Origin of the sequence: Bradyrhizobium sp. ORS 375, assembly GCF_000239775.1 — a bacterium.
Taxonomy (GTDB): Bacteria; Pseudomonadota; Alphaproteobacteria; order Rhizobiales; family Xanthobacteraceae; genus Bradyrhizobium.
On sequence record NZ_CAFI01000480.1, the window covers coordinates 1 to 53,733 of the forward strand.

Consider the following 53,733-nt stretch of genomic DNA (forward strand, 5'->3'; position numbering starts at 1 on the left):
CCGGCAAGGGCTTTGCGGTCGTGGCCGCGGAGGTCAAGACGCTCGCCAACCAGACCGCGAAAGCGACGGAGGAGATCACCTCCCAGGTCGCCGGCATCCAGTCGGCCACCAAGGCCTCGGTCGACGCCATCCAGGCGATCTCCTCGACCATTCAGCGCGTCAACCAGATCGCCTCGGCGATCGCGGCTGCTGTCGAGCAGCAGGGCGCGGCCACCCGCGAGATCGCCCGCAACGTGCAGCAGGCCTCGGAGGGAACCAACGCGGTGTCGCAGAACATCTCGACCGTCTCCGAAGCGACCGCCGCCACCGGCCAGGCCGCCGGCGGGGTGCTCGACTCCGTCCGCACCCTGTCGAAGCTGTCCGCCGACCTCCGCCACGATGTCGACCAGTTCGTGAGCCAGCTGCGCGCGGCGTAGCGCTCTGGAAGTTATCCATAACTGTCGGCGCCACGGCCGGTGTCATTCCGGGGCGCGCGCAGCGCGAGCCCGGAATCCATCGGGCGGCAGGTGATGCGGACGGATGGATTCCGGGCTCGTGCTGCGCACGCCCCGGAATGACGACCTCCATGGTGGCAGACGGGCATGCGTCCCCAACGACATTGCGGCATGCCGAGAGCGCAGTGCTCGGGGCCGCGAAATGGTGTATCCGCGAGTAACTGGCGGCGCCTCCCGGGGCATGTCCGCCAAAAGGAATAAGCTCCCGGAGGAACTCCATGTCGGCGCTGCCGCTTTCTGGCATCAAGATTCTCGACCTCACGCGCGTGCTGGCCGGACCGCTGTCCGCTCAGATGCTGGCCGATCTCGGCGCCGAGGTGATCAAGATCGAGCGGCCGGGCACCGGCGACGACGCGCGCGCGTTCGGCCCGCCCTACCTGAAGGACCCGGAGGGCAAGGCCAACAACAACAATTCGTTCTACATCTGCGCCAACCGCAACAAGAAGTCGGTCACGGTCAACATCGCCTCGCCGGAAGGGCAGGAGATCATCCGCGCGCTCGCGAAGGACTGCGACGTGTTCATGGAGAACTACAAGGTCGGCGACCTCAAGCGCTACGGCCTCGACTACGAGGCCATCAAGGCGGTCAATCCCGACGTGATCTACTGCTCCGTGACCGGCTTCGGCCAGACCGGGCCGTATGCGCCGCGTGCCGGCTATGACGCGATCTTCCAGGCGATGGGCGGGCTGATGAGCGTCACCGGCCACATGGACGGCGAGCCGGGGGCAGGGCCGATGAAGGTCGGTCCGTCGATCGTCGACTACATGACCGGCATGAACACCTCGATCGGTATCCTCTCGGCTCTGTATCACCGCGACGTCAATGGCGGCGGCGGCCAGCATGTCGACGTTTGCCTGTTCGACACCGTGATCGCCTCGCTGTCGCATTACGCGCAGATCTTCCTGATCAACGGCAAGTCGCCGCCGCGCCGCGGCACCTGGGGCAATGGCGGCATGCCGGCCGGTGTGTTCCGCTGCACCGACGGCGAGCTGATGCTGGTGGTCGGCAACGACGCGCAGTTCGCGCGCACCTGCGCGGTGTTGGGGGCACCGGAGCTGGCTACGAACCCGAAATTCGTCAAGAACAACGAGCGCGTCGTCAACGGCAAGGAGATCATGGCGATCTTCGCCGGCCTGTTCCTGAAGAACTCGGTCGCGCATTGGCTGGAGGAGCTGGAGAAGGCCGGCGTCCCTTGCGGCCCGGTGAACGATTTCGCCCACGTCTTTGCCGATCCGCACGTCCGCTCGCGCGGCATGGAGGTGAAGGTCGATCACAAATTCGAGCCGCAGCTGTCGGTGATCCGCAACGCGCTGACCTTCTCGGGGACGCCGATCACCGACTACCGCGCGCCGCCGCTGCTCGGCGAGCATACGCAGGACGTGCTGTCCGGGCTCGGCTATGACGAAGAGAGGATTGCGGCGTTGAAGCAGCAAGGGGTGGTGTAGGGCACATAGCCACCTCCGGTCCGCGCCGCTCTCGCGGTGCGGACGACGATGCGAGCGAGAACAGTCCGCTCCCTCCACCGTCATTGCGAGCGCAGCGAAGCAATCCAGGCTGGTGGGCGGAACTCTGGATTGCTTCGCTGCGCTCGCAATGACGGGGAGAGGGCGTCGAACCCCATTGTTAGTGTGCGTGGCGGCGCTGGTGCCGCCTCGCCTTGTATCGCGGCGCGTGATAGCGCGGCTCTGCCACGTGTGACGCAGGCTGCGGCGCCCCGAGCTGCTGCCGCGATTCCTGCAGGCGGCGTTGATAGCCGGGCGAGTTCATGATGTTGGCGGCGGCGCCGCGGGCGAACACCGGCTCGCTGGCCGAGACCATCGCAAGCACCGTGGCGGTGATGGCCATGATCAATCGCAGGCGCGGCGTCATCGGGCTTGCTCCATTTTAGCGCGCCTCGCGCGCGGCGACCTTCGGCGCTGACTTTGCCGCCGGCGCCCGCGCGGTCAAGCCGAGCACAGCGGCGCGCACGACGCGGTCGATCACATCCTCGACATCGTCTAGGTCGCAGCGGCCGTCCGACAGCTTGGTCAGGCGCTCGCTCTCGCGGATCGTGTGGTGCGCCATGGCCAGCGCGAAGTTCAGGCCCCAGAACAGGTCGACCTCGGAGCTGTCCGGCAGCGCCCGCTGCATGGCCGCCGCGAATTTGCGCAGATGGTCGATTTCCTTGGTCTTGATGCGGCGGATCGGTGGCACCGATTCGATCGAGGCGCGGATCATGAACTGCGCCACTGGCGAACGCTGGTTTTCCGGCCCCAGGCAGCCGCGCAGGATCGGGCCGACCAAAGCGCGCAGGATGGCGCTGATGTCGGCGCGGCCGCCGCCGGCATCCTCGGCTTCGCGTAATTCGCGCAAGCGCTCGCGGTTGAGCGCGATCGACCGCGTCACGAACAGCTCGGCGATCAATTCGTCCTTGGAGCCGAAATGATAGTTCACCGCGGCGAGATTGACGTTCGCCGCCGCCACGATGTCGCGCAGCGTGACGTCGGAGAAGCCGCGCTCGGCGTAGAGCCGCTCGGCCGCCACGAGGATCGCAGTCCGGGTCTGGTCGGTCGCCATGCGTGCTCCCCCGTTGCGTTTCAAACAATTGTATGAAACTATTGTTTGAGACGGCCGGAATGTCAATCGCGGTGCTTCCGTGGGGCGACATTTCGGCGCTGCAGCGACGCTCTCCGCGAAATCGTGCCGCGCAAGAACGCTCTTGCGCGGACGCGGCCCGCGGACCGACACTGCGGCCCAACAAGGTTCGAGGAAACACCCAAGGAGAGTCCCATGGACTTCACGATGTCGGCGAAGCAGCAGGAATGGCTGGAGCGCGTGCGCAGCTTCATGACCAAGCATGTCCGCCCGGCGGTGCCGATCTACAAGCAGCAGGACGCCGAGGGCGACCGCTGGAAGGTGATCCCGATCCTCGAAGACCTCAAGGCCAAGGCGAAGGCCGAAGGCCTCTGGAACATGTTCATGCCGCCGTCGCCGCACGAGGACGACGAGTTCCGCGGCGCCGGCCTCACCAACCTGGAATACGCGCTGCTGTCGGAGGAGATGGGCCGCATCGCCTGGGCCTCCGAGGTGTTCAACTGCTCGGCGCCGGACACCGGCAACATGGAGGTGTTCATCCGCTACGGCACCAAGGAACAGAAGCGCAAATGGCTGCGCCCGCTGATGGACGGCGAGATCCGCTCGGCCTTCCTGATGACCGAGCCGGCGGTGGCTTCCTCCGACGCCACCAACATCGAGACCCGCATCGTGCGCGACGGTGATCACTACGTCATCAACGGCCGCAAATGGTGGTCGTCGGGTGTCGGCGATCCCCGCTGCAAGATCGCGATCCTGATGGGCAAGACCGATCCGTCGGCCGCCAAGCATCAGCAGCAGTCGCAGATCCTGGTGCCGCTCGACACGCCCGGCATCAAGGTCGAGAAGATGCTGCCGGTGTTCGGCTTCGACGACGCGCCGCACGGCCACGCCCAGGTGCTGCTCGAGAACGTGCGCGTGCCCGCGGAGAACATCCTGCTCGGCGAGGGCCGCGGCTTCGAGATCGCGCAAGGCCGTCTCGGCCCCGGCCGCATCCATCACTGCATGCGCACCATCGGCAAGGCCGAGGAGTCGCTGGAGAAGATGGTGCGCCGGCTGATGACGCGCACCGCGTTCGGCAAGAAGATCATCGAGCATTCGGTGTGGGAGCAGCGCATCGGCGAGGCGCGCACCAACATCGAGATGTGCCGGCTGTTGTGCCTCAAGGCCGCCGACATGATGGACAAGGTCGGCAACAAAACCGCGCAGGGCGAGATCGCCATGATCAAGGTCGCCGCCCCCAACATGGCGCTGAAGATCATCGACGACGCCATCCAGGCGTTCGGCGGCGCCGGCGTGTCCGATGATGCGGGTCTCGCCAAGGACTACGCCAATATCCGCACGCTGCGCCTGGCCGACGGCCCCGACGAGGTGCACAACCGCGCCATCGCCCGGCTCGAGATGAAGAAATACGCCAACGAGCCGCGCCACTAAGTGTAAACTCGTCGGGTGGGCAAAGCCTCCGGCTGTGCGCGCAGTCGGGTGCGTGCCCACCATTTCGAGTTCGAGGTCACACGGTGGGCACGCTGCGCTTTGCCCACCCTACGAATGCGAATGCCGGGGCTCACCGCTCCTGTCATTCCGGGGCGTCGCGCAGCGTCGAACCCGGAATCCAGAGATGAGTCCGTCAAGATCGAGATTCCGGGTTCAGCCCTGTCGGGCTGCCCCGGAATGACGAACCAGCCAGAAGGGAGCCTCGTCGTGGCCGACGGCGTCAAGAAGGACGAAGAATTCTCCGGCACCAAGCCGGTCGAGGAGCGGCATCGGTTCGACGAGGCCAGGCTCGCGGCCTGGATGGCCGAGCATGTCGAGGGCTATGCCGGCCCGCTGACCGTGCTGCAGTTCAAGGGCGGCCAGTCCAACCCGACCTATCGGCTCAACACGCCGTCGCGCTCCTACGTGCTCAGGCGAAAGCCGTTCGGCAAGCTGCTGCCGTCGGCACATGCGGTCGACCGCGAATTCCGCGTCATCGCCGCCCTCGGCAAGCAGGGCTTTCCGGTCGCGCACGCCTATGCGCTGTGCAACGACGACGGCGTGATCGGCTCGGCCTTCTACATCATGTCGATGGAGGAGGGCCGGGTGTTCTGGGATCCGACCCTGCCGCATGTCGCCGCGACCGAGCGCCGCGCGATCTTCACCAGCAAGATCGAGACCTTGGCGAAGCTGCACACCTACGATCCCGCCGCGATCGGCCTCGCCGACTTCGGCAAGCCCGGCAACTATTTTGCCCGCCAGGTCGACCGCTGGACCAAGCAATACCGCGCCTCGGAAACCGAGCATCTGCCGGAAATGGAGAAGCTGATCGAGTGGCTGCCGCGCACGCTGCCCACGCAGCAGCGCGTCTCGATCGTGCACGGCGACTACCGGCTCGACAACATGATCTTCCATGCGACCGAGCCGCGCGTGATCGCGGTGCTCGACTGGGAGCTGTCGACGCTGGGCGATCCCATGGCCGACTTCACCTATCTCCTGATGCAGTGGATCATGCCGGGCCTTGCCGGCGTGGATCTGAAGGCGCTGAACATTCCGACCATGGAAGAGGCCGCGGAGATCTATCGCGGCGTGACCGGCACGGAGCTGCCGGATCTCAACTGGTACTTCGCCTACAATCTGTTCCGCCTCGCCGGCATTCTCCAGGGCATCATCGGCCGCATCCGCGACGGCACCGCCGCCAACGACAAGGCGATCGAGTCGGTCAAGCGCATGGTGCCGATGACCAAGCAGGCCTGGGCCTACGCGCAGAAGGCCGGGGCGACGGGGTAGTCGTAGTTCGTGGCCCGGATGAGCGAAGCGACATCCGGGGTCAACGCTGCTGTCGGTGAAGCACCCCGGATGTCGCTTGCGCCTTCGCCCGTCGGGCTTCGGCTGACAAGCGGCACATTCGGGCTGCGCAGCGAACGCGCGTCGGCGGAGGTGCTCAACGACCGCCACCACCGCCGCCGCCACCTCCACCGCCGCCACCGGCCGTGGTCATCGAGCTGCTGTAGCGCGGGTCGGTCTGCTTCATATAGATCGGCGAGGTGTCGCGGCTCTGGCGGCGCATGGCCTGCTGAACTTGCATCTCGGTGCCGCAGGCCGTCCAGGAGACGAGCTCGCAGCCCGGCCACTGAACCTCGCGTGCGCTTGCGCTCGTCATGGCTGCGCCGACTGTCAGGGCGCTGATACAGGTGAGCAAAGCTAGCTTCGATAGTTTCGACATGGTGTCCATCCTTCGTTTCGGCGAGGCCGGAATGGTCCGCTTGCGAGGTTCGACGACACGTCGGAGCCGGCGGTTCGAAGATGTGGGCCGGAAAAATCCCGCTGGCGCTCGAGTTCTCGCTTGAACCCGATCACCATTTGCAGCGACGTGACGCCGACCGCTGCGGCGTCGATGCATGAGGTCAGAAGCGCGCGAATCATTCCGCGGGCCCACCTCGATTGCTCGCTTCGGCCCAGGTCTGGCCACCCTCGATCTAGCTGTCTCAAGGAAAAAAGTTCGCCAGTACGATCAAGGTGATCGCGACTTCCAGTTCGGCGAATTGAAAGAATTCTCTTTCGCTTTTCCGAAATTTATGATTTGATCCAGCCATCCCGTCCCACCGAAGGGGCGTTGCGCGCGATCGTCACGACACGCGGGGCGGGGAGCGGTGGCCGCGATCCTGTCGCAGCGTAGCCTGGCTATGCGGACGAACGGCAGGGCGCGGACGTGAAGTCGCAGCGTGCTGGCACCCCGATGCTGGTGCTACGTTCGCGACGGCGCTTGCGCGCCGCGCGGATCATGGTGGCCAACAAGCCCGGCGCACCAGGCAGACTGCGTATAAGCGTGAAGACCATCGCGCAGGGAAGGCCGGGTGTTGTCCGGCTGCACCTGTGGTACCTGCCGCCTGCATTCTTTTTCGCAGGCGGGCCGCAGGCGTCAGCCGACGCCTGGCCTTCCCTGCGCCCTTCGATTGCGAGGGGCGGTGAGTTCTTGGGATCACTCGGGCGCGATAGCGTTGCGGGAATCAATGCGCATGTTTGGATATCGTCATTGCGGCCAAGCATCGACAGCTCGAACGCGCTGGCGGTGCGCAGGGGCGGGATCCATACGCCGCAGCAGAAGTGTTGGGCAAAAAGCCAATCGTCAGCCTGCCTCAAACCGCTCCCTGGGGGTATGGGTCCCCGCGTTCGCGGGGACGACAGCGGAGTTTGTTGCGCGCAACTGGGCTGCAAGAGCGGCAGTCGCGCAGCAACAACAGGTGTCATCCCCGCGAACGCGGGGACCCTTACCGCGTGATCTCTCGTGGGATGTCGCTGTCAGTTGCCTGCCTCATTCCGATCGGTGGGTCTGGGTCCCGGCGTTCGCCGGGACGACAGCGGAGAGTGTGGCGGCAGCTCGGCTAAATCGGCTTGCCCGCATACGGCATCGAGGCCGTGAGGCCGCCGTCGACCGGGAAGGCCTGGCCGTTGACGTAGGAGGCTTCGTCGCTGGCGAGGAACAGGGCCATGGCGGCGATCTCGTGCGGCTGGCCGGCGCGCTTCAAGGGATTGAGCTGGCCGATCTTGCCCTCGGTGCCGCGCTCCTTGGCGCCGTCGAAGATCGGCTTGGTCATGCCGGTCTCGATCAGGCCGGGACAGACCGCATTGATGCGCACGCCGGTGCCGGACAGCGAGTAGGCGGTGGTCTGCACCAGGCTGATGACGCCGGCCTTGCTGGCGGCGTAGGGATGGCCCGACGCGCCCGACTTCAGGCCGGCCACGGAGGCCGTGCAGACGATGGCGCCGCGCTGCTGCCGGACCATGTGCGGCATGGCGTATTTCACCGCGAGGAACGGGCCGATCAGGTTGATGCGCAGGATCTCCTGCCAATGCTCGACGGTCTGCTCGGCGATCGGTTTCAATCCGCCGGAGATGCCGGCATTGGCCCAGATGACGTCGAGCTTGCCGTAGGTCGCGACCGCACGATCGATGAAGCCGGAGACATCGGCTTCGGATCCGGCATCGGCGAGCACGGCTTCGGCGATGCCGCCCTGCTGCTTGACCATGTCGACCGTTTCCTTGACGGCCTCGCTGCGATCGACCGCGATCAGCCGCGCACCTTCCTTCGTGAACATCAAGGATGCCGCGCGGCCGATGCCGCTGCCGGCGCCGGTGATGATAACGGATTTGCCTTCGAGGCGGCCCATGTTTCCTCCTGTTGTCGTTGTGATCAGTTGCGTGCCGCGCAACGGAATTCAAACATCGTTTCAAACGTGCCGGGATCGCCGGGCGGCTTGAGACGGACTTGAGACCATCTGAGCCTTCACGTACAGCGAGAGACCGGCAGAGGGAAGGGTGAGCGATGACGAGTAATGGCGGCAAACCTTCTGTGGTCACCACGCGCTGGTGGTGGGTGCGCCACGCGCCGGTGCGCAGCGACGGCGGCAACATCTATGGGCAGTCGGACATCGCCTGCGACACCTCCGATCGCGAGGTGTTCGAGGCGGTCGCCAAGATCCTGCCGCGCAGTGCGGTGTGGTATGCGAGCAATCTGATGCGCACGCATCAGACGGCCGAGGCGATCTGGCAGGCCGGCTTCCCGCGCCCCGCTGACATGGTCAAGGAGGCCGCCTTTGCCGAGCAGCATCTCGGCCAATGGCAGGGCATGAACCGCGCCGCCTTCCTGGCGAGCCGTCCTGCCGGCAGCCACTGGTTCGCCGCGATCGACGAGCCGGCACCGGGCGGCGAGAGCTACATGGACCTGTACACGCGCGTGACCGCCGCGATCGGGCGGATCACGGTGGCGGAAGCCGGCCGCGATGTCATCGCGGTAGGGCATGGCGGCACCATCAAGGCGGCGGTGGGCCTCGCGCTCGGCGGGCTGGTCGAGAAGGGGCTGGCGTTCGACATCGACAATTGTTCGGTCACCCGGCTCGATCACATCGTGGCCGGCGACATCAGCACATGGCGCCTGCCGATGGTCAATCAGCAGCCCTGGATGGCCGATGCCGCGCACCGCGCGATGCATCAGCCGGCCGGGCCGGAGGTCAAGACGAGCAAGCTGGCGTGAAGAGACACGCGGTTGTTCGGAAGGTCGCATATGAGCAGTGAGACTCTCTGTGCGCCCGCACATTCAACTGTCATCGTCCGCGAAGGCGGACGATCCAGTACACGCCGGCCTTTCGGGTCCCACGACCGCCGCGGCGTACTGGATGCTCCGCCTGCGCGGAGCATGACGGCAGTAGGTGGGACGGCTTCCATCCGCCCGGCGGCGATTCAGACCTATTAACGAGCTAACAACTCAAGGAGGAACTTTCCATGACCCTGTTCGACATGACCGGCAAGGTGGCCGTCATCACCGGATCGACGCGCGGCATCGGGCTCGCCATTGCCGAGCGCATGGCCGAGCACGGCGCCAAGGTGGTGATCTCCTCGCGCAAGGCCGATGTCTGTGATGCCGTCGCCAAGGAGCTCAATGACCGCTTCGGCGCCGGCACCGCGGCCGCGGTCGCCGCCAATATCTCCAGCAAGGAGAACCTGCAGAACCTCGTCGACGAGGCCAACCGCATCTATGGCCAGATCGACGTGCTCGTCTGCAACGCCGCCTCGAACCCGTATTACGGACCACTGGCCGGCATCTCCGACGATCAGTTCCGAAAGATCCTCGACAACAACATCGTCGCCAACAACTGGCTGATCAGCATGGTCGTGCCGCAGATGATTGCAAGAAAGGACGGCTCGATCGTCATCGTCTCGTCGATCGGCGGCCTCAAGGGCTCGACCATCCTCGGCGCCTACGCGATCTCCAAGGCGGCCGACATGCAGCTCGCGCGCAATCTCGCCTGCGAATACGGCCCGCACAATGTGCGCGTGAACTGCATCGCGCCCGGCCTGATCAAGACCGACTTCGCCAAGGCGCTGTGGGACAATCCGGACAACCTGAAGGCCTCGACCGCGCGCTCGCCGCTGCTGCGCATCGGCATCCCGGATGAGATCGCAGGGGCTGCGGTGTTCCTGGGCTCGGCCGCGGGCAACTTCATGACCGGCCAGACCATGGTGATCGACGGCGGCGCGACGATCAGTTGAGGTCGACGCTGTCTCTGCGCTCTCCGTCATGGCCGGGCTTGTCCCGGCCATCCACGTCGAGCGGCGGGTGTCGATGCACGTGGATGCCCGGGTCAAGCCCGGGCATGACGACGGATAGAGTATACGTCCCTCACTCCACAGACACTCACCACTGTCGTCCCGGCGAACGCCGGGATCCATAACCACCGGCCGTTGTGAGGCAGGCAACTGGCAGTGACATCCCTCGACAGATCACGGGGTATGGATCCCGGCGTTCGCCGGGATGACGGCGGTGGATGTTGCCGCATCCGGGCAAACGATCGAGTTGCCTCACTCCACGGCCGCGTAGACCACGTCGCGCACCAGCGTGCGGAGGTAGTCCCGCTGCCCCGGGGCCTGGGCCATGAACACGCAGAACAGCTCCTCCTTAGGGTCGATCCAGAAGAAGGTGCCGGCGATGCCGCTCCAGAAGAAGGTGCCGGGCGAGCCCGGGAAGGGGGCGATGCCGGCGTCGCGGCGGACGGCGAAGCCGAGGCCGAAGCCGTGACCGGGCGACAGCAGGGTGCCGACCGTCTTCACCTCGGGGCCGAGATGATCGGAGGCCATCAGCTCCAGCGTCTTGCGGCCGACCAGCCTGGTGCCGTCGAGGCTGCCCTTGTTGAGCAGCATCGCGCAGAAGCGCGCGTAATCCATTGTGGTCGCGACCAGCCCGCCGCCGCCGGATTCCATCACCGGCTGCTCGGTCATCTTGAACAGGTTGACGGCCTCGCCCGTCCACGGGTCCTTGGCAAAGGGCTCGGCCAGCCGGCCGGCATTGGCCTCGCTGGTGAAGAAGGCGGTCTCGTTCATGCCGAGCGGTCTGAGGATCCGCTCGGTCAGGAACGCGCCAAGCGATTGACCCGAGACCACCTCGATGATCCGCCCAAGGATGTCCGTCGAGCGGCTGTAGTTGAACTCCGCACCCGGCTGGCAGATCAGCGGCAGGCCGGCGACGATCGAAGCGTGCTCGGCATTGCTGATCTTGCGGCTGCGCACCCTGGACTGCTGGTAGAGCTGGTGCACCGGCCCGGTGCCGGTGTGCTCGTAAGCGAGACCCGAGGTGTGGCGCAGCAGGTCCTGCACCGTCATCGGCTGGGCGACCGGCACGAGCTCCAGCTTGCCGCTGACGTCGACACCGACCTTCTGGTCGCCGAACTCCGGAATGAACTTGGCGACCGGGTCGGACAGCAGCAGATCGCCGTCCTCCGCCAGCATCATGATCCCCAGCGACACGATCGGCTTGGTCATCGAGAAGATGCGGAAGATCGAATCGGGGCGCATCGGCGTGTCGGCGTCCGGCGCCTGCCGGCCGATCGCGTCGAACCAGCCGATCCGGCCGCGCCGGCCGACCAGCAGGGTGGCGCCTGGGATCGTGCCCTTGTCGGCCTCGCGCTTGAACGCGTCCGAGGCCCGCTGCAACCGCGCGGCAGACAGTCCAAGCGCCTCGGGCCGGTCATCCGGCAGCGGCGGGCTCAGGGAGCGCAGCGCAGACAGCGGCATGCTGGGGGCGGGGGACGGGGTCATGGGCTCTCCCTTGGGCAGTATTGTTTTGGGCAATGTTGTCGGTTTGCATCAAGTCTGGCGCGGAAGTTGTGGTCTGACCAGTCGATTTGCCCCAATGCACCCTTGCATTGGAGGGGAGGTCTATGCTTGAAAGCGCCCGAACCGGCGACGCAGTCCCGGCTCGCTAGGAGTGTAGCTCAATTGGTAGAGCACCGGTCTCCAAAACCGGGGGTTGGGAGTTCGAGCCTCTCCACTCCTGCCAGCGAGATCAAGCACTTAAGACCAAAATCGACGAAGACAGTTTGCCCGGGGCCCGCGATGCGCGAGCCCCGAATGCATTTTGGGCGGTCCCTATTGTTTCACATAGGGGCAGTTGCCGTCCTTCAGCGGCCGGAACACCTGGTCGCCGGGCACCTCCGCCAGCACCTTGTAATAGTCCCAGGGGCCCTTCGACTCCTCCGGCTTCTTGACCTCGAACAGGAACATCGAGTGCACCATACGGCCGTCCTCGCGGACCACGCCGTTGTCGGTGAAGGCGTCGCGGACAGGAGTCTCGCGCATCTTGGCGAGCACCGGCTTGGTGTCGCGGGTGCCGGCGGCCTTCACCGCGTTGAGATAGTGCAGGGTGGCGCTGTAGGTCGCCGCTTGGTTCATGGTCGGCATCCGCTTCATCCTGTCGAAGAACTTCTTGCCGAAGGCGCGGGTGCGGTCGTTGAGGTCCCAATAATAGGCCTCGGTGATGATCAGGCCCTGCGCCAGCTTCAGGCCGAGGCTGTGGATGTCGGAGATGAACATCACGATGCCGGCGAGGTTCTGGCCGCCGGCGACGATGCCGAACTCGGCGGCCTGCTTGATGGTGTTGATGGTGTCGCCGCCGCCATTGGCCATGCCGATGATCTTGGCCTTGGAGGCCTGGGCCTGCAGCAGGAAGGACGAGAAGTCCTGGTTGTTCAGCGGATGCCTGGCGCTGCCGACCACCTTGCCGCCGGCCGCGCGCACGACGTCGCCGGTGTCGCGCTCGATCGAATGGCCGAACAAATAGTCGGCGGTGATGAAGAACCAGGTGTCGCCGCCGTTCTTGACGATCGCCTGGCCGACCGTGTGCGCATTGCCGTAGGTGTCATACGTCCAGTGCACGGTATAGGGCGAGCAGGATTTGCCGGTGATGTCGGAGCTCGCCGCGTCCGTCACGATCATCAGCTTCTCGAACTGCTTCGACATCTCCATGCCGGCGAGCGCGGTGGCCGAAGTCGGCATGTCGATGACCATGTCGACGGCTTCGTTCTCGTACCATTTGCGCACGATCGAGGCGGCGATGTCGGCCTTGTTCTGCGGATCGGCGCTGATCACCTCGATCGGCTTGCCGAACATCGTGCCGCCGAACTCCTCGATCGCGAGCTTGGTCGCCTCGAGATTGCCCTGGCCGCCGATGTCCGAATAGACCGACGAGAAGTCGCTGAGCACACCGATCTTGAGCGGCGCCTGGGCCCGGGCGGGAGCGGCGGTGAGAGCGAGAGTGGCAAGGCCGACGGCCGCAAGGCGCATCACGCCCTCGCGCGAGGCAAAGGTCATAGGTTTCCTCCTGATTATTCTTGTGCTGGCGAGAATGAGCGGGGGCCGCAGGCGCGGCAAGGGCCGGAACCGCTCCTTCCCGGGCATTTCGTCGCGGCAGCTGCTCAACCTGCCGTGGTGCGGAAATGCCCTGCCGCGGCACGAAAAACCGGCCCTGGGCAAGGCAGCGGGTGCGGGACACGAGCCCGGCATGATGAGGACCGAGGTTCGGAAGCGATGTTGGCCGCCGCGACAACAAGGCGCAGCCGCAACCGGCGCTTCTCCGGGATTCTACCGAGGCCGGGTCGAGATCAACTTAGCAAGCCTTTAAGCCAGCTTTTATTGACTCGCTCTGCAGGGGGCTCTCGCAGGCGTTCAATGGCGATCGCAAGGCAGCAGACAATCGACCGTGGACCGCTGGCAGGAACGCTCTGTCTCCAGTCCGATCCGTCGGCGATGATGGAGTGTGCCGTTCTGCGGCTCACCGATCACTGCGCCGTGGTCGCGCTCGAGCGCGAAACCAGGCTTTCGGATGCCTGCGACCTCGTCGTTCCCGAGGCGGCCTTGCACCGGTCATGCAAAACGGTCTGGCAATCGGGCAACGAGCTCATCCTGGAGTTCGAGCCTCTTGCTGTCGACGGCGCAAGACCGGCCACTCATCATCGGTCGAGCTGTGTCGGCGCGCTGTTGGCGCTTCGCTCAGTCTTCGATGAGATCCAGAGTGGCATTCTGCTGTTGAGCAAGGATACGCATGTCCAGTTCTGCAACCTGACCTTCCGCCAGATGTGGAACATTCCCGATGAGCTGGTCGAGGGCAGGCCCGCCTTCGGCGACGTCCTGAAATTCTGCATCGATGCGGGCTCGTTCGATCTGGGTGATGTCGACGCCGATGCGCATGTCAAGGCGCGGATCCGATCGATCGAGGCGGGAGACTCTCGGCCGATCGATCTGCGCCGTCCCGACGGTCAGGTCATTCGCGTCCAATGCACGTCCCTGCCGGACGGCGGACATCTGCTGACCTACACCAGGATCACGGACATCGTGAGGCACTCCGACGAGCTCGACGTGCTGCGAACGGCGCTGGACCGCATCCAGGATGGCGTGCTGCTGCTCGATGAAAATCTCAACGCGCTGTTCATCAATGCGCGAATGCGGGAGTATTTCGGCGTCACCGAGCAGCAGGCGGCGGAGTATCCGTCCTATGCGAAACTGCTTGCTGGAACGCCGAGCGCCGGCCTCTACGGCATGTCGTCGGAGGCGTTCGAAGTCCATTGCGCTAGCCGCATCGCGGCGGTGCGTGCAGCCGATCCCGCGGTGATCGATCTCAAGGTCGGCGACGACCTCAATGCGCGCGTGTGTTGCACCGAGATCGGCAACGGCGGCCGCATGCTGACCTATACCGACATCACGGACCTCGCTCGGAACGCCAAGCAGCTTGAGAAGCTGGCGACGGTCGACGCGATGACCGGGGTGTTCAACCGGCGGCACTTTCTGGTCCTGGCCCAGGCCGAATGGAGCCGCTTCCAGCGCTATCATCGTCCGCTTTCGGTGCTGATGATCGATATCGATCACTTCAAGTCGGTCAACGATCAGTATGGGCATGCGGTCGGCGACGAGGCGATCGCCGCGCTGGCCGGCGTGTGCCGGCGCGACCGGCGCCGCGCCGACGTCGTCGGGCGCCTCGGCGGCGAGGAGTTCGCGGTTCTCTTGCCGGAGACTGAGCAGGCGCAGGCTTTGTTGATTGCCGAACGGATTCGGAACCAGGTCGGCGCCTGCGTGCTGGCGCGTCCGGGCGGGCGCTTCAACATGACCATCAGCCTCGGGATCGCGATGGCGGCACCGGACATGTCGGATGTCGGCGACCTGTTGAAGGCCGCCGACCGCGCCCTGTACGAGGCGAAAGCCGCCGGCCGCAATTGCAGCAGGGTCGCCGTGGAGCTGCCCGGCCACGCTGTCACGGCCGCCTAGCCCCGTGCCGACGCCATGACCAGGGGGCCGGCCGTGCCCGTATCTTGACCTTTGGCCGGCCGAACAGTAAATATCGTCTACCTGCAGCCGGCCCGCGACATGCGGATATCCGGCGCGGCTTTTCACTCCCCGAACAAGCGAGCCCGTGGTTTCCGGCTCATCTCTCCGACAAGAGGGTGGGCAGCGGTCGGCTGTTCGGTTTTCCCAGTCAACTCTTCAAACGTCCGATCACGGACGCGGACCCCTGACGATGGCTACAAGCCCGTTCAAATTCCTGCAGGAAGTGCGCTCGGAGACCGCCAAGGTCTCGTGGCCGAGCCGTCGCGAGGTCACCATCACCACGATCATGGTGTTCGTGATGGTGGCGCTGGCCTCGGTGTTCTTCTTCGCCGCCGATCAGATCATCCGTTATCTCATCACCCTCGTGCTGGGCATCCACTGATGGCAATCGCAACGCAAAGCTCCGACAAGCGCTGGTACATCGTCCACGCCTATTCGAACTTCGAGAAGAAGGTCGCGGAGTCGATCCGCGAGCAGGCCAAGCAGCGCAATCTCGAGGATCTGTTCGAGCAGGTGCTGGTGCCGATCGAGAATGTCACGGAGGTGCGCCGCGGCCGCAAGATCAACGCCGAGCGCAAGTTCTTCCCCGGCTACGTGCTGGTGAAGATGAAGCTGACCGACGAGGCGTTTCACCTGATCAAGAACACGCCCAAGGTGACCGGCTTCCTCGGCGCCGAGAACAAGCCGATGCCGATCTCCGAAGGCGAGGCGATGCGCATCCTGAACCAGATGCAGGAGGGCGTGGAGCGGCCGAAATCGTCGGTGTCGTTCGAGATCGGCGAGAACGTCCGCGTCGCCGACGGCCCGTTCGCCTCGTTCTCCGGCGTGGTCGAGGAAATCGACGAGGCCCGTTCGCGCCTCAAGGTCGCGGTGTCGATCTTCGGCCGCGCCACCCCGGTCGAACTGGAGTTCAACCAGGTCGAGAAGGTGGTGGGCTAAGGCCGCTCTCTCCGCCGTCATTCCTGGGCAGCCCGAAAGGGCTGAGCCCGGAATCCATCACCCAAAAGGGTATGAGACGGCGAGCTGCCACTTCTGGAGTGCCTCAAACGGCATCCTGTGGCTATGGATTCCGGGCTCGCCCTCACGGGCGCCCCGGAATGACGGGAGGAGGGAGCTCGCGTGCTCCACCCTTTCCTTTTCGTCCGATCTCGTGTATCGGGCGCGCTTCGCTCCCCTGATGGGGGGGGCGATTTCGTTCGTGGGAGGCGCGGCCGGCTTTGCCAGCCGGATCAAAGCGCGCCGGACCACGGTCCCAAACCTCGCCCGACGGGTTTTGTCGCCTGGAGGGCGGTGCGTTCGCATCAGGCAAACACGCGAACGCGTTGGAGAATCAACAATGGCAAAGAAAGTAACCGGTTACCTGAAGCTTCAGGTTCCGGCCGGCGCGGCGAACCCGTCGCCCCCGATCGGTCCCGCGCTCGGTCAGCGCGGTCTCAACATCATGGAGTTCTGCAAGGCGTTCAACGCGCAGACCCAGAAGGAAGAGAAGAACACCCCGATCCCGGTGGTCATCACCATTTACGCGGACCGGTCCTTCACCTTCGAGATGAAGACCCCGCCGATGTCCTTCTTCCTCAAGCAGGCTGCCAAGATCCAGTCGGGCTCCAAGGCCCCGGGTCGCGACAAGGCCGGCAAGGTGACCAAGGCGCAGGTGCGCGAGATCGCCGAAAAGAAGATGAAGGACCTGAATTGCGACTCGATCGAGTCGGCCATGAAGATGGTCGAGGGCTCCGCCCGCTCGATGGGTCTGGAAGTTGCGGGGTAAGCGGCCATGGCGATCGGAAAGCGTTTGAAGAAGTCCCGCGAGGGGATCGACCGCACCAAGCTCTACCCGCTTGCTGATGCGATCAAGATGATCAAGGAGCGCGCCACCTCGAAGTTCGACGAGACCATCGAGGTCGCGATCAACCTCGGCGTCGATCCGCGTCATGCCGACCAGATGGTCCGTGGCGTCGTGATGCTGCCGAACGGCACCGGCCGTACGCTGCGCGTTGGCGTGTTCGCCCGTGGTGCCAAGGCCGACGAGGCCAAGGCCGCCGGTGCCGACGTTGTCGGCGCGGAGGACCTGGTCGAGAAGGTGCAGAACGGCAACATCGACTTTGACCGTTGTATCGCCACCCCCGACATGATGCCGCTGGTCGGCCGTCTCGGTAAGGTGCTCGGTCCGCGCGGCATGATGCCGAACCCGAAGATCGGCACCGTGACCATGGACGTCGCCGGCGCCGTCAAGGGCGCCAAGGGCGGCTCGGTCGAGTTCCGCGTCGAGAAGGCCGGCATCATCCAGGCCGGCGTCGGCAAGGCCTCGTTCGCCGAGGACAAGCTGGTCGAGAACATCAAGGCGCTGGCGGATGCGGTCGTGAAGGCCAAGCCGGCGGGCGCCAAGGGCACCTACGTCCAGCGCGTCGCGGTGTCGTCGACGATGGGCCCGGGCGTCAAGGTCGAGCCGGGCACCGTGCTCGCCTAAGCGGCCACGCATAGGTTAGACAGCAAGGGCGGGATCGTTCAACGATCCCGCCCTTCGCATTTTGGAGTCCCGGCCGCGATGCTCGACAAGGTCCTGATCTATTCCCGCCTCCCGAAATCGCTGACCCAGCGGTTTTCAGATCGCTTCGACCTTCTCGATACCGGCGGCAAACCGGCGCACGAGGTGTTTCCGGCAGGCGAGGTGGCGCAGGTCCGGGCGCTGATCACGGCTGGGGGGACGCCGCTCGGCGCGGCGGAGATGGACCGGCTGCCGGCGCTAGGCGCCATCATCTGCTACGGCACTGGCTATGACGGTGTGGACCTGAAGGCGGCGGCGGCGCGCAACATCGCGGTCGGCCACAGCCCTGGGGCGAACGCGGCCGCAGTGGCCGACGTCGCGGTGATGCTGATGCTGGCGAGCACGCGGCGGCTGGTGGTGGCTGACGCTTACGTCCGCAACGGCGGCTGGGCCACGTCCAAGCCGTCGCCGCTGATGAAGCCGCCGCCGAGCCTTTCCGGCTGCAAGGTCGGCGTCTACGGCATGGGCGAGATCGGCCGCAAGATCGCCGCGCGCGTCGCGGCGTTCGAGACCGAGGTCGGCTATTTCAGCCGCACCCGCTACGATGATCTGCCGTACCAGTATCTCCCGAGCCTCGACGCGCTCGCCGAATGGTGCACCGTGCTGATGATTGCGGTCCGGGCCAGCGCCGAGACCACCCACGTCGTCAATGCCGAACTCTTAAAGAAGCTCGGGCCCGAGGGCCATGTCGTCAACATCTCACGCGGCTCCGTGATCGACGAACAGGCGCTGCTGGCGGCGCTGAAGGACGGCGCCATCGCCGGGGCCGGGCTCGATGTGTTCGAGACGGAGCCGCACGCGCCGGATGAACTCACCTCACTGCCGAACGTGGTGGTTACGCCGCACATCGGCGGCAACACCCGGGAGTCCCACGTGGCGATGCAGGCCTGCGTGGTTGCCAATCTCACCGCGTTCTTTGCCGGAAAGCCGTTGCCGTATCAGGTCCGATAGATCCCGCACCGTTCTCAGCGGTTGAGGTCCAGCCGAAAACGATCCTGCAAGTCCCGTCGGAGCTTTGCGTCGATGACGGCCGCGATGCGGATCGCAGCGCGGTCGCGTAGCCGACGGGTTGCCTCGGTCGTCGTGGTTTCATCGTAGCTGTGAAACCATCCGACAGCCCTGAGGAACTCCTCGATCATCGCATCCGGCACACGATCGAGCTGGCTGCCGAAGTAGTCCCGCTGATGATCGCGAGGCCGGAAATAGACCTGGCCGAAGGCCAGGGTCCGCCGGACGAAGGCGGGGCTCGCATCCTGCCGAAGAAAGGCGAAGCGGCGATCCTGCTCGGCTGCAAACTCGTCGGGAGCAAAGCGGATCCGGCCGTCCTGCGCGATACGCAGAGCCTGCTCATATTGCCAGACCTTGAGATCGTTGCGCTGCTCGAAGATACGCAAGGCGCGTTCGGATTGAGCCGTTTCAAACGATGTGTTGAAGCCGAACTCGGTGTGCAAATTGTCAGACCCGATCGATGGATCCTGGATCCTGTCGAGAATCAGATCGACAAATCGGGCCTTCTCCAGCGGCCGAAGATGACGGAAGAATTCCGATGCCTTGCGCTCGACATTCGATCCCGAGAAGGCCCACTCGATCTTCGAGGCGACAATCCCGAGCACGTCGTCGCCAGTATAGTTCCTCCGTTGCAGCTCGAGCGCGAGATCGAGCGCGGCGTCGTGGTTCGGGCCTTTGGAGATCTCCGCCGCGCGCCTCGCCAGCTCGGCGTTGTCGACCTGCACGATATCGAGCGGGGCATTCCAATCAATGCCATAGACGGCCGCAGCCAGATCGGTCTCGGAAAAGCCGGGCTTGCCGGCCCATACAACCTGCCATGGCCCGCCAGCGCCGCCTTTCCAGAGCGACGTGGCGGGGGTGGGTCCGTCGCCGACCGGCCCGAACAGCGGCACATAGCTGAGGACCCTTCGTCGCTCCGAGCGCCATGTCGCGGCGACCGTTTCTTCGCCGTTTCGACGGATGCTGATCGTGCCCTCGGCGCAGCAGCCATAGGCCTGCTGCAAGGTCATGCGAACGACGAGCCCGTCGGGAATCGCGTCGATGGTCGTGGTTCTCAGGCACTGGTCGATCCGGCCCGCGGCCTGCAGCGAGTCGGACGCGCGCATATCGCCTGAGCTGCACTGCTGGACCTCGGCAAGCCGCGTCATCCGGATCAGCCCCGGGCCTCCTGTCCCGGCCTCGGTCGCCTGGACGTACTGGTCGATGGTCCCGTCCGCGAGGAGGCGGGCGTACCCCCGGCTGGATCCGTTGCCAACCACGGTCAGCGAACGGAGCTCGCGAAGGTCCGCCGGGACGTCGCGGCGAAACAAGACCGGATCAGCGCTGGATGCAACCATCGTGCGGTCGACGATGGAGGCCGCGCACCAGCACGCAAAGAAGACGGGGGGCGCCGCCATCAGCCCCGGCCGGTTGCGTGCCATGCCGTACATCAGCACCCCGGCGGCGACGGCGATCCAGGCTGCGTTCAGCGCTGTGAACAGCAGGGGTGCGAGAAAGAGAAACCAGGCCGCGGGGAACGGCGTGACCCCCAACCCCCCGTAGACGGCGGCGAGAATGATCAGGCCAGCCAGCAGCATGAGGGCGTGCTGGACCATGGATGGGGAGCGGGGGGACGGCGTCACGTGTTGCTTTCCGGAGTGCCAGCGCAGTGCTGCTGGCGGCATAGCACTCGCCACGATCAGTTTTGGTGAATCCGGCCCGCGCGAACTGCAACGTGTTGCAAGGGATGGCAAATGGATTCCACCCGGCGCGCGCCAATTTGGCCGCAGGCCCTCGGGACGGGCCTGCCGTTCTCGGACCCATCTCGTGCTGTCTCTCCGACTGAGGATAGCGAGCGCGGCGCTCCGCTGACGGCGTTGTCCTGTTCTTCTGCGCCCCGTTATCCCGGTGCCGGGCTCGATGTGTTCGCGACGGACCTCATGTGCGGGACGTGTTGGCCTGCAGCTGGCTCCGGGAATTAGATACCAGCGGGCATTGGCGGCGATGCATCCAACTGGTGCGATTTTTGCCCTGGGGGTCTTGGCAAGCCGTCATCGACCCGTTAAAGAACCGGCTTCCGGGCGGGTCGGCTTTTGCTGGCGCGCCCGTGCGCGCATTCCGAAAGACCTGGAGAGAGCCAGCATTCCTTTTGAGGATATCCGTTCGGATGACTCGGAAGGAAGAAGGATCTTTCTGCTCTCGAAATGCCGCAGGGGAGGTCGGTCCGCCGATCACCCCGAGTCCTGTCCGAGACTGCAGGCGCCGGCGCGGAAATCCAATTTCCTCAATGGCTTAATCATCCAGCCTGCATAGACGGGTGAAGACCGGATTTCGGCATGTCCTCTGCGCTTAGTCGTGGTGGCATGCAGGTTTGGTTCGAACCTCGACACTCCGCGAGCTCGTGAGAGCTTTGGGAAGGGCAGGCTATTCATCGCCGTTTTGCCTTGCGTGTCCTCGGGGTCTTCCGTCCGGAGGTCAGGTTTGGCGGGCGGCGGGTGCAACCCGGCGGTCCCGCTTTCGGGCGAAGACCGCCAACCGGAGAGAGCTTGCTGTGGAACGAGCGGCAAAAAAAGAGGCGGTCGAGCAGCTGCACGAGGTCTTCAAGACCACGGGCGTTGCCGTCGTCGCTCACTATTCCGGCCTTACCGTGGCTCAGATGCAGAACCTGCGCAAGCAGATGAAGCAGGCGGGCGCATCGGTGAAGGTCTCGAAGAACCGTCTCGCCAAAATTGCTCTTGAAGGCACGGACGTCGTCGGCATCGGTCCCCTGTTGAAGGGGCCGACCGTGATCGCAACTTCCAACGATCCTGTCGCGGCGCCCAAGGTTGCCATCGAATTCGCCAAGGCGAACGAAAAGTTCGTCATCCTCGGCGGCTCGATGGGCTCAACCGTCCTGAATGTCGACAGCGTGAAGGCTCTGGCCTCGCTGCCGTCGCTGGACGAACTGCGCGGCAAGCTCGTCGGCCTGATCCAGGCTCCGGCGACCAAGCTGGCCCAGCTCGCCAACGCTCCCGCGGCCAAGGTCGCGCGCGTCATTCAGGCTCATGCCTCAAAGGGCGAAGCGGCCTGACGCCCTTCGCAAACACTCACAACCTGGTTTCGAACCGAACCACACTAAAGGACTACATCAATGGCTGACCTGCAGAAGATCGTCGACGACCTCTCGGCCCTCACCGTTCTCGAGGCTGCTGAGCTCGCGAAGCTCCTGGAAGAGAAGTGGGGCGTGTCCGCCGCGGCCGCCGTGGCCGTCGCCGCTCCGGGTGCCGGTGGCGCAGCTGCCGCTCCGGCGGAAGAGAAGACCGAGTTCACCGTTGTCCTGGCTTCGGCCGGCGACAAGAAGATCGAGGTCATCAAGGAAGTCCGCGCCATCACCGGCCTGGGCCTGAAGGAAGCCAAGGACCTCGTCGAGGGTGCTCCGAAGCCGGTCAAGGAAGGCGTCAACAAGGAAGAGGCCGAGAAGATCAAGGGTCAGCTTGAGAAGGCTGGCGCCAAGATCGAGCTCAAGTAATCGGCGACTTCTTGTGGAGCGCCCCGCCGCCTGACGGCGATACGTGGCGCTTCCAATCGAATTTGGTGACCGGGTGGTAATATCGCCCGGTCATCATAAAGACAAAGACGTTTGCGGGGGTATCCGGATCGGCCGGAATCGTTGCAAAAGGCGTGCAACGGAAACGTCCGCTGCGGGCCGAACACGGAAAAGTGTGGAGATTTGGGGACGTCGCTCTCGAATCTCGACTATTGTCAACCCATATTGGGTCGGCAGCACGAAAAGCCGGTTGATCGGTGGAGTAGCGTCTCCGTCGTAAGCCGTTGGGAGATTGGCAATTTCGGGCTTTTGCAGTCCGTGACGAACTGGTTCTGACGAGCGGGTGCGCCCTCGCGCCTCGCGCGTCGTTTTGCGTTTTGGTGGTCTGAAGAACAGATCTGGGACGTTTCCGTTCCGCGTTCTGTCCCCAGGCCATTCGAAATGGATCGAAATTCAACCCGAGAGGGCGGTGGCAGCCGCTGTTTCGGAAGGATCGCCCCTCCGGGCGACGACATGAGAGGCCACGATGGCGCAGCAGACATTCACCGGTCGCAAACGTGTTCGCAAGTTCTTTGGACACATCAAGGAAGTCGCGGAGATGCCGAACCTCATCGAGGTTCAGAAGGCGTCCTATGACCAGTTCCTGATGGTGGACGAGCCGACGGGCGGCCGGCCGGATGAGGGCCTGCAGGCGGTCTTCCGCTCGGTGTTCCCGATCTCCGACTTCTCGGGCACCTCGATGCTCGAGTTCGTCCGCTACGAGTTCGAACCGCCGAAATACGACGTTGACGAGTGCCGCCAGCGCGGCATGACCTTCGCGGCCCCGCTCAAGGTGACGCTGCGCCTCATCGTGTTCGATATCGACGAGGAAACCGGCGCCAAGTCGGTCAAGGACATCAAGGAGCAGGACGTGTACATGGGCGACATTCCGCTCATGACCATGAACGGCACCTTCATCGTCAACGGCACCGAGCGCGTCATCGTCTCGCAGATGCACCGTTCGCCGGGCGTGTTCTTCGATCACGACAAGGGCAAGACCCATTCGTCGGGCAAGCTGCTGTTCGCCGCCCGCGTCATCCCGTATCGCGGCTCCTGGCTCGACATCGAGTTCGACGCCAAGGACATCGTGTTCGCGCGCATCGATCGTCGCCGCAAGCTGCCGGTGACGTCGCTGATGTTCGCGCTCGGCCTCGACGGCGAGCAGATCCTGTCGACCTTCTACAAGAAGCTGATCTACAAGCGCATCAAGGAAGGCTGGCGCGTTCCGTTCGACGCCAACCGCTTCCGCGGCTATTCGACCGTCAACGACCTGATCGACGCAGACACCGGCAAGGTCGTGCTCGAGGCCGGCAAGAAGCTCACCGTCCGTGCCGCCCGCCAGCTCCAGGAGAAGGGGCTGAAGGCGCTGCGCATGTCGGATGAGGAGCTGCTCGGCAACTACATCGCCGAGGATCTCGTCAACCCCAAGACCGGCGAGATCTACGCCGAGGCCGGCGAGGAGATCACCGACAAGCTGTTCAAGGTGCTGAACGAGCAGGGCTACAAGGACCTGCCGCTGCTCGACATCGACCACGTCAATGTCGGCCCGTACATCCGCAACACGCTCTCCGCCGACAAGAACATGACGCGTGAGGACGCGCTGTTCGACATCTATCGCGTGATGCGTCCGGGCGAGCCGCCGACGCTCGATTCCGCGCAGGCGATGTTCCAGTCGCTGTTCTTCGATGCCGAGCGCTACGACCTCTCCGCGGTCGGCCGCGTCAAGATGAACATGCGTCTCGAGCTCGATGCGCCGGACACCCAGCGCACGCTCCGCAAGGAAGACATCCTGGCGGTCATCAAGACGCTCGTGGACCTGCGCGACGGCAAGGGCGAGATCGACGACATCGACCATCTCGGCAACCGCCGCGTCCGCTCGGTCGGCGAGCTCATGGAGAACCAGTACCGCATCGGTCTGCTCCGCATGGAGCGCGCCATCAAGGAGCGCATGTCGAGCGTCGACATCGACACCGTGATGCCGCAGGACCTGATCAACGCCAAGCCTGCCGCTGCTGCCGTGCGCGAGTTCTTCGGCTCGTCGCAGCTGTCGCAGTTCATGGACCAGACCAACCCGCTGTCGGAGATCACCCACAAGCGTCGCCTGTCGGCGCTTGGACCGGGCGGTCTGACCCGCGAGCGCGCCGGCTTCGAGGTGCGCGACGTGCATCCCACGCATTACGGCCGCATCTGCCCGATCGAGACGCCGGAAGGTCCGAACATCGGTCTGATCAACTCGCTGGCGACGTTCGCCCGCGTCAACAAGTATGGCTTCGTCGAGACGCCGTACCGCAAGGTCAAGGACGGCCGCGTCACCGACGAGGTGGTGTATCTGTCGGCCATGGAGGAGGGGCGCTACCGCGTCGCGCAGGCCAACGTGCCGCTCGATGCCAAGGGCCGCTTCACCGAGGACCTCGTGGTCTGCCGTCACGCCGGCGAAGTCGTGCCGATGACGCCGGACAAGGTCGACTACATGGACGTGTCGCCGAAGCAGCTGGTTTCGGTCGCTGCGGCGCTGATCCCGTTCCTCGAGAACGACGACGCCAACCGCGCACTGATGGGCTCGAACATGCAGCGCCAGGCGGTGCCGCTGGTTCGCGCCGAGGCGCCGTTCGTCGGCACCGGCATGGAAGGCGTGGTCGCCCGTGACTCGGGCGCCGCGATCGCGGCGCGCCGCTCGGGCGTGATCGACCAGATCGACGCCACCCGCGTCGTCATTCGCGCCACCGAAGATCTCGATCCGTCCAAGTCGGGCGTCGACATCTACCGACTGATGAAGTTCCAGCGCTCCAACCAGTCGACCTGCATCAACCAGCGTCCGCTGGTGAAGGTCGGCGACATCGTCAAGAAGGGCGACATCATCGCTGACGGTCCGTCGACCGATCTGGGCGAGCTCGCGCTCGGCCGCAACGTGCTCGTCGCGTTCATGCCGTGGAACGGCTACAACTTCGAAGATTCGATCCTGCTCTCCGAGCGGATCGTGAAGGAGGACGTCTTCACCTCGATCCACATCGAGGAATTCGAGGTGATGGCCCGCGACACCAAGCTCGGTCCGGAGGAAATCACGCGCGACATTCCGAACGTGTCGGAAGAGGCGCTGAAGAACCTGGACGAAGCCGGCATCGTCTACATCGGCGCGGAAGTGCGCGCCGGCGACATCCTGGTCGGCAAGATCACGCCGAAGGGCGAGAGCCCGATGACGCCGGAAGAGAAGCTCTTGCGCGCCATCTTCGGTGAGAAGGCCTCGGACGTTCGCGACACCTCGCTGCGGGTTCCGCCGGGCGTGCAGGGCACGATCGTCGAGGTGCGCGTGTTCAACCGCCACGGCGTCGACAAGGACGAGCGTGCGCTGGCGATCGAGCGGGAAGAGATCGAGCGTCTGGCCAAGGACCGCGACGACGAGCAGGCGATCCTGGACCGCAACGTCTACAGCCGTCTCGCCGACATGCTGGACGGCCGCCAGGGCATCTCCGGCCCGAAGGGCTTCAAGAAGGACACCAAGATCACCCGTGCGGTGCTCGACGAGTATCCGAAGTCGCAGTGGTGGCTGTTCGCGTCGTCGAACGACAAGCTGATGGCCGAGATCGAGGCCATGCGGAAGCAGTACGACGAGTCGAAGAAGGGGCTGGAACAGCGCTTCCTCGACAAGGTCGAGAAGCTGCAGCGTGGCGACGAGCTGCCGCCGGGCGTGATGAAGATGGTCAAGGTCTTCGTCGCCGTGAAGCGCAAGATCCAGCCGGGCGACAAGATGGCCGGCCGTCACGGCAACAAGGGCGTCGTGTCCAAGATCGTGCCGATCGAGGACATGCCGTTCCTCGAGGACGGTACCCATGCGGACATCGTGCTGAACCCGCTGGGCGTGCCCTCGCGCATGAACGTCGGTCAGATCCTCGAGACGCATCTCGGCTGGGCCTGCGCCGGCCTCGGCAAGCGTATCGCCCAGACGGTCGATGCCTATCTGTCGAAGCAGGACGTCAAGCCGCTGAAGGAAACCTTGAAGCGGATCTACGGCGAGGACGAGACCATCAAGACGCTCAACGACAATGAGCTGCTTGAACTCGGTCACAATCTGAGCCGCGGCGTGCCGATCGCCACTCCGGTGTTCGACGGCGCCAAGGAGAGCGACATCGAGGAGATGCTGAAGCTCGCGGGCATGGACGCGTCCGGCCAGTCGACCGTGTATGACGGCCGCACCGGTGACCCGTTCGATCGCAAGGTCACCGTCGGCTACATCTACATGCTGAAGCTGCACCATCTGGTCGACGACAAGATCCACGCGCGTTCGATCGGCCCGTACTCGCTGGTCACCCAGCAGCCGCTGGGCGGCAAGGCCCAGTTCGGCGGCCAGCGCTTCGGCGAAATGGAGGTGTGGGCGCTCGAAGCCTACGGTGCGGCCTACACGCTGCAGGAGATGCTGACGGTGAAGTCGGACGACGTCGCCGGCCGCACCAAGGTCTACGAGGCGATCGTGCGCGGCGACGACACGTTCGAGGCCGGTATTCCGGAATCGTTCAACGTGCTGGTCAAGGAAATGCGCTCGCTCGGCCTCAACGTCGACCTGCACAACTCCAAGCTCGGACCGGCGCCGACGTCGGAAGCCGCCGAGTAGTTCAAGAGATCCGGCCCGGCCGCCTGTAGCGGCCGGGTGCCGGCGCCTTCCTCCCGCGGGTCGGGGCAGGGCGCCGTCTCAAAAGAGATTTTCGAATTTGCGGCTGACCCCCGATCGGTCCGCGAGGAGAATACGATGAACCAAGAAATTATGAATCTCTTCAATCCGACGACGCCGGCTCAGGTCTTCGACCAGATCCGGATCTCGATCGCGTCGCCGGAAAAGATTCTGTCCTGGTCCTACGGCGAGATCAAGAAGCCGGAAACGATCAACTACCGCACCTTCAAGCCGGAGCGCGACGGCCTGTTCTGCGCCCGCATCTTCGGGCCGATCAAGGACTACGAGTGCTTGTGCGGCAAGTACAAGCGGATGAAGTACAAGGGCATCATCTGCGAGAAGTGCTCGGTCGAGGTGACCTTGTCGCGCGTCCGGCGCGAGCGCATGGGCCACATCGAGCTCGCCGCTCCTGTCGCGCACATCTGGTTCCTGAAGTCGCTGCCGTCGCGCATCGGCCTGCTGCTCGACATGACGCTGAAGGATCTCGAGCGGATCCTGTACTTCGAATACTACGTCGTCCTCGAGCCGGGTCTGACCGCGCTCAAGGACCGTCAGCTGCTGTCCGAGGACGAGTACCTCAAGGCGCAGGACGAATACGGCCAGGACAGCTTCACCGCCATGATCGGCGCGGAAGCCATCCGTGAGCTGCTGCGCGGCCTCGAGCTCGAGAAGCTCGAGCAGACGCTGCGTGCCGAGATGCAGGAGACCGACTCCGACATCAAGCACAAGAAGCTCGCCAAGCGCCTGAAGATCGTCGAGGCCTTCCGCCACTCCGGCAACAAGCCGGAATGGATGATCATGACCGTCGTTCCGGTGATCCCGCCGGATCTGCGTCCGCTCGTGCCGCTCGACGGCGGCCGCTTCGCGACCTCCGACCTCAACGACCTCTACCGCCGCGTCATCAACCGCAACAACCGCTTGAAGCGGCTGATGGAGCTGCGCGCGCCCGACATCATCATCCGCAACGAGAAGCGCATGCTTCAGGAGGCGGTGGATGCGCTGTTCGACAACGGCCGCCGTGGCCGCGTCATCACCGGCGCCAACAAGCGTCCGCTGAAGTCGCTCGCCGACATGCTCAAGGGCAAGCAGGGCCGCTTCCGTCAGAACCTGCTCGGCAAGCGCGTCGACTACTCCGGCCGTTCGGTCATCGTGGTCGGTCCCGAGCTGCGCCTGCATCAGTGCGGCCTGCCGAAGAAGATGGCGCTCGAGCTGTTCAAGCCGTTCATCTACTCGCGGCTCGACGCCAAGGGCCTGTCGACCACCGTCAAGCAGGCCAAGAAGCTGGTCGAGAAGGAGCGTCCGGAGGTCTGGGACATCCTGGACGAGGTCATCCGCGAGCATCCGGTGCTCTTGAACCGCGCCCCGACCCTGCATCGTCTCGGCATTCAGGCGTTCGAGCCGGTGCTGATCGAGGGCAAGGCGATCCAGCTGCATCCGCTGGTCTGCTCGGCCTTCAACGCCGACTTCGACGGCGACCAGATGGCCGTTCACGTTCCGCTGTCGCTTGAAGCGCAGCTGGAAGCGCGCGTCCTGATGATGTCGACCAACAACATCCTGCATCCGGCGAACGGTCAGCCGATCATCGTGCCGTCGCAGGACATCGTGCTCGGTCTCTACTACGTCTCGATCATGCGCGAAGGCATGCCCGGCCAGGGCATGACGTTCGGCAACATGGCCGAGCTCGAGCATGCGCTGCACGCCAAGGCCATCCATCTTCACAGCAAGATCAAGTATCGCTGGGAAGGGATGAACGAGGAAGGCAAGATCGCCAAGCGCTGGATCGAAACCACCGCGGGCCGCGTCATGCTCGGCAATCTCCTGCCGAAGCATCCGCGCGTGACCTTCGAGGTCATCAACAAGCTGATGACCAAGCGCGAGATCTCGGGCGTCATCGATCAGGTGTATCGTCACTGCGGTCAGAAGGAGACGGTGATCTTCTGCGACCGCATCATGGCGCTCGGCTTCTACAACGCCTTCAAGGCGGGCATCTCGTTCGGCAAGGACGACATGGTCGTGCCGGCCGGCAAGTGGAAGATCGTCGATACCACCCGTACGCTGGCGAAGGATTTCGAGCAGCAGTACAATGACGGTCTGATCACCCATGGCGAGAAGTACAACAAGGTCGTCGACGCCTGGTCGAAGGCCTCGGAAGAGATCGCCAAGGAGATGATGAAGGAGATCTCCGTCACCAAGAAGACGGCGACGGGGGCCGATGCCGACATCAACTCGATCTACATGATGTCGCACTCCGGTGCGCGTGGTTCGCCGGCCCAGATGCGTCAGCTCGCCGGCATGCGCGGCCTGATGGCCAAGCCGTCGGGTGAGATCATCGAGACGCCGATCATCTCGAACTTCAAGGAAGGTCTTTCGGTTCTCGAGTACTTCAACTCGACCCACGGCGCCCGCAAGGGTCTCGCGGACACCGCGTTGAAGACCGCGAACTCGGGTTACCTCACCCGTCGTCTGGTGGACGTCGCGCAGGACTGCATCATCACGCAGGACGATTGCGGCACCCATCTCGGCATCAAGATGCGCGCGATCGTCGACGCCGGCACGCTGGTGGCCTCGCTCGGCTCGCGCATCCTCGGCCGCGTGCCGTGCGACGACGTGCGCGATCCCGCCACCAATGCCGTGCTGGTCAAGGCCGGCACCTTGATGGAGGAGAGCCACATCGACGCCATCCAGCAGGCTGGCGTGCAGGAGGTGAAGATCCGCTCGGCGTTGACCTGCGAGCTGGTCAACGGCATCTGCAAGATGTGCTACGGCCGCGACCTCGCGCGCGGTACGCCGGTCAACCACGGTGAGGCTGTCGGCGTCATCGCCGCGCAGTCGATCGGCGAGCCCGGCACCCAGCTGACGATGCGTACCTTCCACATCGGTGGCGCGGCGCAGCTGAACGAGCAGTCCTTCGTGGAGTCGAACTTCGAAGGCAAGGTGGTCATCCGCAACAAGGCGATCGCTCGCAACAGCGAGGGGCACCTGATCGCGATGGTCCGCAACATGGTCGTGACGATCGTGGACCCCGACGGCACCGAGCGTGCGACGCACCGTATCCAGTACGGCTCGCGCATGCATGTCGACGACGGCGACATGATCAAGCGCGGCCAGCGCATCGCCGAGTGGGATCCGTACACCCGCCCGATCCTCACGGAAGCGGAGGGCACGATCGGGTTCGAGGATCTGACCGAAGGTCTGTCGATCTCGGAAACGCTCGACGAGTCCACCGGTATCGCCAAGCGCGTGGTCATCGACTGGCGTGGAACGCGCGGTGGCGCGGATCTGCGTCCGGCGATCGTGATCAAGGGCAAGGACGGCAAGGTGCTCAAGCTCGCCCGTGGCGGCGATGCCCGCTACATGCTGTCGGTCGACGCCATTCTCTCGGTGGACGTCGGTGCGACGGTGAAGCCGGGCGACATCCTGGCGCGTATCTCGACCGAGAGCGCCAAGACGCGCGACATCACCGGCGGTCTGCCGCGGGTGGCGGAGCTGTTCGAAGCGCGCAAGCCGAAGGATGCCGCGATCATCGCTGAGATCGCCGGCACCATCCGGTTCGGCCGCGACTACAAGAACAAGCGTCGCATCTCGATCGAGCCGGTCGACAAGACCGAGGAGCCGCGCGAGTACCTGATCCCGAAGGGCAAGCACATCCATCTCCAGGATGGCGACATCGTCGAGAAGGGTGACTTCATCGTCGAAGGCAACCCGGCGCCGCACGACATCCTGGCGATCAAGGGCATCGAGGAACTCGCGGCCTATCTGGTCAACGAGATCCAGGAGGTCTACCGGCTGCAGGGCGTGCTCATCAACGACAAGCACATCGAGGTGATTGTCCGTCAGATGCTGCAGAAGATCGAGGTCACCGACCAGGGCGACACCGACATGATCTCGGGCGAGCAGGTCGACAAGATCGAGTTCGATCTGCTGAACGCGAAGGCGCAGGAGGAGGGCAAGAAGCCCGCCACCGGCAATCCAGTTCTGCTCGGCATCACCAAGGCGAGCCTGCAGACGCGGTCGTTCTTCTCGGCGGCCTCGTTCCAGGAGACCACCCGCGTCCTCACCGAGGCGGCGGTCAACGGCAAGATCGATCCGCTCGAGGGTCTCAAGGAGAACGTCATCGTCGGCCGCCTGATCCCGGCCGGCACCGGCGCCTCCATGGCCCGCATCCGCGAAGTCGCTCTCAAGCGCGACAAGCTAATTCTCGACGAGCGCGAGAAGCAGGCGGCGATCGTGCCGTCGCAGCCCGAGCCGCAGCCGCTGGCGCTGCCGCCCGCGGAGTGAACCGAACGTTGCGGCAGGCCCTGACGGTGTCAGGGTCTTCCGCTCGTTCATCTCATGGAGAAAAGGCCGGTGCTTGCCGGCCTTTTTTTGACAAGATCTTCTCCTGTTGCCGTGCTGCTGCCCGGTTGTTCATCTTCCCTTCAGGCACAAAGGCGCTTCTGGGAGCATCAGATCCGCTGAGCTGATTTCCGTCCACTGCCGTGGCGATGCGCCGATTTGCTCCGGCGCAAACCCTGTGCGGGCCGGGTCCGCTATGGCCGATCAGCCCCGAGGGTGGCAGACCCGTGACACGGACGACCGGCGCTGTCCCAGACAGCCGGAGATGGCGGAACTTCGATGCTTGACCTTGCGATTGTTGGTGGCGGTCCGGGCGGCCTGATGAGCGCCTGGTATCTGAGGCGGAAGCTCGGCGATCTCTGCAAGGTGACGATCTTCGAAGCGTCCGACCGGCTTGGCGGCAAGATCGTCACGCGCAAGTTCGATTCTGCGCCCGCGATGTACGAGGCGGGCGTCGCCGAGATCTACGATTACTCGATGACCGGGCCGGATCCGCTGCGCGAGCTGATCCAGCATTTCGGCCTGCAGACGATTCCGATGGACGCGCTGCAGGTACAGCTCGACGGCGAGCTGCTCGACGACGTGCCGGGCCTGCGCCGCAAATACGGGCCGAAAACCGCCGCGGCGGTCGAGGCGTTCCGCAAGCGCTGCTCCGACGTGATGTCGCCGGTCGAGTACTACGAGGGCGTTGGCGCCCACGACAACGAGCATCCCTGGGCCTACAAGACCTGCGAGGAGCTGCTCGACGAGGAGGTCGAGGATCCCACCGCGAAGCGCTTCTTCAAGGTGATGTCGCGCTCCGATATCGCGACCGAGGCCCACAACACCAACGGCCTCAACGCGCTCAAGAACTTCGTGATGGATATCGACGACTACATCGGTCTGTATTCCATCCAGAACGGCAATGAGCAGCTGATCGAGTGCCTCCGCTCCGAGGTCGATGCCGACATCCAGCTCAATCACCGTGTGCTGCGCATCGGCAAGACCGAGCAGGGCCGCTACCGGCTCAACATGATGAACGGCAAGGGCCCGGAGACGCGCGAGTTCGATCTCGTGCTGGTCTGCCTGCCGCATTCCTGGCTGTCGACGGTCGGCTGGGACGGCGAAAAGCTGCGCCAGTCGATGGTCAAGCACGTCGCCTATTTCGACCGGCCCGCGCACTATCTGCGTGTGTCGATCCTGTTCGATTCCCCGTTCTGGGGCGACAAGATCCCGGGCTCCTGGTTCATGTCGGAAGCGTTCGGCGGCTGCTGCATCTACAACGAGGGCTCGCGCCACGACGTCGGCAAGCACGGCGTGCTGAACTGGCTGATCGCGGGTTCCGACGCGCTGGCCTTCGCCAATTTGTCCGACCAGGAGCTGATCGATGCCGCGCTGAAGTCGCTGCCGGCGGCGCTCGGCGATTCCAGGGCGCATTTCATGGAAGGCAAGATCCACCGCTGGCTGTCGTCGGTGAATGCGCTGCCGGGCGGCCTGCCGGTGCGCGACGTCATGACCAATCATCGCCCCGAGCCGAAGGAGCATCCGGGGATCGTGGTCGTCGGCGACTATCTGTTCGATTCGACGCTCAACGGCCTGCTCGATTCGTCGGATGCCGCGACCGACATCATCCTCACCGAGATGATGCGGCTGCGCCGCGTCAAGTCGCAGGCGGAGAAGCCGCTGTCCGACAAGATCGACCGCGACTATTTCGACGATTATCGCGGGCAGGGGCCGTACAGCGAAGCCTGGTCGCACTTCACCGATCCGGACTATCTGCTCGGTCTGATCAAGATCGTCTGGAACAGGGGCAAGGGCAAAGGCTACAAGCTGCTGGTGGCCGGCTCCGCGAGTGGCGAACTGGTCGGTGCGCTTCGCGAGCGCGGCATCGATGCCTGGGGTATCGAGAACAATCGCTACATCCACGGCAAGACGCCGAAGGCGCTGAAGAAGTACAACAAGCTCGGCTCGATCGCCGACCTGCCGTTCAAGTCCGGCGAGTTCGACTTCGTGTTCGAGACCAGCCTGTGCCATCTCGGCGACAAGCAGGTCGCGCGCGCGATTCGCGAGCTCAACCGCGTGGTCAAGACCGGGCTGGTGTTCGGCTCGATCACCTCGGACATGGCGCCGGCGCTGGTCGATCGCTACGACCTCCTGCGCGGGGTGAAGAAGCTCGGCACCTGGTGGGAATGGTCCGAGCTGTTCTTCGGCAACGGTTTCGATCTGGCGATGCATCGCCGCGACTGCACCGACGAGGTGTGGGCGGCGACCCTGGCCGCCAACAAGGGTCCCGGCCAGTGGTATGCCGACGCCGACAGCCTGCGCTACTCGTTCTTCGACAAGGTCGAGGACGACGAGGACTGAACTCCGGGCAATGGCGCGCTCCTGTTGTGGCGCGCCGGCTGAACGATTCATTCACCGGCTGCGCTGATGGTGCGACAGAGCAGGCCCTGGCCGACATGGGTGCGGCGCCGTGTCGCGAGAATGCTGGCGGCCGGCTATCCCAGATGATAAAGCCGAACCGCTTTCATCCGTTACGGTCATCTCGGCCGTGCAGGATCGGTTCGTTGAATGTCGCCCAAATCTTCAGTGCCGGGAAATCCCAAATCCAGATCGGCAGGCGATCCTGCTGATGATCTGGACAAGCGGGGAGCCGCAGCCAGCCCTCCGGTTCCGAAACCTGGAACGGCGAAGCCGCCCGCGAGCGACAAGACGCCGTTGATCGACGAGGAGGATGAAGACGAGGACGGCGACGAGGCCGATCTCGATCTTGACGATGATGACGACGACGAGGACCTCGTCGTCTATACGGCCCGCGAGGCCGCCGGCGCGCTGGCGACGATCTACGGCTTCGTTTCGCCGCTGCTCGGCAAATACAAGAAGATGCTGGCCTTCGTGTCGATCGGCGTGCTGATCGAGACGCTGTTCAACGTCATCATGCCGCTCAGCCTCAAGTTCCTGATCGACGACGCGCTCGGCGAGGAGGATTTCGAGGCGCTCTACCGCATCCTCGGCGTGCTCGCCGTCGCCGGCATCTTCACCTCGATCGTCGCCGTGCTGTACGAGCGCTGGGATGCGCGGCTCGCGGCCTGCATCATCTCCGACGTGCGCACGCGCCTGTTCGACCATGTGCAGAACCTGCCCGCGGCGTATTTCCAGCGCACCAAGCGCGGCGAGATCCTGTCGCGCTTCTCGGTCGACATGTCGGCGTTCGAGGGCGTGGTGAAGACCTTCGCCAACAGCGCCGCGCTACCGCTGCTCGAGCTCATCGCCGGCATCATCCTGATGCTGTTCCTCAACTGGCAGCTCGCCGCGATTGCGCTCCTGGTATTCCCGATCACCCTGATCGGCCCGCGCATCCTGACGCCCAAGGCGGTGCAGGCCAATTACGAGCAGAAGCTCAACGAGGCCACGCTGCTCGGCGTGATCCAGGAGAACATCGCGGCGCAGGCGGTGATCAAGGCGTTCAGCCTGCACCGCAAGGTGTTCGGCTGGTTCTCGTTCCGCAACGACGCGGCGCGGCGCAAGATGGCCGATGCAATGTTCCTCTCGACCATGGTCGAGCGCACCGTGACCATCGCGGTGCTGCTGCTGCACCTGGTCGTGCTGGCCATCGGCGCCTATCTCGCGACCAAGGGCCAGATCACGGTCGGCACCTTCGTCACCTTCGAGAGCGCGTTCTGGGAGGTGTCGTACAACATCGCCCATGTCATGCACTTCGTCCCGGTGTCGATCTCCTCGGCGGCGGCGATCCGGCACATGCAGGAGCTCCTGGACGAGCCGACGCGCGGCGCCGACCGGCCGGGCGCGCCGGACCTGCCGCGCATCAGCCACGACATCACCTTCGAGCGTGTCAGCTTCCAATACGAGGGCAGCCAGACCCCGGTGCTGGACAATCTCAGCCTCAAGCTCGATGTCGGCAAGCGCATCGCGATCGTCGGTCCCTCCGGCTCCGGCAAGAGCACGCTGCTCAACCTGATCCTGCGGCTCTACGTGCCCGACGAGGGGCGCGTGACGATCGACGGCGTCGACATCCGCAAGGTGACCCGCGATTCGCTCCGCGGCAGCATGGCGGTGGTGTTCCAGGAGAACATGCTGTTCAACATGTCGCTGCGCGAGAACATCCGGCTCGGTAAGGAGGGGGCGACCGACGAGGAGGTGGAGGAGGCGGCCAGGAAGGCCGAAATCCACCGCTACATCATGAGCCTGCCGCAGAAATACGACACCCCGGTCGGCGAGCGCGGCGACACGCTGTCCGGCGGCCAGCGCCAGCGCATCGCGATCGCGCGCGCCATCATCCGCAATCCCTCCGTGCTGCTGCTCGACGAGGCCACCTCGGCGCTCGACCAGACCACCGAAGCCGCGATCAACCGCACGCTGCTGAAGGTCTCCGAGGGCCGCACCATGATCTGGTCGACCCACCGGCTCACGTCAGTGGTCGAGATGGACGAGATCATCGTCATCTCCGGTGGCCGCGCCATCGAGCGCGGCAGCCACGCCGAGCTGCTGGCCAAGAACGGCACCTACCGCAAGCTCTGGGACGACCAGGGCCACCAGCCGAGCCGGCAGGATCAGGCCGCCGCCAGCGATGATGATGATGACGACGAGGACGACGACCTTGATGAGGACGAGGACGACGAGGAGGAGTGACCCGTAGCCCGCACGGGCGCAGCAATATGCAGGGTCTCATGAGCCTTGCGTGAGACCCCGGATGTCGCTGCGCTCATCCGGGCTTCGAGAGTTCGTCTCCCTGCTGGCGATCCGGTGCCGTAGCCCGCGGCCAAGCGAGAACGCGAATCTCGCCCAGCGCTGCGCCAGCCAATACGGCCCGGTGCCGGTCGAGACCTCGCGGAAGCGCCAGGCCTTGTCGAGCGACCACGCATCGCAGGCGGTCTTCAGCGGATCGTCGTAGAACGCGGCGATCTTGCCTTCGCTCATGCCGTCGGTCGCCAGCCAGCGGGGGATGTGGACGTTGCAGAGGCGCTCGACATCCGTGAACAGCTTGTCGGACCCGGTACCGGTGACCGGGCAGGTGGTGCAGAAGGCATCGCCGACCAGCACCACGCCGGGCATGCGGGTGCCGCTGTTGACGACGAGGTCGGCCGGCCGGACCTTGACCTCGCCTGTGACGGCATAGTCGCCGGTGATCCGCCGGAGGCCGGGCAGGGCGGCGTCCAGGGTCTCGACCGGCTTGTGCCGGATTGATCGCAGCCAGGGATCGTCGACCTCGCGATAGGCGAACAGGTTCGCCCGCATCCGCTCGCCGATCGGGAACAGGGTGACGTAGGGCACGCGGGCGCTGGCTCGCTCCTGGAAATAGGTCATCGCCGGGAACGGGAAGGCCGGACGGCCAACCGGCTCCAGATCGAAACCGACCGAGATCGAATGGGCGGGGCTGGTGATGGTGCGGGTGATTCCCAGTTGATGCCGCAGGCCGACGTTCAGCCCATTGGCGAGCACGACCAGCCGGGCGGAGATCGTCTCGCCGTTGGAGAGCATGACCGATTGGCGATCGTCGCTCAGCGTGATCGCCACCGCTTTGCCAACGATTCGCAGGACAGAATCTGGAATCTCCTCGCGGACGGCCGCGACCAGCGCGTCGTAGAGAATGCCGTATTGATGGACCGGGGCCCGGTCGAGCACATAGCCGAATCGGGCGATCCAGTTCTCGGCCGCCAGCGTCGCCCGATGCAGCGCCTTGTCGGCAGTCCCGGTGCGTCGGAACCGCCCGATCTGCTCGGCGCCGGAGATCTTCTCGATTCGGAAGTCCGGCGGATAAATCTCGTGGGGATCGACCAGAATCGCCGCGATCCCGGCACGTCCGAGCATGCCGGCCGTGATCGAGCCGGCCAGCCCGCCGCCAATAATCGCAATGTCGGTATAATGGGGCATCAAGCGCCTCGTCGAAGCGCCATCCTTGGCTCCGAAACCCGAACAAAGCCTTAGCCGGCATGTTTCAGACTGTTGCGGAGGGTGAACGGAGAATCGGCGAGGCGATAGGTGGGCAAAGGCGCCGCCGTGCCCTCCGCTCCCGAGTTGGCGATGGCGCCGTGCCCACCGTCGGGCGATTTCGCTCGCGGCGAGACGGTGGGCAGGCTGTCATCCTGCCGGCGACCGCTTTGGCCAACCGACGGCATGAATCTCCCAACATCGTCAGAGGCTTGGCGGCTGAGCTTGAATGAATAGGTAAGCTCTGCCGGTCTTGACCGGGTAGCGCGGCTTCTGCGAGCCCGGCATCGACATAGAAACGGCTGGTTTGCGCGTCCTGCGGCGTCGTTTTGCTTGACTTGGGCATTTACCGCTTATAAAAGGCCGGCACTCAACGACAGGCGGTGAGCTTCGCCAGCGTCGGTACGGATCACCCGGACCGCCCTCAACAGGGCAGAATGGGCACCAACCTCGACGAATGCCGCTCAAACGCTGTCGATCATAGCTAGGCAATGCCAGAACGATTTTAGATCTCTCGAGCTCGTTCTCTTGAGACCAATTTCGGATGCATGACCTCGGTAGCCGCCTTCAGCGCAAGCTGGAGGGAGGGTGATCGCGGTCCTCTGTGGCGTCAAGCGCTTTCCGTTCAGCGATGAACGGTTGGCGCGATTTCGTTTTGCGCGGGTTTTCGCGCGATGCGGCCCGGGTGAGGCGGGGAACCTCGAACAGAATTTGCGGAAATCCCTGGTGGCTTCCGTGCGAACGTTGAGAAGGGTGAAGGCCAAGATGCCGACGATCAACCAGCTGATCGCAAATCCGCGCGAAGTGCAGAAGTCGCGCAAGAAGGTGCCGGCGCTGCAGCAGTCGCCGCAGAAGCGTGGCGTTTGCACGCGCGTCTACACCACGACCCCGAAGAAGCCGAACTCGGCGCTCCGTAAGGTCGCCAAGGTGCGCCTGACCAACGGCTTCGAGGTGATCGGCTACATCCCGGGTGAAGGCCATAACCTGCAGGAGCACTCGGTGGTCATGATCCGCGGCGGCCGCGTCAAGGACTTGCCGGGCGTGCGCTACCACATCCTCCGCGGCGTGCTGGATACCCAGGGCGTCAAGAACCGTAAGCAGCGTCGTTCGAAGTACGGCGCGAAGCGTCCGAAGTAAGACGTTCGAGAGAAGCGGGAACAGATCACATGTCGCGTCGCCATTCAGCCGAAAAGCGTGAAGTGCTTCCGGATCCGAAGTTCGGGAACATCATCGTCACCAAGTTCATGAACTCGGTGATGTACGCCGGCAAGAAGTCGGTCGCCGAAGGAATCGTCTACGGCGCGTTCGGCATCATCGAGGCCAAGACCAAGCAGAGCCCGCTGACGGTGTTCGAGCAGGCGCTGGAAAACGTCATGCCGACGATCGAAGTGCGCTCGCGCCGCGTCGGTGGTGCGACGTACCAGGTGCCGGTCGAAGTCCGTTCCACCCGCCGGCAGGCGCTGGGCATTCGCTGGCTGATCTCGGCGGCGCGCGACCGCAACGAGAAGACCATGACCGAGCGGCTTTCGGCGGAACTGCTCGATGCCTCGAACAACCGGGGTAACGCCGTGAAGAAGCGTGAAGACGTGCACCGGATGGCGGAAGCCAACCGCGCCTTCTCGCACTACCGCTGGTAACAGCGGCCCGAACGGAAATCAGGGAACAGATCCATGCCCCGCCAACACGCCATCGAAGACTATCGTAACTTCGGTATCATGGCGCATATCGACGCCGGTAAGACGACGACGACCGAGCGCATCCTGTATTACACCGGCAAGAGCCACAAGATCGGCGAAGTGCACGAAGGTGCCGCGACGATGGACTGGATGGAGCAGGAGCAGGAGCGTGGCATCACGATCACTTCCGCTGCCACCACCGCGTTCTGGAACGGCAAGCGCCTGAACATCATCGACACCCCCGGCCACGTCGACTTCACCATCGAGGTCGAGCGTTCGCTCCGCGTGCTCGACGGCGCGGTGTGCGTGCTCGACTCCAACCAGGGCGTCGAGCCGCAGACCGAGACCGTCTGGCGCCAGGGCGACAAGTACAAGGTGCCGCGCATCGTCTTCGCCAACAAGATGGACAAGACCGGTGCCGACTTCTTCAAGTGCCTGGCCGACATCGTCGACCGCCTGGGCGCGAAGCCGGTTGCCATCCAGCTGCCGATCGGCGCCGAGAACAACTTCAAGGGCTGCATCGACCTCGTGACCATGAAGGCGATCGTCTGGAACGACGAATCGCTCGGCGCGAAGTTCGACCATGTCGAGATCCCGGCTGACCTGGCCGACCAGGCCAAGGAATATCGCGAGAAGCTGGTGGAAGCCGCTGTCGAGCTCGATGACGATGCGCTGACCGCGTTCCTGGACGGCAAGGAGCCGGACGAGACGACGCTGAAGAAGCTGATCCGCAAGGCGGTGCTGACCGGTGCCTTCTATCCGGTGCTGTGCGGCTCGGCCTTCAAGAACAAGGGCGTGCAGCCGCTGCTCGACGCGGTCGTCGACTATCTGCCCTCGCCGCTCGACGTTCCCGCGATCAAGGGCACCGATGACCGGGGCAACGAGGTCGTGCGCAAGGCGGACGACAAGGAGCCGCTGTCGCTGCTCGCGTTCAAGATCATGGACGACCCGTTCGTCGGCACGATCACTTTCTGCCGCATCTATTCGGGCATCCTGACCTCGGGCACCGGCGTCGTGAACTCGACCCGCGAGAAGAAGGAACGCATCGGCCGCATGCTGCTGATGCATGCGAACAACCGCGAGGACATCAAGGAGGCCTATGCGGGCGACATCGTCGCTCTCGCCGGCCTCAAGGAAGCCCGCACCGGTGACACGCTGTGCGATCCGAACAACCAGGTGATCCTGGAAAAGATGGAATTCCCGGAGCCGGTCATCGAGATCGCGATCGAGCCGAAGTCGAAGGCCGACCAGGAGAAGCTCGGCGTCGCGCTGGCGAAGCTCGCCGCGGAGGATCCGTCCTTCCGTGTGTCGACCGATCACGAGTCGGGCCAGACCATCCTCAAGGGCATGGGCGAACTCCATCTCGACATCAAGGTCGACATCCTGAAGCGCACCTACAAGGTCGATGCGAACATCGGCGCGCCGCAGGTGGCGTTCCGTGAGCGCATCACCAAGCCGGCCAATGTGGACTACACCCACAAGAAGCAGACCGGCGGCACCGGCCAGTTCGCGGCCGTGAGCCTCGTGGTCGAGCCGAACGAGCCGGGCGGTGGCTACGTGTTCGAGTCCAAGATCGTCGGCGGTGCGGTTCCGAAGGAATACATCCCCGGCGTCGAAAAGGGCATCGAGAGCGTGCTCGGCGCGGGCGTGGTCGCCGGCTTCCCGGTGGTCGACGTCAAGGTGGCGCTGGTCGACGGCAAGTATCACGACGTCGACTCGTCGGCGCTGGCCTTCGAAATCGCCTCCCGCGCGGCTTTCCGCGAGGCGCTGCAGAAGGGCAAGTCGGTTCTGCTCGAGCCGATCATGAAGGTCGAGGTCGTGACCCCGGAAGACTACACCGGTTCGGTCATCGGCGACCTGAACTCGCGTCGTGGCCAGATCCAGGGCCAGGACATGCGCGGCAACGCCAACGTCATCAACGCGATGGTGCCGCTCATGAACATGTTCGGTTACGTGAACAATCTGCGCTCGATGAGCCAGGGTCGCGCGACCTTCACGATGCAGTTCTCGCACTACGCTGAAGCGCCGGCCAACGTGTCGGCTGAAGTCCAGAAGAAGTTTGCCTGATTGTCGTTAGCTCAAGTTAGCGACTGAACGGAGAGTCAAATGGCCAAAGCTAAGTTTGAACGTAACAAGCCCCACTGCAACATCGGCACCATCGGTCACGTCGACCACGGCAAGACCTCGCTGACCGCTGCAATCACCAAGATCCTGGCCGAGACGGGCGGTGCGACGTTCACTGCCTACGACCAGATCGACAAGGCGCCGGAAGAGAAGGCCCGCGGCATCACCATCTCGACCGCGCACGTCGAGTACGAGACCAAGAACCGCCACTACGCGCACGTCGACTGCCCCGGCCACGCCGACTACGTGAAGAACATGATCACCGGCGCCGCCCAGATGGACGGCGCGATCCTGGTCGTGTCGGCCGCTGACGGCCCGATGCCGCAAACCCGCGAGCACATCCTGCTCGCCCGTCAGGTCGGCGTTCCGGCGCTGGTCGTGTTCCTGAACAAGTGCGACATGGTCGACGATCCGGAGCTGCTCGAGCTGGTCGAGCTCGAGGTTCGCGAGCTGCTCTCGAAGTACGAATTCCCGGGCGACAAGATCCCGATCATCAAGGGCTCGGCGCTGGCCGCTCTGGAAGATTCGGACAAGAAGCTCGGCCACGACGCCATCCTCGAGCTGATGCGCAATGTCGACGAGTACATTCCGCAGCCGGAGCGTCCGATCGACCAGCCCTTCCTGATGCCGGTCGAAGACGTGTTCTCGATCTCGGGCCGCGGCACCGTGGTGACCGGCCGTGTCGAGCGCGGCATCATCAAGGTCGGTGAGGAAATCGAGATCGTCGGCATCCGTCCGACCCAGAAGACCACCGTCACCGGCGTCGAAATGTTCCGCAAGCTGCTCGATCAGGGCCAGGCCGGCGACAACATCGGCGCGCTGCTCCGCGGCACCAAGCGCGAGGACGTCGAGCGCGGCCAGGTTCTCTGCAAGCCGGGTTCGGTCAAGCCGCACACCAAGTTCAAGGCTGAGGCGTACATCCTCACCAAGGAAGAGGGCGGCCGTCACACTCCGTTCTTCACCAACTACCGTCCGCAGTTCTACTTCCGCACGACCGACGTGACCGGCGTCGTTCACCTGCCGGAAGGCACCGAGATGGTGATGCCGGGCGACAACATCGCGATGGAAGTGCACCTGATCGTGCCGATCGCGATGGAAGAGAAGCTGCGCTTCGCCATCCGTGAAGGCGGCCGCACCGTCGGCGCCGGCGTCGTCGCCTCGATCATCGAGTAACAACACGAATAGGGAATGGCGGGTGGCGAATGGTGATCCATTCGCCGTTCGCTACTCGCCACTCACTACTCAAAGAAAGATACGGCAATGAACGGCCAAAATATCCGCATCCGTCTCAAGGCGTTTGACCATCGTATCCTCGATACGTCGACGCGCGAGATCGTCAACACGGCGAAACGGACCGGCGCGCAGGTTCGCGGACCCATTCCGCTGCCGACCCGCATCGAGAAGTTCACCGTCAACCGTTCGCCGCACGTCGACAAGAAGAGCCGCGAGCAGTTCGAGATGCGCACCCACAAGCGTCTCCTCGACATCGTCGATCCGACCCCGCAGACCGTCGATGCTCTCATGAAGCTCGATCTGGCCGCCGGCGTCGACGTCGAGATCAAGCTCTAAGTTTTTGGATTCACGTTCGCCCCATCGCGGACATAGAGAAGAACAGGAAGCACGCCGATGCGCTCCGGAGTGATCGCACAAAAGGTCGGGATGACGCGGGTCTTTACGGAGACCGGCGAGCATATCCCCGTGACCGTGCTGAAGCTCGGCAATTGCCAGGTGGTCGGTCACCGCACCACTGAGAAGAACGGCTATGTCGCGCTGCAGCTCGGCAGCGGCAGCCGCAAGACGGTCTACATGCCGAAGGCGGAGCGCGGCCAGTTCGCGGTCGCCAAGGTCGAGCCGAAGCGCAAGCTCGCCGAATTCCGCGTCAGCGAGGACTCGCTGATCCCGGTCGGCGCCGAGATCCAGGCCGATCACTTCGTCGTCGGCCAGTTCGTCGACGTCACCGGCACCTCGGTCGGTAAGGGCTTCGCCGGCGGCATGAAGCGCTGGAACTTCGGCGGTCTGCGCGCCACGCACGGTGTGTCGATCTCGCACCGTTCGATCGGTTCGACCGGCGGCCGTCAGGACCCCGGCAAGACCTGGAAGAACAAGAAGATGCCCGGTCACATGGGTGTCGACCGCATCACCACGCTGAACCTGCGTGTGGTGCAGACGGACGTCGAGCGCGGCCTGATCCTGGTCGAAGGCGCGGTGCCCGGCTCCAAGGGTGGCTGGATCTCGGTGCGCGACGCCGTGAAGAAGCCGCTGCCGAAGGAAGCGCCGAAGCCCGGCAAGTTCAAGGTCGCGGGTGAGCAGGCTGCCGAAGCGCCGGCCGTGCAGGAGGGCGCATAAATGGAACTGAAAGTCACCACGCTCGAGGGCAAGGAAGCCGGCTCCGTCCAGCTGTCCGACGCCATCTTCGGTCTGGAGCCGCGCGCCGACATCATCCAGCGCTGCGTCCAGTGGCAGCTCAACAAGCGCCAGGCCGGCACCCACAAGGCCAAGGGCCGCGCCGAGATCTGGCGCACCGGCAAGAAGATGTACAAGCAGAAGGGCACCGGCGGTGCTCGTCACGGCTCGGCCCGCGTGCCGCAGTTCCGTGGCGGCGGCCGCGCATTCGGTCCGGTCGTGCGCTCGCATGCGACCGACCTGCCGAAGAAGGTCCGTGCGCTCGCGCTCAAGCATGCGCTGTCGGCCAAGGCCAAGGACGGTGATCTGGTCGTCTTGGAGAACGCCACTCTCGAGGCGGCGAAGACCAAGGCGCTGATCGGCCACTTCTCGGGTCTCGGCCTGACCAACGCGCTGATCATCGACGGTGCCGAGCTGCACAACGGCTTTGCCGCTGCGGCCCGCAACATCCCGAACCTGGACGTGCTGCCGATCCAGGGCATCAACGTCTACGACATTCTCCGCCGGCAGAAGCTCGTTCTGACCAAGGCGGCGATCGATGCGCTGGAGGCGCGCTTCAAATGAAGACCATCGATCCGCGCCACTACGACATCATCATCGCGCCGGTCGTGACCGAGAAGGCGACCTTTGCCTCCGAGCAGAACAAGGTTCTGTTCAAGGTGGCCGCCAAGGCGACCAAGCCGCAGATCAAGGAAGCGATCGAGAAGCTGTTCGACGTCAAGGTCAAGAGCGTGAACACGCTCGTCCGCAAGGGCAAGACCAAGGTGTTTCGCGGCAATTTCGGTTCGCAATCGGACAGCAAGCGCGCGATCGTGACCCTCGAAGAGGGCCACCGCATCGACGTGACCACCGGACTGTAAGGCTGAGCTGCCATGGCACTGAAGACATTCAACCCCACGACGCCGGGCCAGCGCCAGCTGGTCATGGTCGATCGTTCGGCCCTGTACAAGGGCAAGCCGGTCAAGGCGCTGACCGAAGGCAAGCTGTCGAGCGGCGGTCGTAACAACACCGGCCGCATCACGGTTCGCTTCCTCGGCGGCGGCCACAAGCAGTCGTACCGCACGGTCGACTTCAAGCGCGACAAGGTCGACGTTCCCGCGACCGTCGAGCGCCTGGAGTATGATCCGAACCGCACCGCCTTCATCGCCCTGGTCAAGTATCAGGACGGCGAGCTCGCCTACATCCTGGCGCCGCAGCGCCTGGCAGTCGGCGACACCATCGTCGCCGGCAACTATGTCGACGTGAAGCCGGGCAACGTCATGCCGCTCGGCAACATGCCGGTGGGCACGATCGTGCACAACATCGAGGTCAAGATCGGGAAGGGCGGCCAGCTCGCGCGTTCGGCCGGCACCTACGCCCAGATCGTCGGCCGCGACCAGGACTACGTCATCGTCCGCCTGAACTCGGGCGAGCAGCGTCTGGTGCATGGCCGTTGCCGCGGCACCATCGGTGCGGTGTCGAATCCGGATCACATGAACACCTCGATCGGTAAGGCCGGCCGCAAGCGTTGGATGGGCCGTCGCCCGCACAACCGCGGTGTCGCGATGAACCCGATCGACCATCCGCACGGCGGCGGCGAAGGCCGTACCTCGGGCGGTCGTCACCCGGTCACTCCGTGGGGCAAGCCCACCAAGGGCAAGAAGACCCGCACCAACAAGTCGACCGACAAATTCATTCTCTTGAGCCGCCACAAGCGGAAGAAGTAAGGAACGACGGACATGGTTCGTTCAGTCTGGAAAGGCCCGTTCGTCGAGGCGTCGCTGCTCAAGAAGGCAGATGCGGCGCGCGCGTCCGGCCGTCACGACGTCATCAAGATCTGGAGCCGCCGCTCGACCATCCTGCCGCAGTTCGTCGGCCTGACGTTCGGCGTCTACAACGGCCAGAAGCACGTGCCGGTCGCGGTCAACGAGGAAATGGTTGGCCACAAGTTCGGCGAGTTCTCGCCGACCCGCACCTTCCACGGCCATTCGGGCGATAAGAAAGCCAAGAAGGCTTGAGGATTAAGCGATGAGCAAACCAAAGCGCGAACGGAGCCTCCCCGACAACGAGGCCAAGGCTGTGGCCCGGATGCTTCGGGTGAGCCCGCAGAAGCTGAACCTGGTGGCGCAGATGATCCGCGGCCGCAAGGCGTCGGCAGCCCTCGCCGACCTGCAGTTCTCGCGCAAGCGGATTGCGGTCGACGTCAAGAAGTGCCTGGAATCGGCGATCGCCAATGCCGAGAACAACCACGAGCTCGAGGTCGACGATCTCGTCGTCTCGCAGGCTTTCGTCGGCAAGGGAATCGTGATGAAGCGTTTCTCGCCGCGCGGCCGTGGCCGTTCGGGCCGAGTTTTCAAACCGTTTTCGCAGCTGACGATCATTGTTCGTCAGGTCGAGGCGAGCGCTTAAACCGGGCGCTGGGAGAATACGATGGGTCAAAAGATCAATCCGATCGGTCTGCGTCTCGGCATCAACCGGACCTGGGATTCGCGCTGGTTCGCCGGCAAGGCCGAGTATGGCAAGCTGCTGCATGAAGACGTCAAGATTCGCGAGATCCTGCACAAGGAGCTCAAGCAGGCGGCCGTCGCCCGCATCGTGATCGAGCGTCCGCACAAGAAGTGCCGCGTCACGATCCACTCGGCCCGTCCGGGCGTCGTGATCGGCAAGAAGGGCGCCGACATCGACAAGCTGCGCAAGCGCGTCGCCGACATCACTTCGTCGGACGTCGTCATCAACATCGTCGAGATCCGCAAGCCGGAGCTCGATGCCACGCTGGTCGCCGAATCGATCGCGCAGCAGCTCGAGCGCCGCGTCGCGTTCCGCCGTGCCATGAAGCGCGCCGTGCAGTCGGCGATGCGTCTCGGCGCCGAGGGCATCCGCATCAACTGCTCGGGCCGTCTGGGCGGCGCGGAAATCGCCCGCATGGAGTGGTATCGCGAGGGCCGGGTGCCGCTGCACACGCTGCGCGCCGACATCGACTACGGTGTGGCCACCGCGTTCACGACCTTCGGCACCTGCGGCGTGAAGGTCTGGATCTTCAAGGGCGAGATCCTCGAGCACGATCCGATGGCACAGGACAAGCGGATGAACGAGGGTGGTGGCGAAAGCCCGTCGCCGCGTTCGCGCCGCGACGCGGCCTGATCGATCAGCCGCGACAGACAGGTTTGAGGGCTCAAAGCCATGATGCAACCAAAGAAGACCAAGTTCCGAAAGGCGCATAAGGGCCGTATCCACGGCGTTGCGTCGTCGGGCGCGACGCTGGCCTTCGGCCAGTTCGGGCTGAAGGCGATGGAGCCGGATCGCGTCACCGCGCGCCAGATCGAGGCCGCCCGTCGTGCGCTGACCCGTCATATGAAGCGCGCCGGCCGCGTCTGGATCCGGGTGTTCCCGGATCTGCCGGTGTCGAAGAAGCCGGCCGAAGTCCGCATGGGCTCCGGCAAGGGTTCGCCGGAATTGTGGGTGGCTCGCGTCAAGCCGGGCCGGGTGATGTTCGAGATCGACGGCGTCAGCAACCAGATCGCCCGCGAGGCGCTGCTGCTGGCCGCTGCCAAGCTGCCGATCAAGACGCGCTTCGTCGAACGCATTGCGGAGTAATGGTCATGGCCGAGATGAAGATTGCCGACATTCGCGCGATGAGCCCCGACCAGATGGACGATGCGATCGTCAATCTGAAGAAGGAGCGCTTCAACCTGCGCTTCCAGCGCGCCACCGGGCAGCTCGAGAACACCGCCCGCCTGCGTGAGGCGCGCCGCGACATCGCCCGTATCAAGACCATCGCCGCGCAGCAGCGCGCCAAGACGAAGTAAGAGGCTCGACATGCCGAAACGGACCCTCCAGGGCGTGGTCGTCAGCGACAAGCAGGCCAAGACCGTGGTCGTGCGCGTCGACCGGCGCTTCACCCACCCGATCTACAAGAAGACCATCCGCCGCTCGAAGAACTACCATGCTCACGACGAGAGCAACGAGTTCAAGCCGGGCGACATGGTCTGGATCGAGGAGAGCAAGCCGATCTCCAAGCTCAAGCGCTGGACCGTGGTCCGCGGCGAGCACAAGAAAACCGCCTGAGGCGCGTGACGCGGCCCTGATCGAAGGGGCCGGTTTCGCTTTCGGGATCATAAAAGGCGCAGCTTTCCTGCGCAGCAGATGAAGAGGACGAGGTGCATCAATGATTCAGATGCAGACCAACCTCGACGTGGCCGATAATTCCGGCGCACGCCGTGTTATGTGTATCAAGGTGCTGGGCGGCTCGAAGCGCCGCTATGCCACCGTCGGCGACATCATCGTGGTGTCGATCAAGGAAGCCATTCCGCGTGGCAAGGTGAAGAAGGGCGACGTCATGAAGGCCGTCGTGGTGCGCGTCCGCAAGGACATCCGCCGCGCCGACGGCTCGGTGATCCGCTTCGACCGCAACGCCGCCGTCCTGATCAACAACCAGTCCGAGCCGGTCGGCACCCGTATCTTCGGGCCGGTGCCGCGCGAGCTGCGCGCCAAGAACCACATGAAGATCATTTCGCTCGCGCCGGAGGTGCTGTGATGGCTGCCAAGATCCGCAAGGGCGACAAGGTGATCGTCCTGACCGGTCGCGACAAGGGTCGCACCGGCGAGGTGTTCGAGGTGCGTCCGGACGCCGGCACGGCGCTGGTGCGCGGTATCAACCTGGTGAAGCGTCACCAGAAGCAGACGCAGAACCAGGAGGGCGGCATCATCACCAAGGAAGCGCCGATCAACCTGTCCAACGTCGCCTACGTCGGCAAGGACGGCAAGCCGACGCGCATCGGATTCAAGATTCAGGCGGACGGCAAGAAGGTCCGCGTTGCCAAGAGCTCGGGAGTTGAGATCGATGGCTGAGACCGCTTACACCCCGCGCCTCCGCACGGAATACGACCGCAAGATCAAGAGCGCGCTGACCGAGAAGTTCGGCTACGCCAACGTCATGCAGGTGCCGCGGCTCGACAAGGTCGTGCTGAACATGGGCATCGGCGAGGCCGTCAACGACCGCAAGAAGGCGGAGACGGCGGCGGCCGACCTGTCGCTGATCGCCGGTCAGAAGGCCGTCGTGACCTATTCGCGCGTCGCCATCGCGACCTTCAAGCTGCGTGAGAACCAGCCGATCGGCTGCAAGGTCACGCTGCGCAAGGCCAAGATGTACGAGTTCATCGACCGCCTGATCAACGTCGCGCTGCCGCGCGTCCGCGACTTCCGCGGCCTGAACCCGAAGAGCTTCGACGGCCGCGGCAACTACTCGCTCGGCATCAAGGAGCACATCATTTTCCCCGAGATCGATTTCGACAAGGCCGGGGAGAGCTGGGGCATGGACATCACGGTGTGCACCACCGCGACGACCGACGACGAGGCCCGTGCCCTTCTGACCGCATTCAATTTCCCGTTCCGGCAGTGAGCAGCTGACTTCTAGCTTCTCAAACGCGGATACCCAGGAGCCAAGCATGGCAAAGAAGAGTTCAGTCGAGAAGAACAACCGGCGCAAGAAGATGGCGAAGAACGCCGCTCCGAAGCGCGCCCGGTTGAAGGCGATCATCGCCGACAAGGAAAAGCCGATGGAGGAGCGCTTCGCCGCGACCCTGAAGCTGGCCGAAATGCCGCGCAACTCGTCGACCACCCGCATCCGCAACCGGTGCGAGCTGACGGGCCGTCCGCGGTCGAACTACCGCAAGAACAAGCTGAGCCGCATCGCGCTTCGCGAGCTCGGCTCCAAGGGCCTGGTTCCGGGCCTCGTGAAGTCGAGCTGGTAAGGAGGGTCGAACATGTCAACGCACGATCCCATCAGCGATCTGATCACCCGCATCCGCAACGCGCAGATGCGCTCGAAGTCGAAGGTCACGACCCCCGGCTCGAAGATGCGCGCCAGCGTGCTCGAGGTGCTGAAGTCCGAGGGCTACATCCGTGGCTATGCCACCATGGAGCATCCGTCGGGCCGCAGCGAGATCGAGATCGAGCTGAAGTATTTCGACGGCGAGCCCGTCATCCGCGAGATCGAGCGGGTCTCCAAGCCCGGCCGGCGCGTCTACACCTCGGTGAAGAACCTGCCGCGCGTGAACAACGGGCTCGGAATTTCTGTTTTGTCGACGCCGAAGGGAATCATGGCCGACCATAGCGCGCGTGACGCGAATGTCGGCGGTGAAGTTCTCTTCACGGTGTTCTAAGAAGGATTGAGCCATGTCACGAATTGGCAAGAAGCCTGTGACGGTGCCGTCCGGTGTGACCGCCACCGTCGACGGTCAGACCGTCAAGATGAAGGGCCCGAAGGGTCAGCTTCAGTTCCTCGTCCATGACGACGTCGAGGTGAAGTTCGAGAACGGCCAGGTCAAGGTTGCCCCGCGCGCCGAGACCAAGCGCGCCCGCTCGCTCTACGGCACCGCCCGCGCCCAGATCGCCAACCTGGTCGAGGGCGTCACCAAGGGCTTCGAGAAGAAGCTCGAGATCACCGGCGTCGGCTACCGCGCCGCGATGCAGGGCAAGAACCTGCAGCTCGCGCTCGGCTACAGCCACGACGTCGTCTACCAGATCCCGGAAGGCATCACGATCGCCGTGCCGAAGCCGACCGAGATCACGATCACGGGCATCGACCCGCAGCGCGTCGGCCAGGTGGCCGCCGAAATCCGCGCCTACCGGCCGCCGGAGCCCTACAAGGGCAAGGGCGTGAAGTACGCGGGTGAATTCATCTTCCGCAAGGAAGGCAAGAAGAAGTAACGGAGCCGGACATGTCGAGAGCAAAGGTTACGAATGCCCGGCGCAAGCAGCGCGTGAGGCTGTCGCTGCGCCGCTCCGCCGGCGGCCGGCCCCGTCTGTCGGTGTTCCGTTCGTCGAAGCACATCTACGCTCAGGTCATCGACGATCAGAAGGGCGAGACGCTCGCCTCGGCGTCGTCGATGGAGAAGGAGATGCGTTCGGCCGGCAACACCGGTGCCGACATCGATGCGGCGAAGGCGGTGGGCAAGCTGCTCGCCGAGCGCGCGGTGAAGGCGGGCATCAAGGAAGTCGTGTTCGATCGCGGCGGCTATCTCTATCACGGGCGCGTCAAGGCCCTGGCCGACGCGGCGCGCGAGAGCGGGCTGAGCTTCTAACATCATTGGATTTGGGCGCGAGAGCCCCACAGAAGATTGGATAGCACCATGGCAGGTGAACGGGAACGAGGCGGTCGCGATCGCAAGGAGCGCGAGGAGCGCGACAGCGAGTTCGTCGACAAGCTCGTCCACATCAACCGAGTCGCGAAGGTCGTGAAGGGCGGTAAGCGCTTCGGCTTTGCGGCGCTCGTCGTGATCGGCGATCAGAAGGGCCGGGTCGGTTTCGGCCACGGCAAGGCGCGCGAAGTGCCGGAGGCGATCCGCAAGGCAACCGACTCCGCCAAGCGCAACCTCACCCGCGTCGCGCTGCGCGAGGGCCGCACCCTGCACCACGACATCTTCGGTCGTCACGGTGCGGGCCGCGTCTATCTGCGTGCGGCTCCGGCCGGTACCGGCATCATCGCCGGCGGCCCGATGCGCGCCGTGTTCGAGACGCTGGGCATCCAGGACGTGGTGGCGAAGTCGATCGGCTCGTCCAACCCGTACAACATGGTGCGCGCGACCTTCAACGCGCTGAAGCACCAGGATAGCCCGCGCTCGGTCGCTGCCCGCCGCAACATCAAGGTGTCGACCCTGCAGGCCCGCCGCGTCGGTGGCGATGCCGAGGCAGCCGCCGACTAACGAACGCGCGCCGCCACCGGCTGGCGCATCTCGGAGTTAAGGACAATGGCTAGCGCCAAGACGATCAAGATCGAGCAGATCGGCAGCCCGATCCGCCGGCATCACTCGCAGCGCGAGACGCTGATCGGGTTGAAGCTCAACAAGATCGGCCGGGTGACCGAGCTGCCGGATACGCCGGCGGTCCGCGGCATGATCACCAAGGTTCATCATCTCGTCCGCATCGTCGACGAGAAGTAAGGAGAAGGGCGATGAAGCTCAGCGATATCGCCGACAACGCCGGCGCGCGCAAGAAGCGCATGCGCGTCGGCCGCGGCATCGGCTCCGGCAAGGGCAAGACGTCCGGCCGTGGCGGCAAGGGCCAGACCGCGCGCTCCGGCGTGCGCATCAAGGGCTTCGAGGGCGGTCAGATGCCGATGCATCGCCGTCTGCCGAAGCGCGGCTTCAACAACATCTTCGCGCTCGATTTCGTCGAGATCAATCTCGACCGGATCCAGCAGGCGATCGATGCCAAGAAGCTGGACGCCGGCAGTGTGATCAATGCCGAATCCCTGGTGAAGTCCGGCGCCCTGCGCCGCGCCAAGGACGGCGTGCGTCTGCTCGGCCGCGGCGAGCTCAAGGCCAAGATCAACATCGAGGTGCACGGCGCCTCGAAGTCGGCGATCGCGGCGGTCGAGAAAGCCGGCGGCACCGTCAAGCTCCTGGCTCCGGCCAAGGACGAAGGCGAAGCGGCGTAACTTCTGCGTCATCGCCCCTCCACAGGCTCAGGCTTGGCGGGGCAGGGCGATGGACAGAATGCGTCTGCGCACCAGATAATATCCGACGTCTGCCCAAGCCCCGCGAGCCCTCGCGGGGCTGATGCGGTCAAGAACGGGCGGCGGGAGAAAGCTAGATATGGCCTCAGCAGCGGAACAACTTGCGGCAAACCTCAATTTCGGCGCGCTTGCAAAAGCCGATGAGCTGAAGAAGCGCATCTGGTTCACCCTCGGCGCGCTGTTGGTCTACCGCCTCGGCACCTATATTCCGCTGCCCGGCATCGACCCGAACATCTGGGATTCGGTGTTCCGCACCCAGGCCGGCGGCATCCTCGGCATGTTCAACATGTTCGCCGGCGGCGGCATCCACCGCATGGCGATCTTCGCTCTGAACATCATGCCGTACATCTCGGCATCGATCATCATCCAGCTCCTGACCACGGTCTCGCCGCAGCTCGAAGCCCTCAAGAAAGAGGGCGAGGCCGGCCGCAAGATGCTGAACCAGTATACCCGCTACCTGACGGTGATCCTGGCCGCCGTGCAGTCCTACGGCATCGCCGTGGGCCTGGAGGGCGCCGGCAACGTCGTGGCCGATCCCGGCCTGTTCTTCCGCCTGTCGACCGCGATCACGCTGACCGGCGGAACCATGTTCCTGATGTGGCTGGGCGAGCAGATCACCTCGCGCGGCATCGGCAACGGCATCTCGCTGATCATCCTGTCCGGCATCGTCGCTGAGCTGCCGTCGGCGCTCGCCAACATGCTCGAACTCGGCCGCCAGGGCGCGCTGTCGACCGGTCTGATCCTGATCGTCATCATCATGGCGGTCGCCGTGATCGCCTTCATCGTGTTCATGGAGCGCGCCCAGCGCCGGCTGCTGATCCAGTATCCGAAGCGCCAGGTCGGCAACAAGATGTTCGAGGGCCAGTCCTCGCATCTGCCGCTGAAGCTGAACACCTCCGGCGTGATTCCGCCGATCTTCGCCTCGTCGCTGCTGCTGCTGCCGACCACGGTCGCCAACTTCAACGCCGGTAAGGGGCCCGAGTGGTTCCAGTGGATCACCACCCAGCTCGGCCACGGCCGGCCGCTGTTCCTGGTGCTCTATCTGGCGCTGATCCTGTTCTTCGCCTTCTTCTACACCGCCATCGTGTTCAACCCGACCGAGACGGCCGACAATCTGAAGAAGCATGGCGGCTTCATCCCGGGCATCCGCCCCGGTGAGCGCACTGCGGAATACATCGATTATGTGCTGTCCCGGATCACCGTGCTCGGCGCCATCTATCTGGCGATCGTGTGTCTGATCCCGGAAATTCTGATTTCCTACGCTTCCGTCCCGTTCTACTTTGGTGGCACTTCGCTTCTGATCGTGGTCAGCGTTACGATGGATACCGTGGCGCAGGTTCAGGGTTATCTGCTCGCCCATCAGTACGAGGGGCTGATCAGGAAGTCGAAGCTGCGGGGTCGCCGCCGCTGACAGCGGCGGATCGCGGCCCGGGAACCAAAAAGCCAAGAACAAGGTGTGCGGGAGGATCGCTCACCGTGTGCCGGGGGGCGGAAATTAGATGAGACTCATTCTCTTGGGACCGCCCGGATCGGGCAAGGGCACGCAGGCGCAGCGCCTGGTTCAGCAGCACGGCATCGTTCAGCTCTCGACCGGCGACATGCTGCGCGCCGCGGTGGCGGCGCAGACGCCGATCGGGCTGAAGGCCAAGGACATCATGGCGGCCGGCGGCCTGGTGCCGGACGAGGTCGTCGTCGGCATCATTGCCGACCGGATCGAGCAGCCCGACGCCGCCAACGGCTTCATCCTGGACGGCTTCCCGCGCACAGTGCCGCAGGCCGAGGCGCTGGATGCGCTGCTCAAGCAGAAGCAGATGAATCTCGACGCCGT

54 protein-coding genes and 1 tRNA gene are annotated in these 53,733 nt (G+C 64.5%); 47 read left to right on the forward strand and 8 right to left on the reverse strand.

Going from position 1 to position 53,733, the window contains the following annotated elements; genetic code table 11:
* A partial coding sequence (locus BRAO375_RS33155; RefSeq protein WP_035643412.1) for a methyl-accepting chemotaxis protein occupies positions 1–416 on the forward strand: 416 nt, incomplete at its 5' end.
* Positions 417–712: 296 nt separating this feature from the next.
* On the forward strand, positions 713–1,939 hold the full coding sequence (locus BRAO375_RS33160; protein WP_009031814.1) for a CaiB/BaiF CoA transferase family protein: 1,227 nt from the start codon (positions 713–715) through the stop codon (positions 1,937–1,939).
* 178 nt (positions 1,940–2,117) lie between these two features.
* Here the strand turns inward: BRAO375_RS33160 and BRAO375_RS33165 are convergent, their stop codons facing one another.
* Both BRAO375_RS33165 and BRAO375_RS33170 read right to left on the reverse strand, forming a co-directional pair.
* Positions 2,118–2,363 carry a hypothetical protein gene (locus tag BRAO375_RS33165; RefSeq protein ID WP_009031815.1) on the reverse strand — a complete coding sequence of 82 codons (246 nt, stop codon included), beginning with the start codon at positions 2,361–2,363 and terminating at the stop codon, positions 2,118–2,120.
* A 15-nt stretch (positions 2,364–2,378) separates the two neighbouring features.
* Complete coding sequence (locus BRAO375_RS33170; protein WP_009031816.1) at positions 2,379–3,050, reverse strand: TetR/AcrR family transcriptional regulator; 672 nt, start codon at positions 3,048–3,050, stop codon at positions 2,379–2,381.
* 213 nt (positions 3,051–3,263) lie between these two features.
* On the opposite strand from BRAO375_RS33170, the gene BRAO375_RS33175 reads away from it, so the two are divergent.
* Entirely contained in the window at positions 3,264–4,499 is a 1,236-nt protein-coding gene (locus BRAO375_RS33175) for an acyl-CoA dehydrogenase family protein (protein WP_009031817.1), read from the forward strand.
* Between the two features lie 267 nt (positions 4,500–4,766).
* Positions 4,767–5,828: a phosphotransferase family protein gene (locus tag BRAO375_RS33180; protein WP_009031818.1), complete on the forward strand. Its 1,062-nt coding sequence runs from the start codon at positions 4,767–4,769 to the stop codon at positions 5,826–5,828.
* A gap of 154 nt (positions 5,829–5,982) precedes the next feature.
* On the opposite strand, the gene BRAO375_RS33185 is transcribed toward BRAO375_RS33180, so the two are convergent.
* The gene (locus BRAO375_RS33185) at positions 5,983–6,201 is read right to left on the reverse strand and encodes a hypothetical protein (RefSeq protein WP_349546116.1); all 219 of its coding nucleotides are present in this window, start codon (positions 6,199–6,201) and stop codon (positions 5,983–5,985) included.
* A gap of 238 nt (positions 6,202–6,439) precedes the next feature.
* Here BRAO375_RS33185 and BRAO375_RS37800 point away from each other — a divergent pair, with 238 nt between their 5' ends.
* Entirely contained in the window at positions 6,440–6,625 is a 186-nt protein-coding gene (locus tag BRAO375_RS37800) for a hypothetical protein (protein WP_139031529.1), read from the forward strand.
* 798 nt (positions 6,626–7,423) lie between these two features.
* Here the strand turns inward: BRAO375_RS37800 and BRAO375_RS33190 are convergent.
* Positions 7,424–8,209: an SDR family NAD(P)-dependent oxidoreductase gene (locus tag BRAO375_RS33190; protein ID WP_009031819.1), complete on the reverse strand. Its 786-nt coding sequence runs from the start codon at positions 8,207–8,209 to the stop codon at positions 7,424–7,426.
* Between the two features lie 155 nt (positions 8,210–8,364).
* On the opposite strand from BRAO375_RS33190, the gene BRAO375_RS33195 reads away from it, so the two are divergent.
* Positions 8,365–9,072: a histidine phosphatase family protein gene (locus tag BRAO375_RS33195; RefSeq protein WP_009031820.1), complete on the forward strand. Its 708-nt coding sequence runs from the start codon at positions 8,365–8,367 to the stop codon at positions 9,070–9,072.
* 248 nt (positions 9,073–9,320) lie between these two features.
* Positions 9,321–10,088 (forward strand): SDR family NAD(P)-dependent oxidoreductase, encoded by a 768-nt coding sequence (locus BRAO375_RS33200; protein ID WP_009031821.1) that lies wholly within the window; start codon positions 9,321–9,323, stop codon positions 10,086–10,088.
* A gap of 309 nt (positions 10,089–10,397) precedes the next feature.
* On the opposite strand, the gene BRAO375_RS33205 is transcribed toward BRAO375_RS33200, so the two are convergent.
* Positions 10,398–11,630 carry a serine hydrolase domain-containing protein gene (locus BRAO375_RS33205; RefSeq protein WP_009031822.1) on the reverse strand — a complete coding sequence of 411 codons (1,233 nt, stop codon included), beginning with the start codon at positions 11,628–11,630 and terminating at the stop codon, positions 10,398–10,400.
* Positions 11,631–11,795: 165 nt separating this feature from the next.
* Here BRAO375_RS33205 and BRAO375_RS33210 point away from each other — a divergent pair.
* A tRNA-Trp gene (locus BRAO375_RS33210) sits at positions 11,796–11,871 on the forward strand.
* Positions 11,872–11,960: 89 nt separating this feature from the next.
* Here the strand turns inward: BRAO375_RS33210 and BRAO375_RS33215 are convergent.
* The gene (locus BRAO375_RS33215; protein ID WP_009031824.1) at positions 11,961–13,181 is read right to left on the reverse strand and encodes an ABC transporter substrate-binding protein; all 1,221 of its coding nucleotides are present in this window, start codon (positions 13,179–13,181) and stop codon (positions 11,961–11,963) included.
* Positions 13,182–13,538: 357 nt separating this feature from the next.
* Here BRAO375_RS33215 and BRAO375_RS35830 point away from each other — a divergent pair, with 357 nt between their 5' ends.
* The 6 genes from BRAO375_RS35830 (at position 13,539) to BRAO375_RS33250 (ending at position 18,681) form a co-directional block, all read left to right on the forward strand.
* Entirely contained in the window at positions 13,539–15,128 is a 1,590-nt protein-coding gene (locus tag BRAO375_RS35830; RefSeq protein WP_009031825.1) for a sensor domain-containing diguanylate cyclase, read from the forward strand.
* 250 nt (positions 15,129–15,378) lie between these two features.
* Complete coding sequence (gene secE / locus BRAO375_RS33225) at positions 15,379–15,570, forward strand: preprotein translocase subunit SecE (protein ID WP_006611822.1); 192 nt, start codon at positions 15,379–15,381, stop codon at positions 15,568–15,570.
* Positions 15,570–16,127: a transcription termination/antitermination protein NusG gene (nusG, locus tag BRAO375_RS33230; RefSeq protein WP_009031827.1), complete on the forward strand. Its 558-nt coding sequence runs from the start codon at positions 15,570–15,572 to the stop codon at positions 16,125–16,127. Before secE ends, nusG begins: the two co-directional genes overlap by 1 nt.
* Before the next feature lie 397 nt (positions 16,128–16,524).
* Positions 16,525–16,953 (forward strand): 50S ribosomal protein L11, encoded by a 429-nt coding sequence (rplK, locus tag BRAO375_RS33240; RefSeq protein WP_006611824.1) that lies wholly within the window; start codon positions 16,525–16,527, stop codon positions 16,951–16,953.
* Positions 16,954–16,959: 6 nt separating this feature from the next.
* On the forward strand, positions 16,960–17,652 hold the full coding sequence (gene rplA / locus BRAO375_RS33245; protein ID WP_009031828.1) for a 50S ribosomal protein L1: 693 nt from the start codon (positions 16,960–16,962) through the stop codon (positions 17,650–17,652).
* 78 nt (positions 17,653–17,730) lie between these two features.
* A complete protein-coding gene (locus BRAO375_RS33250; protein WP_009031829.1) occupies positions 17,731–18,681 on the forward strand; it encodes a 2-hydroxyacid dehydrogenase in 951 nt (316 codons plus the stop codon).
* 14 nt (positions 18,682–18,695) lie between these two features.
* On the opposite strand, the gene BRAO375_RS33255 is transcribed toward BRAO375_RS33250, so the two are convergent.
* The gene (locus BRAO375_RS33255; RefSeq protein WP_139031530.1) at positions 18,696–20,315 is read right to left on the reverse strand and encodes a hypothetical protein; all 1,620 of its coding nucleotides are present in this window, start codon (positions 20,313–20,315) and stop codon (positions 18,696–18,698) included.
* Between the two features lie 953 nt (positions 20,316–21,268).
* On the opposite strand from BRAO375_RS33255, the gene rplJ reads away from it, so the two are divergent.
* The 6 genes from rplJ (at position 21,269) to BRAO375_RS33285 (ending at position 35,909) form a co-directional block, all read left to right on the forward strand.
* Positions 21,269–21,787: a 50S ribosomal protein L10 gene (gene rplJ / locus BRAO375_RS33260; protein WP_008963452.1), complete on the forward strand. Its 519-nt coding sequence runs from the start codon at positions 21,269–21,271 to the stop codon at positions 21,785–21,787.
* Positions 21,788–21,847: 60 nt separating this feature from the next.
* Entirely contained in the window at positions 21,848–22,225 is a 378-nt protein-coding gene (gene rplL, locus BRAO375_RS33265; RefSeq protein ID WP_009031831.1) for a 50S ribosomal protein L7/L12, read from the forward strand.
* Positions 22,226–22,769: 544 nt separating this feature from the next.
* The gene (rpoB, locus tag BRAO375_RS33270; RefSeq protein ID WP_009031832.1) at positions 22,770–26,888 is read left to right on the forward strand and encodes a DNA-directed RNA polymerase subunit beta; all 4,119 of its coding nucleotides are present in this window, start codon (positions 22,770–22,772) and stop codon (positions 26,886–26,888) included.
* Positions 26,889–27,023: 135 nt separating this feature from the next.
* Positions 27,024–31,223 carry a DNA-directed RNA polymerase subunit beta' gene (gene rpoC, locus BRAO375_RS33275; protein ID WP_009031833.1) on the forward strand — a complete coding sequence of 1,400 codons (4,200 nt, stop codon included), beginning with the start codon at positions 27,024–27,026 and terminating at the stop codon, positions 31,221–31,223.
* Between the two features lie 336 nt (positions 31,224–31,559).
* Positions 31,560–33,623: an FAD-dependent oxidoreductase gene (locus BRAO375_RS33280; protein WP_009031834.1), complete on the forward strand. Its 2,064-nt coding sequence runs from the start codon at positions 31,560–31,562 to the stop codon at positions 33,621–33,623.
* A gap of 207 nt (positions 33,624–33,830) precedes the next feature.
* The gene (locus BRAO375_RS33285) at positions 33,831–35,909 is read left to right on the forward strand and encodes an ABC transporter ATP-binding protein (protein WP_035643420.1); all 2,079 of its coding nucleotides are present in this window, start codon (positions 33,831–33,833) and stop codon (positions 35,907–35,909) included.
* 36 nt (positions 35,910–35,945) lie between these two features.
* Here BRAO375_RS33285 and BRAO375_RS33290 read toward each other — a convergent pair whose 3' ends face one another.
* Positions 35,946–37,151: an FAD-dependent oxidoreductase gene (locus tag BRAO375_RS33290; RefSeq protein WP_009031836.1), complete on the reverse strand. Its 1,206-nt coding sequence runs from the start codon at positions 37,149–37,151 to the stop codon at positions 35,946–35,948.
* An 822-nt stretch (positions 37,152–37,973) separates the two neighbouring features.
* On the opposite strand from BRAO375_RS33290, the gene rpsL reads away from it, so the two are divergent.
* The 27 genes from rpsL to BRAO375_RS33430 form a co-directional block, all read left to right on the forward strand.
* Positions 37,974–38,345, forward strand: coding sequence for a 30S ribosomal protein S12 (gene rpsL, locus BRAO375_RS33300; RefSeq protein ID WP_006611834.1), 372 nt, complete (start codon positions 37,974–37,976; stop codon positions 38,343–38,345).
* 29 nt (positions 38,346–38,374) lie between these two features.
* A complete protein-coding gene (gene rpsG, locus BRAO375_RS33305) occupies positions 38,375–38,845 on the forward strand; it encodes a 30S ribosomal protein S7 (RefSeq protein ID WP_006611835.1) in 471 nt (156 codons plus the stop codon).
* 33 nt (positions 38,846–38,878) lie between these two features.
* Positions 38,879–40,951, forward strand: coding sequence for an elongation factor G (gene fusA / locus BRAO375_RS33310; protein WP_009031839.1), 2,073 nt, complete (start codon positions 38,879–38,881; stop codon positions 40,949–40,951).
* A 39-nt stretch (positions 40,952–40,990) separates the two neighbouring features.
* On the forward strand, positions 40,991–42,181 hold the full coding sequence (gene tuf / locus BRAO375_RS33315; RefSeq protein ID WP_006611837.1) for an elongation factor Tu: 1,191 nt from the start codon (positions 40,991–40,993) through the stop codon (positions 42,179–42,181).
* Positions 42,182–42,268: 87 nt separating this feature from the next.
* On the forward strand, positions 42,269–42,577 hold the full coding sequence (gene rpsJ / locus BRAO375_RS33320) for a 30S ribosomal protein S10 (RefSeq protein WP_002712302.1): 309 nt from the start codon (positions 42,269–42,271) through the stop codon (positions 42,575–42,577).
* Positions 42,578–42,634: 57 nt separating this feature from the next.
* On the forward strand, positions 42,635–43,354 hold the full coding sequence (gene rplC / locus BRAO375_RS33325; RefSeq protein WP_006611838.1) for a 50S ribosomal protein L3: 720 nt from the start codon (positions 42,635–42,637) through the stop codon (positions 43,352–43,354).
* Positions 43,355–43,975: a 50S ribosomal protein L4 gene (gene rplD, locus BRAO375_RS33330; RefSeq protein WP_006611839.1), complete on the forward strand. Its 621-nt coding sequence runs from the start codon at positions 43,355–43,357 to the stop codon at positions 43,973–43,975.
* A complete protein-coding gene (locus BRAO375_RS33335) occupies positions 43,972–44,271 on the forward strand; it encodes a 50S ribosomal protein L23 (protein WP_006611840.1) in 300 nt (99 codons plus the stop codon). The genes rplD and BRAO375_RS33335 overlap by 4 nt, the downstream gene beginning before the upstream one ends.
* Before the next feature lie 12 nt (positions 44,272–44,283).
* Complete coding sequence (rplB, locus tag BRAO375_RS33340; protein WP_008963464.1) at positions 44,284–45,117, forward strand: 50S ribosomal protein L2; 834 nt, start codon at positions 44,284–44,286, stop codon at positions 45,115–45,117.
* Positions 45,118–45,129: 12 nt separating this feature from the next.
* Entirely contained in the window at positions 45,130–45,408 is a 279-nt protein-coding gene (gene rpsS / locus BRAO375_RS33345; RefSeq protein ID WP_008963465.1) for a 30S ribosomal protein S19, read from the forward strand.
* Positions 45,409–45,418: 10 nt separating this feature from the next.
* Positions 45,419–45,799, forward strand: a complete 381-nt coding sequence (gene rplV / locus BRAO375_RS33350) for a 50S ribosomal protein L22 (RefSeq protein WP_006611843.1) — start codon at positions 45,419–45,421, stop codon at positions 45,797–45,799.
* 21 nt (positions 45,800–45,820) lie between these two features.
* A complete protein-coding gene (gene rpsC / locus BRAO375_RS33355; protein ID WP_006611844.1) occupies positions 45,821–46,531 on the forward strand; it encodes a 30S ribosomal protein S3 in 711 nt (236 codons plus the stop codon).
* Positions 46,532–46,570: 39 nt separating this feature from the next.
* Entirely contained in the window at positions 46,571–46,984 is a 414-nt protein-coding gene (rplP, locus tag BRAO375_RS33360; RefSeq protein ID WP_008963467.1) for a 50S ribosomal protein L16, read from the forward strand.
* A gap of 5 nt (positions 46,985–46,989) precedes the next feature.
* Positions 46,990–47,196: a 50S ribosomal protein L29 gene (rpmC, locus tag BRAO375_RS33365; RefSeq protein WP_006611846.1), complete on the forward strand. Its 207-nt coding sequence runs from the start codon at positions 46,990–46,992 to the stop codon at positions 47,194–47,196.
* A 10-nt stretch (positions 47,197–47,206) separates the two neighbouring features.
* Positions 47,207–47,455, forward strand: a complete 249-nt coding sequence (gene rpsQ / locus BRAO375_RS33370; RefSeq protein ID WP_006611847.1) for a 30S ribosomal protein S17 — start codon at positions 47,207–47,209, stop codon at positions 47,453–47,455.
* A 100-nt stretch (positions 47,456–47,555) separates the two neighbouring features.
* Entirely contained in the window at positions 47,556–47,924 is a 369-nt protein-coding gene (gene rplN / locus BRAO375_RS33375; protein ID WP_006611848.1) for a 50S ribosomal protein L14, read from the forward strand.
* The gene (gene rplX / locus BRAO375_RS33380; protein WP_006611849.1) at positions 47,924–48,238 is read left to right on the forward strand and encodes a 50S ribosomal protein L24; all 315 of its coding nucleotides are present in this window, start codon (positions 47,924–47,926) and stop codon (positions 48,236–48,238) included. The genes rplN and rplX overlap by 1 nt, the downstream gene beginning before the upstream one ends.
* The gene (rplE, locus tag BRAO375_RS33385) at positions 48,231–48,788 is read left to right on the forward strand and encodes a 50S ribosomal protein L5 (RefSeq protein ID WP_006611850.1); all 558 of its coding nucleotides are present in this window, start codon (positions 48,231–48,233) and stop codon (positions 48,786–48,788) included. Before rplX ends, rplE begins: the two co-directional genes overlap by 8 nt.
* Positions 48,789–48,834: 46 nt before the next feature.
* A complete protein-coding gene (rpsN, locus tag BRAO375_RS33390; protein ID WP_006611851.1) occupies positions 48,835–49,140 on the forward strand; it encodes a 30S ribosomal protein S14 in 306 nt (101 codons plus the stop codon).
* 12 nt (positions 49,141–49,152) lie between these two features.
* The gene (rpsH, locus tag BRAO375_RS33395; protein ID WP_006611852.1) at positions 49,153–49,551 is read left to right on the forward strand and encodes a 30S ribosomal protein S8; all 399 of its coding nucleotides are present in this window, start codon (positions 49,153–49,155) and stop codon (positions 49,549–49,551) included.
* Between the two features lie 13 nt (positions 49,552–49,564).
* Positions 49,565–50,098, forward strand: coding sequence for a 50S ribosomal protein L6 (gene rplF / locus BRAO375_RS33400; RefSeq protein WP_008963473.1), 534 nt, complete (start codon positions 49,565–49,567; stop codon positions 50,096–50,098).
* Between the two features lie 11 nt (positions 50,099–50,109).
* Positions 50,110–50,472 (forward strand): 50S ribosomal protein L18, encoded by a 363-nt coding sequence (gene rplR / locus BRAO375_RS33405; protein ID WP_006611854.1) that lies wholly within the window; start codon positions 50,110–50,112, stop codon positions 50,470–50,472.
* 48 nt (positions 50,473–50,520) lie between these two features.
* Complete coding sequence (gene rpsE, locus BRAO375_RS33410; protein ID WP_006611855.1) at positions 50,521–51,093, forward strand: 30S ribosomal protein S5; 573 nt, start codon at positions 50,521–50,523, stop codon at positions 51,091–51,093.
* 45 nt (positions 51,094–51,138) lie between these two features.
* On the forward strand, positions 51,139–51,330 hold the full coding sequence (gene rpmD, locus BRAO375_RS33415; protein ID WP_006611856.1) for a 50S ribosomal protein L30: 192 nt from the start codon (positions 51,139–51,141) through the stop codon (positions 51,328–51,330).
* Positions 51,331–51,341: 11 nt separating this feature from the next.
* Complete coding sequence (rplO, locus tag BRAO375_RS33420; RefSeq protein ID WP_009031841.1) at positions 51,342–51,827, forward strand: 50S ribosomal protein L15; 486 nt, start codon at positions 51,342–51,344, stop codon at positions 51,825–51,827.
* A 157-nt stretch (positions 51,828–51,984) separates the two neighbouring features.
* Positions 51,985–53,316 carry a preprotein translocase subunit SecY gene (gene secY, locus BRAO375_RS33425; RefSeq protein WP_009031842.1) on the forward strand — a complete coding sequence of 444 codons (1,332 nt, stop codon included), beginning with the start codon at positions 51,985–51,987 and terminating at the stop codon, positions 53,314–53,316.
* Positions 53,317–53,404: 88 nt separating this feature from the next.
* A partial coding sequence (locus BRAO375_RS33430) for a nucleoside monophosphate kinase (RefSeq protein ID WP_035643431.1) occupies positions 53,405–53,733 on the forward strand: 329 nt, incomplete at its 3' end.

What these genes read in the sequence shown, in the direction of transcription:
- BRAO375_RS33160 (WP_009031814.1), top strand. Translation starts at nt 713, where the DNA reads ATGTCGGCGCTGCCGCTTTCTGGCATCAAGATTCTCGACCTCACGCGC.
- BRAO375_RS33165 (WP_009031815.1), bottom strand. Translation starts at nt 2,363, where the DNA reads ATGACGCCGCGCCTGCGATTGATCATGGCCATCACCGCCACGGTGCTT.
- BRAO375_RS33170 (WP_009031816.1), bottom strand. Translation starts at nt 3,050, where the DNA reads ATGGCGACCGACCAGACCCGGACTGCGATCCTCGTGGCGGCCGAGCGG.
- BRAO375_RS33175 (WP_009031817.1), top strand. Translation starts at nt 3,264, where the DNA reads ATGGACTTCACGATGTCGGCGAAGCAGCAGGAATGGCTGGAGCGCGTG.
- BRAO375_RS33185 (WP_349546116.1), bottom strand. Translation starts at nt 6,201, where the DNA reads ATGACGAGCGCAAGCGCACGCGAGGTTCAGTGGCCGGGCTGCGAGCTC.
- BRAO375_RS37800 (WP_139031529.1), top strand. Translation starts at nt 6,440, where the DNA reads ATGAGGTCAGAAGCGCGCGAATCATTCCGCGGGCCCACCTCGATTGCT.
- BRAO375_RS33190 (WP_009031819.1), bottom strand. Translation starts at nt 8,209, where the DNA reads ATGGGCCGCCTCGAAGGCAAATCCGTTATCATCACCGGCGCCGGCAGC.
- BRAO375_RS33195 (WP_009031820.1), top strand. Translation starts at nt 8,365, where the DNA reads ATGACGAGTAATGGCGGCAAACCTTCTGTGGTCACCACGCGCTGGTGG.
- BRAO375_RS33200 (WP_009031821.1), top strand. Translation starts at nt 9,321, where the DNA reads ATGACCCTGTTCGACATGACCGGCAAGGTGGCCGTCATCACCGGATCG.
- BRAO375_RS33205 (WP_009031822.1), bottom strand. Translation starts at nt 11,630, where the DNA reads ATGACCCCGTCCCCCGCCCCCAGCATGCCGCTGTCTGCGCTGCGCTCC.
- BRAO375_RS33215 (WP_009031824.1), bottom strand. Translation starts at nt 13,181, where the DNA reads ATGACCTTTGCCTCGCGCGAGGGCGTGATGCGCCTTGCGGCCGTCGGC.
- BRAO375_RS35830 (WP_009031825.1), top strand. Translation starts at nt 13,539, where the DNA reads ATGGCGATCGCAAGGCAGCAGACAATCGACCGTGGACCGCTGGCAGGA.
- secE (WP_006611822.1), top strand. Translation starts at nt 15,379, where the DNA reads ATGGCTACAAGCCCGTTCAAATTCCTGCAGGAAGTGCGCTCGGAGACC.
- nusG (WP_009031827.1), top strand. Translation starts at nt 15,570, where the DNA reads ATGGCAATCGCAACGCAAAGCTCCGACAAGCGCTGGTACATCGTCCAC.
- rplK (WP_006611824.1), top strand. Translation starts at nt 16,525, where the DNA reads ATGGCAAAGAAAGTAACCGGTTACCTGAAGCTTCAGGTTCCGGCCGGC.
- rplA (WP_009031828.1), top strand. Translation starts at nt 16,960, where the DNA reads ATGGCGATCGGAAAGCGTTTGAAGAAGTCCCGCGAGGGGATCGACCGC.
- BRAO375_RS33250 (WP_009031829.1), top strand. Translation starts at nt 17,731, where the DNA reads ATGCTCGACAAGGTCCTGATCTATTCCCGCCTCCCGAAATCGCTGACC.
- BRAO375_RS33255 (WP_139031530.1), bottom strand. Translation starts at nt 20,315, where the DNA reads ATGCTGCTGGCTGGCCTGATCATTCTCGCCGCCGTCTACGGGGGGTTG.
- rplL (WP_009031831.1), top strand. Translation starts at nt 21,848, where the DNA reads ATGGCTGACCTGCAGAAGATCGTCGACGACCTCTCGGCCCTCACCGTT.
- rpoB (WP_009031832.1), top strand. Translation starts at nt 22,770, where the DNA reads ATGGCGCAGCAGACATTCACCGGTCGCAAACGTGTTCGCAAGTTCTTT.
- rpoC (WP_009031833.1), top strand. Translation starts at nt 27,024, where the DNA reads ATGAACCAAGAAATTATGAATCTCTTCAATCCGACGACGCCGGCTCAG.
- BRAO375_RS33280 (WP_009031834.1), top strand. Translation starts at nt 31,560, where the DNA reads ATGCTTGACCTTGCGATTGTTGGTGGCGGTCCGGGCGGCCTGATGAGC.
- BRAO375_RS33285 (WP_035643420.1), top strand. Translation starts at nt 33,831, where the DNA reads ATGTCGCCCAAATCTTCAGTGCCGGGAAATCCCAAATCCAGATCGGCA.
- BRAO375_RS33290 (WP_009031836.1), bottom strand. Translation starts at nt 37,151, where the DNA reads ATGCCCCATTATACCGACATTGCGATTATTGGCGGCGGGCTGGCCGGC.
- rpsL (WP_006611834.1), top strand. Translation starts at nt 37,974, where the DNA reads ATGCCGACGATCAACCAGCTGATCGCAAATCCGCGCGAAGTGCAGAAG.
- rpsG (WP_006611835.1), top strand. Translation starts at nt 38,375, where the DNA reads ATGTCGCGTCGCCATTCAGCCGAAAAGCGTGAAGTGCTTCCGGATCCG.
- fusA (WP_009031839.1), top strand. Translation starts at nt 38,879, where the DNA reads ATGCCCCGCCAACACGCCATCGAAGACTATCGTAACTTCGGTATCATG.
- tuf (WP_006611837.1), top strand. Translation starts at nt 40,991, where the DNA reads ATGGCCAAAGCTAAGTTTGAACGTAACAAGCCCCACTGCAACATCGGC.
- rpsJ (WP_002712302.1), top strand. Translation starts at nt 42,269, where the DNA reads ATGAACGGCCAAAATATCCGCATCCGTCTCAAGGCGTTTGACCATCGT.
- rplC (WP_006611838.1), top strand. Translation starts at nt 42,635, where the DNA reads ATGCGCTCCGGAGTGATCGCACAAAAGGTCGGGATGACGCGGGTCTTT.
- rplD (WP_006611839.1), top strand. Translation starts at nt 43,355, where the DNA reads ATGGAACTGAAAGTCACCACGCTCGAGGGCAAGGAAGCCGGCTCCGTC.
- BRAO375_RS33335 (WP_006611840.1), top strand. Translation starts at nt 43,972, where the DNA reads ATGAAGACCATCGATCCGCGCCACTACGACATCATCATCGCGCCGGTC.
- rplB (WP_008963464.1), top strand. Translation starts at nt 44,284, where the DNA reads ATGGCACTGAAGACATTCAACCCCACGACGCCGGGCCAGCGCCAGCTG.
- rpsS (WP_008963465.1), top strand. Translation starts at nt 45,130, where the DNA reads ATGGTTCGTTCAGTCTGGAAAGGCCCGTTCGTCGAGGCGTCGCTGCTC.
- rplV (WP_006611843.1), top strand. Translation starts at nt 45,419, where the DNA reads ATGAGCAAACCAAAGCGCGAACGGAGCCTCCCCGACAACGAGGCCAAG.
- rpsC (WP_006611844.1), top strand. Translation starts at nt 45,821, where the DNA reads ATGGGTCAAAAGATCAATCCGATCGGTCTGCGTCTCGGCATCAACCGG.
- rplP (WP_008963467.1), top strand. Translation starts at nt 46,571, where the DNA reads ATGATGCAACCAAAGAAGACCAAGTTCCGAAAGGCGCATAAGGGCCGT.
- rpmC (WP_006611846.1), top strand. Translation starts at nt 46,990, where the DNA reads ATGGCCGAGATGAAGATTGCCGACATTCGCGCGATGAGCCCCGACCAG.
- rpsQ (WP_006611847.1), top strand. Translation starts at nt 47,207, where the DNA reads ATGCCGAAACGGACCCTCCAGGGCGTGGTCGTCAGCGACAAGCAGGCC.
- rplN (WP_006611848.1), top strand. Translation starts at nt 47,556, where the DNA reads ATGATTCAGATGCAGACCAACCTCGACGTGGCCGATAATTCCGGCGCA.
- rplX (WP_006611849.1), top strand. Translation starts at nt 47,924, where the DNA reads ATGGCTGCCAAGATCCGCAAGGGCGACAAGGTGATCGTCCTGACCGGT.
- rplE (WP_006611850.1), top strand. Translation starts at nt 48,231, where the DNA reads ATGGCTGAGACCGCTTACACCCCGCGCCTCCGCACGGAATACGACCGC.
- rpsN (WP_006611851.1), top strand. Translation starts at nt 48,835, where the DNA reads ATGGCAAAGAAGAGTTCAGTCGAGAAGAACAACCGGCGCAAGAAGATG.
- rpsH (WP_006611852.1), top strand. Translation starts at nt 49,153, where the DNA reads ATGTCAACGCACGATCCCATCAGCGATCTGATCACCCGCATCCGCAAC.
- rplF (WP_008963473.1), top strand. Translation starts at nt 49,565, where the DNA reads ATGTCACGAATTGGCAAGAAGCCTGTGACGGTGCCGTCCGGTGTGACC.
- rplR (WP_006611854.1), top strand. Translation starts at nt 50,110, where the DNA reads ATGTCGAGAGCAAAGGTTACGAATGCCCGGCGCAAGCAGCGCGTGAGG.
- rpsE (WP_006611855.1), top strand. Translation starts at nt 50,521, where the DNA reads ATGGCAGGTGAACGGGAACGAGGCGGTCGCGATCGCAAGGAGCGCGAG.
- rpmD (WP_006611856.1), top strand. Translation starts at nt 51,139, where the DNA reads ATGGCTAGCGCCAAGACGATCAAGATCGAGCAGATCGGCAGCCCGATC.
- rplO (WP_009031841.1), top strand. Translation starts at nt 51,342, where the DNA reads ATGAAGCTCAGCGATATCGCCGACAACGCCGGCGCGCGCAAGAAGCGC.
- secY (WP_009031842.1), top strand. Translation starts at nt 51,985, where the DNA reads ATGGCCTCAGCAGCGGAACAACTTGCGGCAAACCTCAATTTCGGCGCG.